Annotated in this window: 46 protein-coding genes and 1 tRNA gene (2 of these 47 cut by a window edge); 28 read left to right on the forward strand and 19 right to left on the reverse strand. The window is 32.9% G+C overall.

Features of this window, described 5'->3' with window-relative positions:
* From ACZ0AH_RS21170 to rpe, 8 genes are all read left to right on the forward strand, one after another.
* A protein-coding gene (locus ACZ0AH_RS21170) for a DUF4249 domain-containing protein (RefSeq protein WP_463477728.1) crosses the window boundary here: on the forward strand, positions 1 to 777 show its 3' portion. 414 nt of this gene lie to the left of the window's left edge; 777 of the gene's 1191 nt are visible here — the last part of the coding sequence; the start codon falls outside the window, past its left edge; the stop codon is at positions 775 to 777.
* 16 nt (positions 778 to 793) lie between these two features.
* Complete coding sequence (locus ACZ0AH_RS21175) at positions 794 to 2578, forward strand: hypothetical protein (protein WP_463477729.1); 1785 nt, start codon at positions 794 to 796, stop codon at positions 2576 to 2578.
* Positions 2579 to 2732: 154 nt separating this feature from the next.
* On the forward strand, positions 2733 to 3125 hold the full coding sequence (locus ACZ0AH_RS21180; RefSeq protein ID WP_463477730.1) for a hypothetical protein: 393 nt from the start codon (positions 2733 to 2735) through the stop codon (positions 3123 to 3125).
* Positions 3126 to 3173: 48 nt separating this feature from the next.
* Positions 3174 to 4910 (forward strand): tetratricopeptide repeat-containing sensor histidine kinase, encoded by a 1737-nt coding sequence (locus ACZ0AH_RS21185; protein ID WP_463477731.1) that lies wholly within the window; start codon positions 3174 to 3176, stop codon positions 4908 to 4910.
* A 237-nt stretch (positions 4911 to 5147) separates the two neighbouring features.
* A complete protein-coding gene (locus ACZ0AH_RS21190; protein ID WP_463477732.1) occupies positions 5148 to 5894 on the forward strand; it encodes a LytR/AlgR family response regulator transcription factor in 747 nt (248 codons plus the stop codon).
* 164 nt (positions 5895 to 6058) lie between these two features.
* Positions 6059 to 6310, forward strand: a complete 252-nt coding sequence (locus tag ACZ0AH_RS21195) for a hypothetical protein (protein ID WP_463477733.1) — start codon at positions 6059 to 6061, stop codon at positions 6308 to 6310.
* 155 nt (positions 6311 to 6465) lie between these two features.
* A complete protein-coding gene (locus ACZ0AH_RS21200) occupies positions 6466 to 7329 on the forward strand; it encodes a sigma-70 family RNA polymerase sigma factor (protein WP_007804760.1) in 864 nt (287 codons plus the stop codon).
* A 406-nt stretch (positions 7330 to 7735) separates the two neighbouring features.
* On the forward strand, positions 7736 to 8398 hold the full coding sequence (rpe, locus tag ACZ0AH_RS21205; protein WP_463477734.1) for a ribulose-phosphate 3-epimerase: 663 nt from the start codon (positions 7736 to 7738) through the stop codon (positions 8396 to 8398).
* Here rpe and ACZ0AH_RS21210 read toward each other — a convergent pair.
* Positions 8375 to 9154, reverse strand: a complete 780-nt coding sequence (locus tag ACZ0AH_RS21210; protein WP_463477735.1) for a DNA/RNA non-specific endonuclease — start codon at positions 9152 to 9154, stop codon at positions 8375 to 8377. The genes rpe and ACZ0AH_RS21210 overlap by 24 nt on opposite strands.
* 108 nt (positions 9155 to 9262) lie before the next feature.
* Positions 9263 to 11446, reverse strand: coding sequence for a carboxy terminal-processing peptidase (locus ACZ0AH_RS21215; RefSeq protein WP_463477736.1), 2184 nt, complete (start codon positions 11444 to 11446; stop codon positions 9263 to 9265).
* Between the two features lie 212 nt (positions 11447 to 11658).
* Between ACZ0AH_RS21215 and surE the strand changes: the two genes are divergently transcribed.
* From surE to ACZ0AH_RS21240, 5 genes are all read left to right on the forward strand, one after another.
* Positions 11659 to 12438, forward strand: coding sequence for a 5'/3'-nucleotidase SurE (gene surE, locus ACZ0AH_RS21220; protein WP_463477737.1), 780 nt, complete (start codon positions 11659 to 11661; stop codon positions 12436 to 12438).
* Positions 12431 to 12703 carry a hypothetical protein gene (locus tag ACZ0AH_RS21225; protein ID WP_463477738.1) on the forward strand — a complete coding sequence of 91 codons (273 nt, stop codon included), beginning with the start codon at positions 12431 to 12433 and terminating at the stop codon, positions 12701 to 12703. The genes surE and ACZ0AH_RS21225 overlap by 8 nt, the downstream gene beginning before the upstream one ends.
* Positions 12704 to 12771: 68 nt before the next feature.
* Entirely contained in the window at positions 12772 to 13890 is a 1119-nt protein-coding gene (gene lpxB, locus ACZ0AH_RS21230; RefSeq protein WP_463477739.1) for a lipid-A-disaccharide synthase, read from the forward strand.
* 11 nt (positions 13891 to 13901) lie between these two features.
* A complete protein-coding gene (locus ACZ0AH_RS21235) occupies positions 13902 to 14387 on the forward strand; it encodes a C40 family peptidase (RefSeq protein WP_463477740.1) in 486 nt (161 codons plus the stop codon).
* A 55-nt stretch (positions 14388 to 14442) separates the two neighbouring features.
* Complete coding sequence (locus ACZ0AH_RS21240) at positions 14443 to 16467, forward strand: ComEC/Rec2 family competence protein (protein ID WP_463477741.1); 2025 nt, start codon at positions 14443 to 14445, stop codon at positions 16465 to 16467.
* 20 nt (positions 16468 to 16487) lie between these two features.
* On the opposite strand, the gene ACZ0AH_RS21245 is transcribed toward ACZ0AH_RS21240, so the two are convergent.
* The 6 genes from ACZ0AH_RS21245 to ACZ0AH_RS21270 form a co-directional block, all read right to left on the reverse strand.
* Complete coding sequence (locus ACZ0AH_RS21245) at positions 16488 to 16934, reverse strand: thioredoxin family protein (protein ID WP_463477742.1); 447 nt, start codon at positions 16932 to 16934, stop codon at positions 16488 to 16490.
* A gap of 273 nt (positions 16935 to 17207) precedes the next feature.
* Positions 17208 to 17660, reverse strand: coding sequence for a thioredoxin family protein (locus ACZ0AH_RS21250; protein ID WP_463477743.1), 453 nt, complete (start codon positions 17658 to 17660; stop codon positions 17208 to 17210).
* A gap of 227 nt (positions 17661 to 17887) precedes the next feature.
* Positions 17888 to 18355: a thioredoxin family protein gene (locus ACZ0AH_RS21255; RefSeq protein ID WP_463477744.1), complete on the reverse strand. Its 468-nt coding sequence runs from the start codon at positions 18353 to 18355 to the stop codon at positions 17888 to 17890.
* Positions 18356 to 18408: 53 nt separating this feature from the next.
* A complete protein-coding gene (locus ACZ0AH_RS21260; RefSeq protein WP_463478125.1) occupies positions 18409 to 19893 on the reverse strand; it encodes a peptide MFS transporter in 1485 nt (494 codons plus the stop codon).
* 1 nt (position 19894) lies between these two features.
* A complete protein-coding gene (locus tag ACZ0AH_RS21265) occupies positions 19895 to 21571 on the reverse strand; it encodes a peptide MFS transporter (RefSeq protein ID WP_463477745.1) in 1677 nt (558 codons plus the stop codon).
* 36 nt (positions 21572 to 21607) lie between these two features.
* Positions 21608 to 23776 (reverse strand): S9 family peptidase, encoded by a 2169-nt coding sequence (locus ACZ0AH_RS21270; protein ID WP_463477746.1) that lies wholly within the window; start codon positions 23774 to 23776, stop codon positions 21608 to 21610.
* Positions 23777 to 23957: 181 nt separating this feature from the next.
* Between ACZ0AH_RS21270 and ACZ0AH_RS21275 the strand changes: the two genes are divergently transcribed.
* Together ACZ0AH_RS21275 and ACZ0AH_RS21280 are read left to right on the forward strand one after the other, a co-directional pair.
* Positions 23958 to 25271: a hydroxymethylglutaryl-CoA reductase, degradative gene (locus ACZ0AH_RS21275; protein WP_463477747.1), complete on the forward strand. Its 1314-nt coding sequence runs from the start codon at positions 23958 to 23960 to the stop codon at positions 25269 to 25271.
* Positions 25272 to 25380: 109 nt separating this feature from the next.
* Entirely contained in the window at positions 25381 to 26301 is a 921-nt protein-coding gene (locus ACZ0AH_RS21280) for a GYDIA family GHMP kinase (RefSeq protein WP_463477748.1), read from the forward strand.
* A gap of 39 nt (positions 26302 to 26340) precedes the next feature.
* On the opposite strand, the gene ACZ0AH_RS21285 is transcribed toward ACZ0AH_RS21280, so the two are convergent.
* The 7 genes from ACZ0AH_RS21285 to ACZ0AH_RS21315 form a co-directional block, all read right to left on the reverse strand.
* Entirely contained in the window at positions 26341 to 26763 is a 423-nt protein-coding gene (locus ACZ0AH_RS21285) for a hypothetical protein (protein WP_463477749.1), read from the reverse strand.
* 429 nt (positions 26764 to 27192) lie between these two features.
* Entirely contained in the window at positions 27193 to 29292 is a 2100-nt protein-coding gene (locus ACZ0AH_RS21290) for a peptidylprolyl isomerase (protein ID WP_463477750.1), read from the reverse strand.
* A gap of 109 nt (positions 29293 to 29401) precedes the next feature.
* Positions 29402 to 30664 carry a hemolysin family protein gene (locus ACZ0AH_RS21295; protein ID WP_463477751.1) on the reverse strand — a complete coding sequence of 421 codons (1263 nt, stop codon included), beginning with the start codon at positions 30662 to 30664 and terminating at the stop codon, positions 29402 to 29404.
* 3 nt (positions 30665 to 30667) lie between these two features.
* Positions 30668 to 30853 (reverse strand): hypothetical protein, encoded by a 186-nt coding sequence (locus ACZ0AH_RS21300; protein ID WP_463477752.1) that lies wholly within the window; start codon positions 30851 to 30853, stop codon positions 30668 to 30670.
* A 3-nt stretch (positions 30854 to 30856) separates the two neighbouring features.
* Entirely contained in the window at positions 30857 to 31414 is a 558-nt protein-coding gene (lptC, locus tag ACZ0AH_RS21305; protein ID WP_463477753.1) for an LPS export ABC transporter periplasmic protein LptC, read from the reverse strand.
* Positions 31415 to 31456: 42 nt separating this feature from the next.
* Positions 31457 to 32689 (reverse strand): hypothetical protein, encoded by a 1233-nt coding sequence (locus ACZ0AH_RS21310; protein WP_463477754.1) that lies wholly within the window; start codon positions 32687 to 32689, stop codon positions 31457 to 31459.
* Complete coding sequence (locus ACZ0AH_RS21315; protein ID WP_463477755.1) at positions 32682 to 33416, reverse strand: type III pantothenate kinase; 735 nt, start codon at positions 33414 to 33416, stop codon at positions 32682 to 32684. Before ACZ0AH_RS21315 ends, ACZ0AH_RS21310 begins: the two co-directional genes overlap by 8 nt.
* A gap of 104 nt (positions 33417 to 33520) precedes the next feature.
* Between ACZ0AH_RS21315 and ACZ0AH_RS21320 the strand changes: the two genes are divergently transcribed.
* From ACZ0AH_RS21320 to ACZ0AH_RS21345, 6 genes are all read left to right on the forward strand, one after another.
* Positions 33521 to 33593, forward strand: a tRNA-Phe gene (locus ACZ0AH_RS21320).
* Between the two features lie 51 nt (positions 33594 to 33644).
* Positions 33645 to 33932, forward strand: coding sequence for a GIY-YIG nuclease family protein (locus ACZ0AH_RS21325; RefSeq protein WP_463477756.1), 288 nt, complete (start codon positions 33645 to 33647; stop codon positions 33930 to 33932).
* Positions 33933 to 34023: 91 nt separating this feature from the next.
* Complete coding sequence (locus ACZ0AH_RS21330; protein WP_463477756.1) at positions 34024 to 34311, forward strand: GIY-YIG nuclease family protein; 288 nt, start codon at positions 34024 to 34026, stop codon at positions 34309 to 34311.
* Positions 34312 to 34402: 91 nt separating this feature from the next.
* Positions 34403 to 34690, forward strand: a complete 288-nt coding sequence (locus tag ACZ0AH_RS21335; RefSeq protein WP_463477756.1) for a GIY-YIG nuclease family protein — start codon at positions 34403 to 34405, stop codon at positions 34688 to 34690.
* A 371-nt stretch (positions 34691 to 35061) separates the two neighbouring features.
* On the forward strand, positions 35062 to 36558 hold the full coding sequence (locus ACZ0AH_RS21340; RefSeq protein WP_463477757.1) for an MFS transporter: 1497 nt from the start codon (positions 35062 to 35064) through the stop codon (positions 36556 to 36558).
* Between the two features lie 22 nt (positions 36559 to 36580).
* Positions 36581 to 36808 carry a DUF6814 family protein gene (locus tag ACZ0AH_RS21345; protein WP_463478126.1) on the forward strand — a complete coding sequence of 76 codons (228 nt, stop codon included), beginning with the start codon at positions 36581 to 36583 and terminating at the stop codon, positions 36806 to 36808.
* Between the two features lie 127 nt (positions 36809 to 36935).
* On the opposite strand, the gene ACZ0AH_RS21350 is transcribed toward ACZ0AH_RS21345, so the two are convergent.
* The 4 genes from ACZ0AH_RS21350 to ACZ0AH_RS21365 all read right to left on the reverse strand — a co-directional run bounded on the left by ACZ0AH_RS21350 (position 36936) and on the right by ACZ0AH_RS21365 (position 45333).
* Positions 36936 to 39812, reverse strand: a complete 2877-nt coding sequence (locus ACZ0AH_RS21350; RefSeq protein WP_463477758.1) for an alpha-amylase family glycosyl hydrolase — start codon at positions 39810 to 39812, stop codon at positions 36936 to 36938.
* Between the two features lie 61 nt (positions 39813 to 39873).
* Entirely contained in the window at positions 39874 to 40689 is an 816-nt protein-coding gene (locus ACZ0AH_RS21355; protein ID WP_463477759.1) for a SusE domain-containing protein, read from the reverse strand.
* A gap of 25 nt (positions 40690 to 40714) precedes the next feature.
* Positions 40715 to 42322, reverse strand: a complete 1608-nt coding sequence (locus ACZ0AH_RS21360; protein WP_463477760.1) for a RagB/SusD family nutrient uptake outer membrane protein — start codon at positions 42320 to 42322, stop codon at positions 40715 to 40717.
* 35 nt (positions 42323 to 42357) lie between these two features.
* Positions 42358 to 45333, reverse strand: a complete 2976-nt coding sequence (locus tag ACZ0AH_RS21365; protein ID WP_463477761.1) for a SusC/RagA family TonB-linked outer membrane protein — start codon at positions 45331 to 45333, stop codon at positions 42358 to 42360.
* A 236-nt stretch (positions 45334 to 45569) separates the two neighbouring features.
* Here ACZ0AH_RS21365 and ACZ0AH_RS21370 point away from each other — a divergent pair, with 236 nt between their 5' ends.
* From ACZ0AH_RS21370 to ACZ0AH_RS21400, 7 genes are all read left to right on the forward strand, one after another.
* Positions 45570 to 46601, forward strand: coding sequence for a LacI family DNA-binding transcriptional regulator (locus tag ACZ0AH_RS21370; RefSeq protein ID WP_463477762.1), 1032 nt, complete (start codon positions 45570 to 45572; stop codon positions 46599 to 46601).
* A 180-nt stretch (positions 46602 to 46781) separates the two neighbouring features.
* On the forward strand, positions 46782 to 48302 hold the full coding sequence (locus ACZ0AH_RS21375; protein ID WP_463477763.1) for an MFS transporter: 1521 nt from the start codon (positions 46782 to 46784) through the stop codon (positions 48300 to 48302).
* Entirely contained in the window at positions 48295 to 48951 is a 657-nt protein-coding gene (gene pgmB, locus ACZ0AH_RS21380) for a beta-phosphoglucomutase (RefSeq protein WP_463477764.1), read from the forward strand. Before ACZ0AH_RS21375 ends, pgmB begins: the two co-directional genes overlap by 8 nt.
* Before the next feature lie 240 nt (positions 48952 to 49191).
* A complete protein-coding gene (locus ACZ0AH_RS21385) occupies positions 49192 to 51495 on the forward strand; it encodes a glycoside hydrolase family 65 protein (RefSeq protein ID WP_463477765.1) in 2304 nt (767 codons plus the stop codon).
* 19 nt (positions 51496 to 51514) lie between these two features.
* Positions 51515 to 53629 carry a glycoside hydrolase family 97 protein gene (locus tag ACZ0AH_RS21390; RefSeq protein WP_463477766.1) on the forward strand — a complete coding sequence of 705 codons (2115 nt, stop codon included), beginning with the start codon at positions 51515 to 51517 and terminating at the stop codon, positions 53627 to 53629.
* 164 nt (positions 53630 to 53793) lie between these two features.
* On the forward strand, positions 53794 to 55656 hold the full coding sequence (locus ACZ0AH_RS21395; protein ID WP_463477767.1) for a glycoside hydrolase family 13 protein: 1863 nt from the start codon (positions 53794 to 53796) through the stop codon (positions 55654 to 55656).
* 755 nt (positions 55657 to 56411) lie between these two features.
* Positions 56412 to 57671, forward strand: the 5' portion of a protein-coding gene (locus tag ACZ0AH_RS21400; protein ID WP_463477768.1) for an alpha-amylase family glycosyl hydrolase. It continues 330 nt past the right edge of the window; the window shows 1260 of its 1590 coding nt (coding positions 1-1260); it begins with the start codon at positions 56412 to 56414; its stop codon lies off the right edge, out of view.

Genomic DNA, 57671 nt, shown 5'->3' on the forward strand with positions numbered 1-57671 from the left:
GAAAATGTTAACGGCCAAAGAGGTGTTCAAATAAATGTAAACAGCTACGACCCAACCAATACTTCAAAATATTACAGGTACGAATATGCTGAAACGTATAAAATTATAGCGCCAATGTGGGATTCCAGGGAAACTATCGTAATTAATGATCCTGATATTATAGTACGCCCAAGAACTATGGAAACCAAAACCTGTTATTCGACTAAAAATTCTGAAGATATTATACTCAACAGTACAAACAGCAATAGTGAAGACCGCGTTCACTTTCCGGTGCGTTTTATAAGTGACCAGAACTATATTATATCGCACCGTTATTCGATTTTCGTGAAACAATATGTTCAAAATTTGGCTGCCTATACGTATTATAAAACATTAAGGGATTTATCATCTACAGGAAGTGTTCTTTCGCCAAAACAACCGGGTTTTTTTTATGGAAATATAAAATCTGTTGAAAATCCTACCGAAAAAGTAATCGGTTTTTTTGAAGTTTCTGCCGCTTCTTCAGAAAGAATTTATTTTAATTATGCTGATTTATTTCCAAACGAACCGCTTCCGCCATATTATGAAAGCAACTGTTCTATTCAGGAATTTAAGAATTGCGACGATCCTGAAAATCCGGAATGTAAAGGAGCAATCCTGCGTTCGCGTATTCGCTCGTATACTTTAGTGCACTTTTCGTCAAGCTTCAGTTCAAATATTTATTATATGGTAAATTCTCCTTGCGGGGATTGCACCTCTTTTTCGTCTAATATCGTTCCTCCTTTTTGGGTAGATTAATTCTCTTTAAAAATTTATGATACAATCTTCAACATATAATCCGACCAGCATTTTAGACAGAATTAAGCAACTTCTGATTTTAACGCTTTTGTTGACAAATAGTTTATTTGTTTGTGCGCAGCAAAAAAATCAGAATTTAAACACATCAATACAGGAAACGATTTTTCTGCATTCAAATACAACCACTTTTTTAACTGGAGAAACATTATATTATAAATTGTATTGTTTAAACCCAATTAATAATACACCTAGTTTGATTAGCAAAATAGCGTATATCGAACTTGTTGACAATGAAAAAAACTCGCTTCAAAAAAACAAAATATATCTTGAAAAAGGAATTGGAGCCGGAGAATATTTTATACCAACTACCTTAAAAACGGGTAATTATAAAGTAATTGCTTATACAAAATGGATGCTGAATAATCCTAAATCACAAACCAGTGTAATTGATATTTTTATCATTAATCCGTTTCAGACTCAGGAACCAAACGAAAATGTAACATTCGATCTTACGGCAAAAAGCACCGCTTCGGCAGATCAAAATTTGGTGACTTCAAGTTCAGTTAATGAAAAAAGAGTGGATTTTGATTTTGATAAGGAAAGTTATTATACACGAGAAAAAGCAAATCTTAAGATAAAATCGCTTACAGGAACAATTCAAAAAGGGAATTATTCTGTTTCTATCAGAAAAACAGATCAAATTCCTGCTTTAAAACAAGTAACTCCAGAAGAATTTGCAAAAAAAACAGCCAATAATTATACGAATTACGAGCCAGCTTCTATTACATATATCCCTGAATTAAGATCAGAATTAATTACCGGCACAATTACATCTAAAAATAATCTTCCTGTGAATGATAAATCAATTTCACTTTCTTTACCGGGAAAAGAATTTGTATTAAAAATAGTTAAAACAAATGCCCAGGGAAAATTTGCCTTTTTAATGGATAAGTTTCCGAATTTTTCTAATGCTATTGTACAGGTTTTAGACGATAAAAGTTCTGATTATACGATTGTTTTCGATGCGTTTCCAAAATTTGATACTTCGGGATTACAATTTACATCCAAACTTAATTTAACGCCGGATCTTAAAAAGGATATCGAAGACCGTTCAACAGCAAGTCAGATTCAGAATGCTTATTATCAAATTAAAAAAGACAGTTTAGTAACAGAAGCTGTAATAAGCCCGTTTTTTAATACGATCGAAAAAACATATGTTCTTGATGATTATACACGTTTTCCAACCTTAAAAGAAAATATTGTAGAAGTTATAATTGAACTTTATTACCGTCGCGAAAATGGAAAATATAAACTACGTGTTCGAAACGATCACAAAGATTTAGAAATGTACGGACCGCCATTGGTTCTTGTTGACGGACTATTGATACAAGACCCAAGTGATCTTTTTGATTATAATATGGGCAATGTTGATAAAGTGAGCCTTATCAACGAACCTTATGTTTATGGTCCGAATTTATATGGCGGAATGATTAGTTTTGAAACTAAAAACAGTGATTTTGCCACTAATTATGCCAAAAAATATTTGAAAACAATGGAAATTCAAAGGCCAAATCCTGAGAAAATCTATAATAATCCTGATTATGCTGCCGGAAACAATTTGCAGAGAATTCCTGATTACAGATATCAATTGTTATGGAAACCAAATCTTAAATTAGACCAAAAAGAAGATACTATTTCTTTCTATACATCAGATATAAAAGGAAATTTTGAAGTTGTTCTGGAAGGCTTTACAGAAGAAGGAAAACCGGTTTATGTTACAAAAACTATCACTGTTAAGTAAAAAACATATTCTTCTAAGGGTTTAGAACTTGAGAATTTGGTATAATGATAATTAGAGTTAATAAGAAAAACTAAAGGTATTTTACACTTTATTGAAAGAAAAAAAATACCTTTAGCCTACCAAAAATAAAAATATTAACCCTAAAAACCCTATCATGGACTTTAACGTTATCCAAATTACAAAAATTAATACTGTAGATTTTGAGTTCACAGACAAAACTAATATTACTTTCCCGGTTCCTCCTTTAGGTTCAGCAAAATTCTTCGTAAATCATGGAGTACGTACATTAAAAATCTGTGCTACTTTGTACATTAATTCTAAAGATTCACAAAATCCGATAGTTGGAACATTAACAGAACACGGAGATCTTGCCGAAATTTATTTTGACTATAACTGGGATAATGACACTCCAGAATCTTATGATGTTTGGTATGTTGAAGCTGATTATGCTTCTGATACTGTTCAGGATGTTACTACTGTTATGTGCTATTTAAGAAATATTGATCCTGAGACATCTAGAGGGACTAAGCTAGATGTAACCCCATAAAAGTTTATTTTATTAAAACGACTAAACTATTTTTTTAAGTATACTTATATGATATCAAAACTTAGTCAATTATTCATTTTAGTTTTATTATTTGTTCCTTTTGTACTTTTTTCACAAATAAAATCAGAAAATGATTTATTAAAAAAAATACTTCAACAAAAGGCAATCCAATATAAATCTGAAGTGAATTTTAATAAAGCCCAATCTTTTTTTTTAAAGAAAGATTGGGATTCTACTTTAATATTCTCAATGAAGCAGTTGAGTTTAAATACAAATAAAGAGATAGCAGATTTTTGTCATTTTTTTAGAGGAACCAGCTTTTATAGCAAGAAACTACATAAAGAAGCAAAAAAGGAATTCCAACTTGTTTCTGATAAATTTATTTTTCTTGAGCTAAATAAAATATATCTGGCTGGGGTACATTTAGAATTAAGAGAATTCGAAGACGCCATTAAATATTATGAAAATGCAAAAAATTCTTCGCAAATTTCTAATCAAACCTATAGCTTATGCAAAATATATGAAGGTCTTGGAAGTACTTATATATTTTTAAAAAAATATGATCTTGCTGAAGAATATCTATTAAAAAATCTCAATATTAAGGAGAAAGAAAAAAACACAGTCGAACTATACAATGCCTACAATACTCTTGCTAATTTATATTACGAGCAGTATAAAGATTTAGAAGCCATTCTTTATTTTAATAAAGCTTTTAAAATATCAAAGCTTATAAATAATTACAAAATAAAAGCCATGGCGTCAGAAAACATGGCAGTTATTGAAGAAAATAAAGGCAATTACAAAAAAGCCATAGTCTATAGAAAAGAAACCGAACAGTGGAAAGATTCTCTCAACAACCAAAACAAAGTGTGGGCAGTTGCTGACTTTGAGAAAAAATTTGCTGTAGCTGAAAAACAAAAGGAAATCAAAGTACTACAAGTTGAAAATATACTTAAAAATACTCAACGTAATGGTTTCTTTTTTGCAGCAATTGTCTTATTATTACTCCTAACTGGGGGAGTTTACCTGTATGCTCAAAAAGTAAAAAATGGCAAAACCATTCTACTTCAAAAAAACAAACTCGATGAACTAAACGCTACTAAGGATCAATTATTCTCTATTGTAAGCCATGATTTGCGTTCATCTGTAAATGCACTAAAAACGAGTAATGCTAAATTATCTGCTACACTCGAAACCAAAAATTATGATGAGTTATATCAGCTTATCATTCAGAATAGCGGTATTGCAAACGGCGCTTATAGCTTATTAGACAATTTATTGCATTGGGCGATGCTGCAAACCAAACAATTGTATTTTCATAAAGAATCAGTTCATCTTTATTCTATTGTACAACAAATTGAATACAACTATAAACCCTTACTTCTAGACAAAGCGATTACTTTTGAAAATTCAGTTTCAAAAAATATTTTTATTTTCGTAGATCTTGATTCCTTAAAGATTGTGTTTCGAAATTTATTAGACAATGCTATTAAGTTCTCTAATCAAGACGGGAAAATAAGTTTTTATACAGAAGATACTAATCCTGATTTTTGTACACTTATTATTGAGGATTCAGGTATAGGAATGAAAGAAAGTACTATTAAAGAATTACTTTCAGACAGTGAATTATTAGCAAAAAAAGACAATTCTGAAATTATAGGAACCGGTTTAGGGATGCAATTGTGTAAACAAATGATCAAGAAAAATAGTGGGACGCTAGCTATAGAAAGCGAACTAAACAAGGGAACTAAAATGATTATAACCTTTCCAAAAACAATTGTTTAAAAAATATTCATGTGTTTTAATAAGGTGATCCACATTTTTATAACAATTTATCAGATAAATCAATATTCAAAATTATCTTACATTTTTTGATGCTCTTTCTATTTTTTTGTTTAATTTTATTTTCTATAATTCTTTTAAAAAATAATTTTTAAACAATTCTTTTCTCTATAATAATCCTTTACTTTACTCCATCAAAAGTATTGTAAAGATGCTTGCTTTTCCCAAAAACAAGAAACAATGGATAATATTAATGTTTTAATTATAGAAGATACTCCGGAACAAAGTGATGCGCTTTCTAATGTATTACTTCAAAACAATTATAATATTGTGGGAGTTGCGCGAAATTTTTCTGATGCATTAAAACTTTTTTACGAGTGCCCTATTGACATTATTATTATTGATGTTTTTCTTGATGGAAAACCAGACGGAATTACTTTTGCCGAATCGATAAATATTATCCCAAATGCTTCGAAACCATTTGTGTTTTTGACAAGTTCGCAAGATCGACAAATTTTTGAAAGGGCCAAACTCACAAAACCTTTCAGTTTTTTAATGAAGCCTTTTAATGAACTTGAAATTCTTTATGCGATAGAAATGGCTGTCGAAAAGTTTTATGCTCAGACAAATGTATTTATGAGCGAAGAACAAGATACTGTAATTAGCCATGATTACTTATTTATAAAGAAGAAAAATTCATTAAAAAAAGTCTCCATAAATGATATCCTTTTCATAGAAGTTGAAGAACGTTATTGCAACATTATTACCGAAAACGAGAAGTTTGTAATTCAAATTTCCCTGACCAAAATAAGCGATTTACTCGATAAAAATAAATTCATAAAAACGCATCGCAATACAATTGTAAATACAGACAAAATTGAAGAAATTATTTTGGCAGATAACCTTATTATATTAAAAGGAAATCATAAAATAAATTTGAGCGACACTTATAAAGATTTCATAAAAAGAATGAATATCTTATCTTAATAAAACGACATTCAACAATATCCAGAATCCTCTCATCAACGGAGGATTTTCTTTTTATATACATATAAATTTCATGGCACAAAAAATGGCTTTCGTGACATTTTTGGAGTATAAGACCTAAATCAAAATTATTTTTACGACCAGTAATAATCAAAAAAAATAAAATGAGAATTGTATTAATAAGCCAGCCAGACATGAAAATTTTATCAATTATAAAAAAAATAATAAATAATCCCTGGGTCGGAATTGTGTTTTCTCTTATATTAATTATTCCAGGTTTATATGAAATTCTGGATGATATTACCGTTTTACGAAAAGAATATATCATTTTAGCAATTGCTTTTCCTATATATATAAAATCACTAAAAAAAATATTTGACGAAATGCTTGACGTCAATGATGATTCATCAGATTAAAAAATTTGCCCCTGTTTTTTTATTTAAAACACTTCAATTTAACCTTTTAAGTTGAGGTGTTTTTATTTTAAAAAATAATTTGTTATTTTTTGTAACTTTTTTGTATCTCATTACGTATAACAATTTGTACACTTAAAAATTGAGGAGACAAAAACATGAGACAACTTAAAATCACCAAGCAGGTAACCAATCGTGAAACTGCATCGTTAGACAAATACCTACAAGAAATTGGAAAAGTTGACCTGATTACCGCTGATGAAGAGGTAGAATTGGCACAAAGAATTAAAGCCGGTGATCAAAGAGCATTAGAAAAATTAACAAAAGCCAACCTACGTTTCGTTGTATCGGTTGCTAAACAATATCAAAATCAAGGTTTAACTCTTCCTGACTTAATTAATGAAGGAAACTTAGGTTTAATTAAAGCGGCTCAACGTTTTGATGAAACTCGTGGTTTCAAATTCATTTCTTACGCTGTATGGTGGATTCGTCAATCGATCCTTCAGGCTTTGGCAGAACAATCCCGTATTGTTCGTTTACCATTAAATAAAATTGGTTCTATCAATAAAATCAACAAAATGTACGCTTTATTAGAGCAATCTAACGAGCGCCCGCCTTCTGCTGAAGAAATTGCAAAAGAACTGGACATGACTGTAAATGACGTAAAAGAGTCTATGAAAAACTCTGGTCGTCACTTATCTATGGATGCTCCACTTGTTGAAGGTGAAGATTCTAACCTTTACGACGTTTTACGTTCTGGTGAATCTCCAAATCCGGACAGAGAGTTAATTCACGAATCATTACGTACTGAAATCGAGCGTTCATTAGAAACATTAACTCCAAGAGAGGCAGATGTTGTTCGTTTGTATTTTGGTCTTGGCGATCAGCACCCAATGACTTTAGAAGAAATTGGAGAAACTTTCGACCTTACTCGTGAGCGTGTTCGTCAGATTAAAGAAAAAGCAATCCGTAGATTAAAACACACTTCCAGAAGTAAAATTCTTAAAACTTATTTAGGATAACATATATTTGTTTCAGGTTTAAAGTTTCAGGTTCCTCAAAGCAACTTGAAACGTTAAACTTGAAACAATTTTAACGCAAACAACAGTTTGATTGACTGTTCGTTTTTTGATTGATGATTGAAACTCCGGCTGATTACCGGAGTTTTTTATTTTATCTTGGAAAGTTTTTTTACCACAAAGTCCGCAAAGGCTTTTTTATTTATTGGGATGTTATAAAAACACAAAGTTCGCAAAGCTTTGCGAACGCTGCATTTTTTACAAAACTTATAAAATTCTTTGCGATCTTTGCGTAAATCTTTGCGAACTTTGCGGTAAAATATCTCACAAAAAGAACTTTACACAAATCCTTGCAAACTTTGCGTTTAAAAAAATTATCTTTGCAAAAAATAACACACAACTACACAAAATGAAGAATACACTTATTGCTCCTTCTGTTCTTGCAGCTGATTTTGCCAATTTACAACGTGATATCGAAATGATCAATAACAGTCAGGCTGATTGGTTTCATATTGATATTATGGATGGAGTTTTTGTTCCGAATATTTCTTTTGGAATGCCTGTTTTAGAAGCTATTTCAAGACATGCTAAAAAAACAATCGACGTACATTTGATGATTGTTGATCCGGATCGATATATTAAAACATTTGCTGACTTAGGTGCTAATATTTTAAGCGTACATTATGAAGCCTGCACGCACTTGCACAGAACATTACAAGCTATAAAAGCCGAAGGAATGAAAGCTGGTGTTGCCATTAATCCTCATACTAATATTGACCTGCTAGAAGACGTTATTAACGATATTGACTTAGTTTGTATTATGAGTGTGAATCCAGGTTTTGGCGGACAGTCATTTATCGAAAATACATATGCTAAAGTTGAAAAACTAAAAGCTTTGATTACACGCAAAAATGCTTCGACAATTATCGAAATTGATGGCGGTGTAACCAGCAAAAATGCAAAACAATTAGTAGAAGCCGGAGCTGATGTTTTAGTTGCTGGAAGCTTTGTTTTTAAAGCAGAAAACCCAACTCAGACTATTGCTGATTTAAAAGTCCTTACTGCTTTTTAAGTTTTTCAAATTAGGGAAGAAATCAATTCCAGTCATTTTTTCTAAAGTTTCAATAGGAACCATGAAATCATAAAGCGACTTATTGCTATCTTCATTCGGAACCAAAAAAGCAATTGCCTTATGTTCTTTACCTGATTTAGCTAAAATAATTTTATAAAAATATTTAGGAACAGATACTTTTTCTGTTCCTATTTTTTTATCGGAATCTTTCAGGACACCTCCAGTTACCACATAAACATCATTATACTTGCTTGCCCAATAACGCGTTTTTTGCTCTAATCTATTCCAGATTCCGCTATTAAAATCATGATCCTGAGGTGAAATATTGGAGGTATAAAAAGTATCATTATAAGCACTTTGATCAAACTCCATATCTCCGGCAGGACAAAGATGGCCTTTATCATATCCTGATTTTTTATAATTCCGCCAATCTGCAGAACCAGTTGTTACACTTGGATCTTCAATAAAGTAAGGACGTTTATAATTTCCATTCTTCAAATATTCTTTCTTTAATTCATAAGCAACCCATTCTGCCTGCTCAAACTTTTCATTATATGAAAGTGTATAATATTTATGCTTTACAATTTGGCTGGTTGTCGAAGTTGGTAAATAAGAAACCGAATATCCGGAATCTGTAGTATTCGAAACAAACGAAGATTCCTGATCCTGAACTAAATCTTCTTTTTTATCATTGCCTTCTTTTTTACAAGACAATAAAACAAACCCAATCAAACTTAAAACAATATAATTCTTCATGCTGTAAATATTTAATTCCTTCGGAGTATTATTAATAAACTTACAAAAAAACGCTCCAAAAATTAAACTTTTTGGAGCGTTCTAATAACAAATTAATTCTTTATCGAATTAAGATTTTACTAATTTATCCTTTTTCATTTTAGGAGAAACTGTATTTTTTACATAGCTTTTAGATTGTAAATCATCTAAAACATTTAATGCTTCTTCTACATAAACATCTTTAGATAACGCCTGATGCCAGGCATCTCTCTTTTCTTTTAATGTAGCGTCATTGTTCATTTCAAGCTCTTCGTATGGCAATGATTTAAAAACCAAATTGTTTTTGTAATCTGAAATTGGTTTGTATTTTTTACCTTCACTTTCAACTTGTTCCTGAGTAGCTTTAAAACTATTAATATTTAAGCTATAGGTATTTTCTTTGTTTTTAATATCAATCCATTTTGCATTGTCTTCAATCAACTTGAATTGAGAATTTTGAGCAATTCTGTTTTTACTGTTTAAAATCGCTTTAGCAAAATTTTCGTTTGAAGTCCAAGTGCTATAATCAGCCGGATCAATTTTATCCCAAGGCATTGCATTATCAATGTCACGTTCTCCCATTTTTAAATACGCATAACGATCTGGCATAACCACGTCACTATGAACACCTTCTAACTGAGTAGAACCTCCGTTGATTCTGTAAAATTTTTGTCCTGTAATTTTCAAAGCACCTAAATCGCCATAATTTGTATTACGTACAAATTGATTTAAATCCAGTACATTTTGAACAGTTCCTTTTCCGTAAGTTTGTTTACTACCAATGATAACGCCACGTTTGTAATCCTGAATTGCAGCAGCCAATATTTCTGAAGCCGAAGCAGAGAAACTATTAACCATAATTACTAAAGGTCCGTCCCACTCGATTTTTTTATCTTTATCATATAAAACTTCTTTCTTTTTTCCGGCAGATTTAACCTGAACAATTGGTCCTTCTTCAATAAATAAACCAGCAATATCAACTACTGTAGACAAAGATCCACCACCATCATCACGTACATCTAACACGATTCCGTTGATATCTTCTTTTTTCAATCTTTCAACTTCAAGAGCGATATCTTTTCCGGCATCACGACCGTCTTTATTTTCAAAATCAATATAAAATTTAGGTAAATAAATTACTCCGTATTTCAATCCGTTTCTTTCTACAATACTTGATTTAGCATACGTTTCTTCAATTTCAACTACATCTCTAATAATAGAAATAACTTTAATTGTTCCGTCTACTTTTTTAACGGTAAGTTTAACTTCAGTTCCTTTGTGACCTTTAATTTTTTTCACAACATCGTCTAAACGCATTCCTACTACATCAACAGGCTCTTCGTTTCCTTGTGCTACTTTCAAAATTAAATCTCCGGCTTCAAGTTGTTTTCCTTTCCACGCCGGACCACCAGAAATCAATTCATCAATTTGAGTAAAATCACTTTTCTTAGTTAATCTTGCACCAATTCCTTCTAATTTTCCACTGATATTTACATCAAAACGATCTTTTTCTTCTGGTGCAAAATAACTTGTATGCGGATCAAAACGAGCCATAATTGAGTTTACATAAACAGAAAACCAATCTTCTTTATTCAAATCTTTAATAAGACTAAAGTTATCGTCTAATGATTTTAACGAACTGTCACGAGTTTCTTTTTCTAAAGTTTCAAAAGATTTTTCTTTATAAGCAGGATCTTTTTTCTTTTTATCCTCTTCTAACTTTTGTTTCGTTACAAGCGATGAAAGAGTAGACAATTTGATTTGCTTTCTCCATCTTTCATTAATTTCCGTTAGGTTTTTTGCATATGGAATATGCTCATAATCGGCATTAAAAGTCTCATCAACATTATAGTTGAAAGGCTGTGCTAAAATAGTCTTATAGCGTTTTTTGCTTTCTTCCATACGTTTCATCAATCTTGTATAAGTAAGATTGAAAAACGTTAAGTCCTTATTCAGGAACTGATCGTCTAACTGCAGCTCGTATTGCTTAAACTCATCAATATCAGATTGAATGAAAAACCTTTTTGAAGGGTCTAACGCATCAATATAATCCTTGAAAATTCCTTTAGAGAACTCATCATTTATTTCTGCCGGACTGTAATGTCCTTTTTCAATAACAAATGCAAGCAATTCTAAAAGCGTTTTATCTCTGTTTGGGTCCGGATCAACCGACTTATCAGCATTTATCTTAAAAGCGAATAATGTCAATGACAAGCATAATACGGCTATAAGTATTTTATAATTTCTTTTCATAAATTTAATAATAGCATTCATCAATTTTTTAATCTAAGTTACGGTAAAAACTATGCCACTAAAGCTAAGTTCACTATAATTTTTTGTTAAAGATATAAAAATGTTTAATGCGCCAAAATCTTCTTTAATTAAGTTGACAAATTTTGTTTTATTTGTTACTATTCTACCAAAATCTGTCACTACATTTGCTTTTAAAATCCTACAACACCCAAAACAAAAACAAAAATCTTAGCATGAAAGATGAAAAACCACTCATATTAGTTACTAATGACGATGGTATTCTGGCTCCCGGAATTAGAGCTTTAATTAGTGTAATGGAAACAATTGGCGAAGTAATTGTCGTAGCTCCAGACAAACCTCAAAGTGCCATGGGACACGCCATTACAATAAATAATACTTTGTTTTTAGACAAAATTTCGAAAGACGATGATACTATAACCGAATATAGCTGCTCAGGAACGCCTGTTGATTGCGTAAAACTGGCTGTTAATGAAATTTTAAAAAGAAAGCCGGATTTATGCGTTTCAGGAATTAATCACGGTTCAAACTCTTCTATAAATGTCATTTATTCCGGAACAATGAGTGCCGCAGTCGAAGCCGGAATAGAAGGTATTCAGGCAATTGGCTTTTCATTACTTGATTTTGACTGGAATGCAGATTTTGAACAGGTAAAATCTTTTGTTAGAAAAATAACTTTAGAAACCCTTAAAAATAAATTACCGCCGGGTGTCGTTCTAAATGTTAATTTTCCGAAATTAAAAGAAAACGAAATCAAAGGAATAAAAATTTGTCGTCAGGCGAAAGCGTATTATGCTCAGAAATTTGACAAACGACAAACCCCTTTCGGGAAAGATTATTATTGGCTTACCGGAAAATTTACAAATGAAGATCAAGGTGAAGATACTGACGAATGGGCTCTGGAAAACGGATACATTTCAGTAGTTCCCGTGCAATTTGATTTAACCGCACATCACTCCATGCAACAACTTAATACCTGGAAATTAAATGAATAAGAAAGACATCGTTATTGGCTTTATAATCGGAATTTTTACTTCATTATTAGGAAGTTATTTATTCATCACTTTTTTTACAACTTTTGATATTTCGACAGGAATTCAAACCATAAGACAGCACGGATATTTAGGAAAAATTATCACTTTAGGAACGATTCTGGATTTGGCTGTTTTCTTAATTCTTCTAAAAAGAAACAAGGAACTTATGGCAAGAGGTGTAGTTTTGGCGGTGATTGTTCTGGCCATTTCTACCTTATTTATTTAAATCTTATCTTTGCATTGCAAAAAAAATGTTGTGTTTAAAAATTGAAACACACTTTTAAAAAAATAGATATGAAGTATTATATAATAGCCGGTGAAGCATCTGGTGATTTACACGGTTCAAATTTAATGAAGGAGATTTATAAAGAAGATCCTCAGGCCGAAATCAGATTCTGGGGCGGCGATTTGATGCAAAAAGCTGGCGGAACTTTAGTAAAACATTATCGCGAATTGGCTTTTATGGGTTTTGTCGAAGTTATTTTTAATCTGAAAACCATTTTAAGCAATATTACTTTTTGCAAAAAAGATATCTCTGAATTCAAACCTGATGTTTTAATTTTTATTGATTATCCTGGTTTTAATATGCGTATTGCAAAATGGGCCAAAGCTTTAAACTATAAAACGCATTATTATATTTCACCTCAAATTTGGGCCTGGAAAGAAAACAGGATTACTGCCATTAAACAAGATGTCGACAAGATGTTTGTGATTTTGCCTTTCGAAAAAAGCTTTTACGAAGACAAACATCATTTTCCGGTAGATTTTGTTGGCCATCCTTTAATTGATGCCATTCAGAACCAGCCTGCTTTTGATGAAGCTGTTTTTAGAAAAGAAAATCAATTGGGCGAAAAACCAATTATTGCTGTTTTACCGGGAAGCCGCAAGCAGGAAATTACCAAAATGCTGAGCGTTATGCTTAGTGTTGTTGATGATTTTCAGGATTATGAATTTGTAATTGCCGGCGCACCAAGTCAGGATTATGAGTTTTATCAGCAATTTATAAAAAATAAAAATATCGCATTTGTCTCCAATAAAACCTATGATTTACTTCGCTCTTCAACAGCAGCATTAGTAACTTCAGGAACAGCAACTTTGGAAACGGCACTTTTTAAAGTTCCCGAAGTCGTTTGTTATAAAGGAAGTTCGATTTCATACCAAATTGCAAAACGTATTATTACACTTAAATATATTTCGCTTGTTAATTTAATTATGGATCAGGAAGTTGTAACCGAATTGATTCAGAGCGAATGTAATACGAAACGAATTAAAGAAGAATTACAAAAATTACTTGAACCTGAATATCGCGAAAAGCTTTTGAAAAATTACGACATTTTAGAGCAGAAACTTGGCGGAGTTGGCGCAAGTAAAAAAACTGCAAAACTTATTGTTGCCGATTTAAAACAAGCTTAAAGATTTTTGTTTTGAAAAAAATATACCTTTTACTGCTTTTATCAATCCTTTTTGCTTCTTGTAAATCAACTTCGACAGCAATAAGCAAAAAGGATTCGAAACGAGAAAACAGAACTGCTGTTAATCATTTAATTGAAAATGCAACTGATAATATTGGCGTGCGATACAAAGCCGGCGGTACAACAAAAAACGGTTATGATTGTTCGGGATTAGTATTTACTACTTTTCAATCAGAAAATATCCCATTACCAAGAAGTTCTTACGAACAATCAAAAGTGGGGAAAGTAATTCAGTTTAATGATGCTCAAAAAGGTGATTTAATCTTTTTTAAAACCAACAAAAGCAAACAAATCAACCATGTTGGATTAATTACAGAAGTCAATTCAAACGAAATAAAATTTGTTCATTCTTCAACATCCAAAGGCGTTATTATTTCTTCTACCAAAGAAACGTATTACGGAAATTCGTTTGCTCAGATAAACAGAGTTATCGAATAAATTGAATTAAATAAAATATATTCTTTTTCTTACAAATTTTTAATACTTTTAGACCATGAAAGTATTAGATTTTCCTTTGGTTAAAATAACAATTAGTTTTCTTCTTGGTATTTTAATATCTTATTATTGGAAACCCACAATTTTTACCGTTTGCCTTTCACTTATAATAAGTGTTTTAATCTTTTGTGGTTTATATTTTCTAACTAAAAAAAATAAAACCTTAAATACTTTCTTCGGATTAAGTACTTATCTCATTTCATTTTTCATCGGCATAACAACCTTAGTATTTCATACCGATACTTTCGAAAAATCAAATTATACGCATTTTGAAAAAGCTTTTGAAGAATCTCATTTCCTGACTTTTACTTTACGCGAAAAACTCAAAAGCAATAGTTATAATGATCGCTATATTGTCATTATAAATCATATTGACAACAAAACTTATTCGGGAAGAATTATTGTAAACGTTCAAAAGGACAGTTTGAAAAATCCTTTGATGATTGGCAATGTAATTCGAGTAAAAACAAGCTTACAACATAACAGTCCGAGTAAAAATCCCAATCAATTTGATTTTAGTAAATATCTGGCCAACAAACAGATTTATGCGCAGGTTTATTGCAGAAAATCAGAAATTACAATTAATAAAAACATCACAAAAGACATTTGGTATTATTCCGGCCGTTTGCATTCGCGAATAATACGCAATCTCGAAAAAGCCCATTTCAACAAAGCCGAAATGAATGTTTCGCTTGCACTTATTTTAGGTCAGCAGCAAGAAATTTCATCAGATATTATTCAGGATTATCAATATTCCGGTGCTACACATATATTATCTGTTTCAGGATTACATGTCGGGTTTATAATGCTGTTTATCGCTTTTATATTAAAGCCAATTCCAAACACGCGAAAAGGCTCTGCAATTAAGTTATTTTCGATTTTGATGGCTCTGGCAGGTTTCGCGGTAATCTCCGGCCTGTCGCCTCCCGTTTTGCGTTCTGTGGTTATGTTTTCGTTTCTTGCAATTGGAAATCATTTGCGTCGAAGCGGAAATATTTATCATACTTTATTGGTTTCCATTTTATTGATACTCCTTTTCGAACCTTACTTTTTATTTGATGTTGGTTTTCAACTGAGTTATTTGGCTTTGTTTTTTATTCTTTGGCTACAGCCTTTATTAAAAGATATCTGGACACCAAAAAACAAAATACTAATTTACATCTGGAATGCACTTAGCGTTTCATTTGCAGCTCAAATTGGTACTTTGCCATTGTGTTTGTATTATTTTCATCAATTTCCGGGATTATTTTTTGTAACTAATATTATCATTCTTCCGCTATTATCCTTTATTATGATTGCCGGAATTATAGTAATGCTTTTTGCCATATTTTATAATCCGCCGTTAATTCTAGTTCAAGTTTTTGAAAAGAGTATTTATATTTTAAACCAGATGATTCATTATGTTGCAACGTTTGAATCGTTTGTAATTCGGAATATTAGTTTTAATTATTATTATTTAATCACTTTTTATCTGTTTATAATAGCAAGCATTATTTGGTTTAAAAAACCGAGTTATAATAAATTGGTAATTCTTTTTGTGACAATTATAGTATTACAAATTTCTTTTATTGCGACCAAAAAGGAAATTGAAACACAACAGGAACTTATTGTTTATAATATCAGAAAAAATACAGTCATATCTGAACGAACAGGAAGAAATGTCAAACTCTTTACAGCTGATACAGTTTCACAAAACACTATTTTCAATTCCTATTTAGTTGGAAATTTCAGCACTTTAAAATCTACTGCTAAAATTAAGAATACCTTATTTTTCAACGGGAAGAAAATCTCCATAATAGACAGTTCTGGAGTTTATCAAAGCAAAATGCAACCTGATATTCTGTTATTGACTCAGTCGCCAAAAATAAATTTAGACAGGATTTTAGAAAACTTACATCCGGGAATTGTAATTGCAGATGCTTCGAATTCTTATGCTATTCAAAAAATATGGAAAGAAACTTGTCTCAAAAAAAACATCCCTTTTCATGCAACTGCCGAAAAGGGATTCTATACATTAAACTAAGAGAATTTAATTCTTGTTGGTTATGGATTTAATATATAATCAGATTCTGAGATCCATTTTCTTGCACCACCTGAAGTATAATGGACTTTTCCCAATGAATCAAAAAAAGTTTTTCCTTTTTTAATTGAAGCATTTGCAAAACAGACTTCAGGCAAATTTTCAACTCCAAAAGCGTCTTTTAATAGTGCATTTTGTTCTCTTGCCTCTGCAGAAATTGATGGATCGGATAAATCAATTTTAACTAAAATAACATTTTTATCAGACCATTTTAAAAAATCCGGAGTTGCAAATACTTCATTTTGCAAATCATTTGAAGCATAATTGATCGTAAATAAAATTAGCATTGGTTTTCTTTTTTCATTACTTAATGTAACCGCATCAATCATATTGGTTTTCCAGACTAAATTTTGCGACCTCATTAAAAATGGACTTAAAAAAAACAGTAGAATAAGTAGTTTTTGAGTCATAAATTATAGGTTTTTAGTTGTGTTAATAAAACTAAAGTAACACAAAACCAACACTCAACAAACCATTGCAAAACAAATAGTTATACAAAATTGAATTAAAATGAATTTTATTATTTAAGCCTCAAATTTTAAATAAAATGAAAATTTCAGCCCTTAAAAATATCAAAGCCATTGACAGTGATTTCAATTTATTTCAAAAAAATATCCCTTTTCACGCAAATGCTGAAAAGGGATTCTACAAGTCAAGCTAAGAAAACTTAATTTAACTTTAAATTATTCACTTGGATGCAAGATCGAATTTGATTCGGCAATCCATGCTTTTGCGCCGCCTGGTTTATAAGCCAGTTTTCCCAGAGCGCTAAATGTTGTTTTGTTTTTTCGGATAGAAGCACTCGCAAAACATACTTGCGGTAAATCATCCACACCAAACGCATTTTTAAGCTTTACATTTTGTTCTTTATCACCATCAGATGCATTTATGTCGGAAAGATCCAACTTTACAAGAATGACATTGTCACGTGACCAAACAGCAAAATCTGGCGTTTTGAATACTTCATTTTGAAGATTTTCCGGTACACCTGAGGCAGTGAATAAAATTAACATTGGTTTTCTTTCTTCATTACTAATTGCAATGGCATCGGTCATGTTTGTTCTCCAAACTAAATTTTGCGCATGCATAAAAAATGAACCTAAAAAAAACAGTAGGATAAGTAGTTTTTTAGTCATATTATAATTGGGTTTTTGGTTAGATTAGCATGACGAAATTAACATAATATTTTAATTTTCCAAGTTTTATTAGCACAAAAAATACATTATGTGTTTTTTTGTTTACAATAAAATATTAAAACAATAATTTACCCCAAAATAAGTGATTACATTTTCTTACTAAACAAAAAAAATCCTCACGTTATGTGAGGATTTTTAAGATTATTTAATATTAGAAATATTTTTATTTAAGATTTTCCAGGATGAACAATTCCTTCAGCAACTGTTAACCAGGCAGATGGACCGCCGGCAACATAACCGGTTCTTCCAAGACCTTTAAAATTTATTTTCCCGTCTTTAGTTTCTGCACTTGTAAAAAATACTGTCGGAAATCCCTGAATTCCAAAAGCTTGCTGTAACTCATTATTCTGATTTTTAAGCTCAGGTGTCTGAGGCACACTTCTTGGATAATCCAATTCGACTAAAACAACATTATCAGCAGCCCATTTTTTAAACTCTGCCGTTTTCAAGACTTCATTTTGTAAACGAATGCACCATCCGCACCAATCGCTTCCCGTAAAAAACAGCAGCATTGGTTTCTGTTCTTTATTACTTACTGAAATCGCTTCTTTAACGTCAGTATACCATTTTAGTTCCTGCGCCTGAGTTGCAAATGCTCCAACTAAAAACAATGTTACAAGTAGTATTTTTTTCATGGTCCTTTTAATTTTTTACAAATTTAAACAAAAAAAGAATCGGTAAATGTCGTCTATTTTACTTCTTGCATTAATTTTCTAATAATTGGCGAAATTGCAATTAAAATAACTCCTGCAACAATCGAATAAACAGCCAATTGATAATATCCTTCTGTATAAGATTGTAATTTAGAGAGTAACGTATCTCCTGTATTTGATCTCGATATTTCTGCACCTAACTTTCCAGCAAATAATTGCCCGAATGCACTTGCCAGAAACCATAATCCCATCATCATACCAAATAATCTTTTTGGAGACAATTTAGTAATGATTGACATTCCGATTGGCCCTAAACATAGTTCTCCTATTGTAGTTACTAAATAGGCAAAAGTAAACACGTTTAAAGAAGCAATTCCTTTTGAATTTGCAAAGAATTTCGTTAGATAGAAAATATAGAATGAAGCTCCTAAGAACAAAAATCCAATTCCGAATTTGATTAAAGTATTTGGCTCAATTTTTCTTTTTCCCAACCAAATCCATAGCAAACCAATTAGCGGACTTAAAGCCACTACAAAAAAGGTATTCGAACTATTGTTTACTACATTGGGATCAATCGTGAAAAACAACAATTTATCACTTAAGTTATCTTTTGCGAAAAGCGATAATGAACCACCACTTTGCTCATAAATTGCATTAAATAACAAATAAAAGAAGACAAACAAAAAGGCTGCAAATAGTTTTTTCTGCAATTTTACATCTCCAAGTTTTATCAATTCATAAGTAAAATACAGAACGGCAACTATCCCAATAGTGTACATGAAATAATCCGTGTAATCAGTATTTTTTACCATTATAAAAATAAATGGCAAACTTAAAATTGACAACGCATAAACTGCGATTTCCCGAATTCTTCTTTTACTATTATCTAAATGCAATAATGGAGAATCTCCTATTGGACCTAAATACTTTTTAGTAAACAAAAACGTAACTAAACCTAAAAACATTACTATAGCGGCAGACAAAAAGCATAATTGCCATGAATAGTATTTCCCTAAATAAATACATAAAGCGCCTCCAAGAAGACCTCCTACATTTATCCCGGCATAAAACATTCCGTAACCGGCATCTCTTCTTCCGTCTTCTTCGTGGTATAATTCTCCAACCATTGAGGAAACATTTGGCTTAAAAAAACCGGTTCCAATAATAGAGAAAGCAATTCCGTAGTAAAACAATGTCTGTGGAGAAAAAGCAATCAAAAGATTGCCAAGAATCATCACGATTCCACCAAAAAACAATGACTTTTTAAATCCTAAAACTTTATCGGCAAAAATACCGCCAATAAAAGTAAAGGCGTAAACAAAGGCCTGAATTGCCCCGTATTGTAAATTAGCATGTTCATCTTTTAATAAAAGCTGATCTACCATAAAAAACGTAAGTACGCCACGCATTCCGTAAAAGCAAAACCGTTCCCACATTTCAACAAAAAACAAATACCACAATTGTTTTGGATAAGTGCCTTTAAAATTTTGAATTTCTTCTAATGTAATTTTGTGTTCCATATTATCTAACGCCATGCATCATTTTTTTCAAGAATGGAGTCAAAGCAAATAATATAATTGCTGCAATACCTGTTAGAACAACAAACACCATAAAGAACTCATATAAGTTATGGATTTCGAATCCGGCAAAAAAGTGGTTATGAGCACTAATTTGATGTTGGTCTAATAAAGCCAATTGCTCAGTAGTTGGCACGACTTTATTATCTAAAACAGCCTGAAGATCGATTCCTAATTCTTTTGCTTTTGCAAATTTATCTCCTGTTGCAGGCAAGATAGAACCTAAAGTTCCTCCTAAAGCATATCCGGAAGCATTAGACAAGAAGAATACTCCGTATAATAATGAAGCAAAACGTTTTGGAGATAATTTACCTACTAATGACAAACCAATTGGAGACAAACATAATTCAGCACATGTATTTAAGAAATACAATAAAATCAGCCATTTTACCAATAACAATCCTGAAGTCCCAATGTATGAAACCTGAGTTGCAATCATAAAGAAACTGATAGAAATTACCACTAAACCAACAGCTAATTTTACTGGTGAGATTGGTTCTTTTCCTTTAGCTCTTAAAGTATCCCATAAAATACTAAATGGAACTGCTAAAAACACAACGAATAATCCGTTAAAAATCTGAACCATTGACGGAGGCATTAGAAAACCAAAGAAGTTTCTATCCGTTTGATTATCGGCAATAAAAGTTAATGATGAACCAGCTTGTTCAAAAGCAGCCCAGAAGAAAATAATAAAGAACGAAACGATATAAATTACAATAATTCTGTCTCTTTCAATTTTAGTCAAAGAAGTATCCGAAATGATTAATCCCGCTAAAGAAATTCCACTAGAATAAATCAAGGTATAAATCAAATTCTGACCTACAACATAGTGAAAAAAGAACCCTAAAGCAACAAATGCAATTCCTGCTATTGCCAAAGCTTTACCAGAAAAATTAGCTTTTTGAGCCTCTCCTTCTTCAAAATCAGAAGCTTCATTTTTAGAAGGCAAACCTCCTAATGGTCTTCCTTCCGGAGAAACTACATATTTGTTTTTCAAGAAGTAAAAAAGGATTGTTCCTAACAACATCGCAACAGAAGCTGCCATGAATCCCCATCTAAAAGCGTGAATATCTCTAATTCCGCCTGAATCTTTTACATCTCCTAATAAAGGACAAATAGATTGTCCTAAGAATGCCCCAATATTGATTCCCATATAGAAAATCGTAAAAGCAGTATCTAATTTTGTTTTTTCCTGTTTTGGGTACAAACTTCCCACCATACTAGAAATGTTTGGTTTGAAGAATCCGTTACCAAAAACAATAACTCCCAATGCAGAATACATGATAATTTTTGCTAAAGGCAAATTTGCCTCAAAAACACTTCCGCTGGTAAACAATAGCATTTGTCCAATTGCCATTAATAATCCACCTAATAAAATACAGTTTCTGTTACCAAGAAAACGATCGGCAACGAAACCTCCCAACATTGGTGTCAAGTAACAAAGTCCAAGGAAACCTCCATAAATAAGAGACGCTTCTTCTTCCTTCATCAATAATGAGTTTACAAGAAATAAAGTTAATAAAGCTCGCATTCCATAAAAATTGAATCGCTCCCACATCTCCGTTCCAAACAATACCCAAAGTCCTTTTGGATGCGCAGTTTTTACTTGAGTTTCTCCCATATTATTCATTATTATTTAAGGTTAATATTTTAAAAATTATAGATTTTCTTTGATAAAGTTAGTCATTTTATTATAAAGCTGAATTCTCGTTTTACCACCAAAAATACCGTGGTTTTTATCTGGATATATCTGAGAATCAAATTGTTTATTTGCCTGAATCAAAGCTTCCATCATTTGCATAGAGTTTTGCACATGAACGTTGTCATCACCAGAACCGTGAATCAATAAAAATTTACCTTTTAATTTATCAACGTGATTTATTGGGGAATTTTGGTCATATCCGCTCGCATTTTCCTGTGGAGTCTGCATGTATCTTTCTGTGTAAACGCTGTCATAAAATCTCCAGTTTGTAACCGGCGCAACAGCAATTGCCATTTTGAAAACATCGTTCCCCTGAAAAATACAGTTCGAAGCCATAAATCCACCATAACTCCATCCGAAGATTCCAATTCTTGACGCATCAACATAAGGATAAGACCCAATAACTTTTGCAGCATCAATCTGATCTTCTACTTCGTATTTTCCTAATTCTTTTTGCGTTACTTTTTTAAAATCAGCACCTTTAAAACCAGTTCCTCTACCATCTACACAAGCTACAATATAACCTTGTTGTGTAAGCGATAAAAACCAGTAATCATCGCTGTTATTCCAATCGTTGTTTACTTGCTGAGATCCCGGACCAGAATATTGGTACATGAAAACAGGATATTTTTTTGATGGATCAAAATCTTTCGGTTTCAAAATCCACGCGTTAAGTTCGTTTCCTTTAGCTGTTTTTAAAACAAAAAATTCTTTAGCTGGCAAGTTATATGCTTTCAATTTATCAGCAAGAGCCTGATTGTTTTCGATGACCTGAATTTCTTTTCCGGTTTTAGCCTCGTTTAAAGTATAGGTTGTTGGCACTAAATTGCTAGAGAAAGTTGTGATAAAGTATTGGAAATTCGGACTAAAAGTCGCCGCACTTGTTCCAACTTTTGAAGTTAAACGTACTTTGTTTTTTCCGTCTAAACCAATTCTGTAGATATCTCTGTTGATAGAACCATTTTCTGTAGATTGGTAGAAAATAGTTTTGTTTTTTTCGTCGAAACCGTAGTACGATACTACTTCCCAGTTTCCTTTTGTAACCTGATTTTTAAGTTTTCCAGTTTTATCATATACATAAATATGATTAAAACCGTCTTTTTCGCTTGTCCAGATAAAGCTGTTATCTTTTAAGAACGTTAAATTATCCGTCACATCAACATATGCTTTGTCTTTTTCGTTCAAAACCACTTTTGCTACGGCAGTTGTTCCGTCAACAAATAATAAATCAAGGTTGTCCTGATGGCGGTTTAAAACCTGAGCCGATAATATATTGTTATCATTTGTCCATTGTAATCTTGCGATATAAAAGTCATTATAATTTCCTAAATCAACTTTTTTAGTGCTATTTCCGGCCGGATCATATATATGTAATGAAACTATTGAGTTTTTTTCTCCTGCTTTAGGATATTTAAACGTTTCAATTGTTGGATATAAATCCTTGTGAAACATCGACATTGAAAATTCAGGAACTGCACTTTCGTCAAAACGAATGTAAGCTAATTTTTTACTGTCTTTACTCCAGTCAAAAGCCCGGACAAAAGCAAATTCTTCTTCATAAACCCAATCCGTAATACCGTTAATAATCGAATTTTTCTTTCCGTCAGTTGTAACAGCAGTCGATTTTTTCGAAGCTACGTCATATACATACAGGTTATTTTCTTTAGCATAAGCGATTTTAGTTCCGTCAGGGGAAAAAGTTGGTTCCTGTACCTGATCAAAAAGCTTTGTTAATGATTTTGAAGCTATATCATATAAGTAGAAATCAGCTGTAAAGGAGTGGCGAAAGATCTGATTGGTATTCGATGCAATTAAAATCTTTTTTTCTGAAGCATCAAAAGTATAACTATCAATTCCGTTAGCAAGTTCCTTATGATTTTTAGTATCGATTAAATTTGATACTTTTTTTAAAGTTCCAAAATCGTACAAACCAATCTGCATACTTCTGCTGGCCTGATCAACATCCAGAACAGTATATTGATCTGTGTTTTTCAAGGATTGCAATTCTGCCATTCCTTTTGCCCTGAAAGTTCCACCATAAATATTTTCAACCGTAATTTTTTGTTGGCCAAAAACAGCAGCAACTAAAAATAAAAATATAACAGTAATTTTACCTGTATTCATTAGATTTAATTTAAATATAAAAAAGAGCCCAATTTTAGTAAAAAAAATAAACATAATACACATTTTAAGTGTTAAATGTTAAAAAAAATAACGATTGCGCTTTTTCAAATTCTAAATACATTGCAAAGAAAACCCTTAAAATGGTATCTTTGCTATAACATTATTATTTAATATACTGAGAATGAACAACGCTGTTGCCGGATTTTCTAAATTATCCAAAAAAGAAAAAATAAACTGGATTGCTTCTACCTATTTTTCAAACCCTGAAGAAGCGCTAACTATTATAAGAAATTACTGGAATTCAGACGAAAAGCTTCAGCAACTGCATGATGAATTCATAGAAAACACGATTACCAATTTATATATTCCACTTGGAGTTGCACCTAATTTCCTAATAAACGGAAAATACAAAACTATTCCGATGGCAATTGAAGAAAGTTCTGTTGTTGCAGCAGCTTCAAAAGCAGCAAAATACTGGTCAACTCGCGGAGGTTTTAAAGCAACAGTAATTGATACCGAAAAAATTGGCCAGGTTCATTTTACTTTCAATGGAAATGCTGAAAAACTAAAGTCATTCTTCGATCAGATAAAACCAAAATTCTTCTCTGACACACAAAGCATTACTAAAAATATGCAACAACGCGGAGGCGGAATTTTAGATATAAAACTAAAAGATAAAAGAAGTTTACTCGAAAACTATTTTCAGCTTCATGCTACTTTTGAAACTAAAGATAGTATGGGTGCTAATTTCATTAACTCTTGTCTCGAGCAATTTGCAACGACTTTAAAAGAGGAGTTTAAAAATTCTGATTTATTTTCAGAAGATGAAACTCTGAAAGTAGTAATGAGTATTTTATCTAATTATGTTCCGAATTGCATTGTAAGAGCCGAAGTTTCCTGTCCAATTGAAGATTTAACAGAGAAACATATTCCGAATCCGCAAGAATTTGCCGAGCGTTTTCTACAAGCCGTTCAAATTGCCGAAGTTGAACCTTTTAGGGCTGTCACACACAATAAAGGAATCATGAATGGTGTTGACGCCGTGATTTTGGCAACCGGAAATGACTTTAGGGCTGTTGAAGCCGGAGTTCATGCTTATGCTTCAAAAAATGGGCAATATGCAAGTTTATCTCATGCCAAAATAGAAAACGGAACATTCACTTTTTGGCTCGAAATTCCTTTAGCTTTAGGAACTGTGGGCGGATTAACATCTTTGCATCCATTGGTAAAATTATGTTTTGAGATTCTTGAAAAACCTTCAGCAAAAGAATTAATGGAAATTGTTGCCGTTGCAGGTTTAGCACAAAACTTTGCCGCTTTACGTTCTTTAACTACAACCGGAATTCAGGAAGGTCACATGAAAATGCACTTAAACAATATCATCAACCAATTTGAGGCCAACGAAGAGGAACGTCATTTAATTAAAAGTCATTTTAAGAAAAATGCCGTTTCACACGCTGCTGTAGTTGAATTTATCGAAAATCTAAGAAAATAATCTGATCCTAAATTCCAAAAATTATAGTTCCGAATAAAATTCCAAATCCCAATACGAATTGGAATTTGGAATTTAAAATGTTTGGGATTTATTTGAAATATAATACAGAATGAAAACAACCTTTTACAGTAACGGAAAACTTTTAATTACAGGCGAATATTTAGTTCTTGATGGTGCCAGGGCTTTTGCATTACCAACCAAATTTGGGCAAAATTTAATTGTAGAAACAGGTTCAAACCAGGAAATTCAATGGACGAGCTATAATTTTGACGAATATCTTTGGTATGAAGACATTATTTCTTTTTCTGAAATCATTAATAATATTGATTCTAAAATTGAAACTGTAAAATCGACTTTAATTAATATTCTGCATGAAGCTTATCTTTTAAATCCTGATTTTATAGATAACGCCAAAGGATATAAAATCAATACACAGCTTACTTTTCCGAAAAACTGGGGCTTAGGCACTTCATCTACATTATTAAATAATATTGCCCAATGGACTAAAATTGATGCTTTTAAGCTACTTAAAAACAGTTTTGGAGGCAGCGGCTATGATATTGCCTGCGCGCAAAACAATACCCCAATTATATATCGATTAGAGCAAGGTTTACCTATAATAGAAACAATCGAGTTTCATCCGGATTTTACAAAAAATATTTACTTTGTTTATCTCAATAAAAAACAAAATAGTAAGACTGCAATAAATGCTTATTACAACAATAAAAATGAAGATTTAGAACAAAACATACTGGATAATAACAAAATTACAAATGCCATTTTAAATGCTAAAACAGTAAAGGAATTTGCCTTTGCCATTGAAAGGCATGAAATTCATTTGAGCAATATTCTGGAAATACAAACTATAAAAGAAATTGCTTTTCCTGATTTTAACGGAGCTGTAAAAAGTCTTGGTGCGTGGGGCGGTGATTTTGTAATGGCCGTTTCAAAAGAAAATCCAACAGCATATTTTGTTTCTAAAGGATATGAAACTATACTATCTTATGATGAAATGATTTTACAGGGATAAATATCCTTTCTAAAATCTGCTTTAAACAAAAAAGTGAACTTAATAGTTCACTTTTTTGTTTTTAATATGTTTGGTCTCAAGTCGGCGAACCTTTTGAGTTTCCTGCTCATTTGTTTCGATCAATGTATTATGCAAACGTTCTGCCATTTTTTCTATACTGTTTGTTATAGAATCATACACGACTTCCATTCTGCGATGTTTTTCTTCCTTTATTGCTTTTAAAACATCCTCCACAAAATTTTTCTCATATTTCTCCGCTACAGAATCACAAGTATTCGTTAGTCTGATAACATAATCATTACTTAATACTGTAACCTTAAAGTGCTGTTCTTCGTTACTTAAATAATACTTCCCTCCCAATTCATCAACATTGATGTCAGTTGCGGCAAGTTTTAAAAGTTCCGTAATGATTCCATATATATGGTTTTCAATTTTGGAATATACTCTAGGTTTTCTTTTCAAGAAATTAAACATATAAATATTAAATGTTTGATTATTAAGGTTTTTGGTTACATATTGTTTTTAGATTTTTATTCTAACATTTTCCAAATCAAACATTTTGTTAAAATAAAATCCGAACAAATTAACTGTAATATTTTGAATTTCCCAAATTTTTCAGATTATATTTCGATTATTCCTATAGAACTATCCAGAATATGTAGGTAATTATTACAAAAAATATTTCAAATCTGTTTAAAAAACCAAAAAAAAGAAAAAAATCAATTCCTATTTTAAAATAATTGCTAATAATTCTTGTTCACAGTGATATACGTGTAATGACTGATTACAGTTTTACTTTGACAAAGAATTTCTTAAAACTTAAACGCATAAAAAACCCGAAACATTCAAATGAACATTTCGGGTTTTATATTTTTATTTATTTACTTAATATTAGTAATTAAATTGTAATCTGTTATCTTCAATTTTAGCATTGTTTTTCAACGCTGGTAAAATTCTGCTTGCATCAGATGCGCTTTGAGCTTTTACTTTTGCAACATATTCTGCGTGATTAGCAATTGCAGGCGCTTTTACAGTGCTAATATTTTTAACAACATAAACTCCTGTATTTCCTTCAATTGGAGCAGAAATTTTATTTGCAGCTAAAGCAAATGCATTTCCAACAACTTTAGGCTCTTGTCCAACTCCACCAGGTAAAACCGGATTATCAAGCGTAACATTAGCAGCTTGCTGAACAGCTACACCAGCACTTTTAGCAATAGCTTCAAGGCTTGAACCTGTCATTTTGGCTTTTAGCATTTCAGCTTTTTTCTTGTTTTTCAATATTGGCTCAACATAAGGTCTTGCCAAAGTAACTGATACTAAACCTGATTTGTTTTCGCTTTTGTATTGTGCAATTACGTGACCAATATTAGCAATTTCAAAACGTTTTACATCACCTTTACTTGTTTCTTTATCGTATGCCCATCTAATGATGTTACGTTGGTTTCCTAATGGTCCAAACGCTTCATCCATAGCTTTTGCAGTTACCGGAGGAGCAACTTTTAAACCTAATTCTTTTGCTGTAGCATTAAAATCTTTATTAGCAGCGTCCATTTCAAACTTAGTTGCCAATGTAAATACTTTATCAGAAGTAGCTTCAGAAGGCTCAATTTTTTGAGCAATTGTAGCTAAACGAATTCCGTCTTGTTTATCTGTAATTTTGATAATGTGAAATCCAAAAGGAGTTTCAACCAAACCAATTTTTCCAATTCCATTACTGAATACAAAATCATTGAATGGTTTTACCATTTGGTTTGGACCAAAATATCCTAAATCACCACCTTGTTGTGCAGATGAATCATCAGAATTTGTAAAAGCCAGCATCATGAAACTGTCCGGATTAGCCTGAACCTGAGCTAAAATTTCTTCAGCTTTAGCTTTTGCTTCTTCTTTAGTTCTTTTTTCTTTTGCATTTGGAGTTTGAGATCCTTCGTAAGCAATTAAAATATGACTTGCTTTTGCGTTAACACCAGCTTTAAACCCTAAAGATTTAGAAATAGCATAGTATCTTCCAAAAACATATGGTCCGTAGATTGAACCTGCAGGCAAACTGAATAATTTATCAGCATCAACTGCCGGTAAAGAATTTTTAGCTACATAAGTAGAATCGTAAGGAACATCAGAATTTGAGTTTACAAATTCAGCAATGTTAGTTGCGTTTCTAAAACCTGCTAAAGTATCGTTTCTTCCTGTTTTTGCATTATACTCTACTCTACCGTTTAATAAAGCAGTGATTTTAGCTTTAATTTCAGCCTCATCTTCTTTAGAAGCTTTGTCTTCAACTAAAACGTATTGAATTTCACGAGTTTCATCCGCTTTGAATTTTTTCTCGTTTTTCTTCATATAAGCAACAATATCATCATCTGAAATTTTTACATCGCTATCTTTAATAGAAGAATATAATGCAGCAGCATAAGCAAAGTTTACTTTGTTAGCTTCCATTTCATATTTCAACTTTCCTTCACTAGCAGTAGTGTAAAGTCCAGATTTTACTAATGTATTGTAAATTTGATATTTTGCGTTTAATTCAGCATCTTTTTCTTTTTCAGAAATATATTGCGCCGCTTCAGGATTGGTTTTAAAGTATTCCTTGAATTTTACTACATCAAAAGCACCAGCTGCATTTAAAAACATTGGGTTTTTACCAATATTCGGATCTGATTTTAAAACTTCAAGCAGGTGTTTTTCACCAACTCTTAATCCTAATTTATCAAACTGAGCTGATAATAATGCGATTGAAACCTCTTGATCCCAAACTCTGTTTGCAGCTTCAGTGGAAGTAATTCCTTGACCACTTTTTTCAACATTACTAACTTTAACTCTAAAGTCTTCAAATGAAATATCTTTTCCGTCGATGCTTCCTACATCTTTTGAACTTTGACCAAAACTTCCCTTAGTAAATAGATCTTGTATTATAAATGCAAATAATGCAAGTGCAATAACTCCTATCAATAAAGCGGAACGCTGTCTAATTTTTGCTAAAACTGCCATTTCTTATTATCGTTAATTTTATATTCAGTTTGCGAAAATACAATTATCTAGTTAATAACAATACAACTAGCCTTTTATTTTACACAATTTTTTTTAATTAATAAAAAAACTACTCTTTTATTGTCATTTTTACCAATTCTATTTTCTTGTTTGTCGCCTCTTCGATCACGAAATAATAGCTGTCAATCACGATTTCATCGCCCTTTTGAGGGATTTCCTTGGTATAATTAACAATAAAACCACCTAAAGTTCCGTAAGAATCTTCTTCCGGGATCGTTAACTTATAAGTTTCATTTAAATACTCAACATCTAAACGAGTCGAAAACAAATACTTACCTTCTCCCAACTCTTTTTCGATCAGTTCTTCTTCTTCGGAATCATGTTCGTCTTCAATTTCTCCAAAAAGCTCTTCTACGATATCTTCGATGGTTATAATACCCGCAGTTCCGCCATATTCGTCTAAAACAACAGCAACATTCTTTCGCTTTTTGATTAGTAAATTCAAAGCATCTTTTATCAAAATGGTTTCAGGAACAAATTCTACAGTCATTAAAACCGATTTTATTGTTGCAGGCTTTTTAAACAAATCAAATGAATGCACATAACCTACAATATCATCGAGTGAATTTTGACTCACTACGATTTTAGAATAACCTGTTTCGATAAATAATTCCTTAAGGTCTGAAATACTGTCAAATAAATCAATGTCGACTATTTCGGTACGTGGCGTCATAATATCACGCGCTTTTACGCCTGAAAATCCTAATGCATTTTGAAAAATCTGAATTTCTGAATCTACCTCTTCATCGTCTTCAACAGAATTCATTTGTTCTGTAATGTAGTTTCCGAGTTCTATTTTACTAAAATACAATTGTACCTGATCTCCTTCTGTCTTGAAAAATTTTTTCAAAACAAAATCCGAAATCCAAATGAAAAAAGTGGAGATATAATAAAAGAATCGATAGAATAAATAAGCCGGAATTGCAAAAAACTTAATTAATGAATTGGCATAAATCTGAAAAAAGACTTTGGGGAAAAACTCCGCAGTAATCAACACTATAAAAGTCGAAATTACAGTTTGAACAAGCAAACTTGTCAAATCAGAAAAATGAAATCCTAAATTGGTAATACCATTTAGAATTAAATCTCCCATGAAAAATCCATAAACAACTAATGCCACATTGTTACCAATAAGCATTGCCGCTATAAATTTTGACGGATTCTCTGTAAGTTTCGTTAGAACTTGTGATAGAAAGTTATCTTGCTTTTTTTCAATTTCAAGATAAATTTTATTCGAGGAAATAAAAGCTATTTCCATTCCTGAAAAAAAGGCTGATAGTATTAAACATAGTATTATAATACTAATCTCCATTTTTTATTGGTTTTTATAATGATCATCAAATTTCTTCGAGAATTTTCTCCTGAAGAAAAACATAAAAACACTTACTCCTGCAATTATAAAACTCAACCATGGACCACTGTCTAGTTTTGTAAAGCCGTCATAAATAAAAGCAGCTGCGATTAATAAGTAAACGTATTGTGTATATTTCAAATAATTCATAATCTATATTTTTTCGTCTGATTCAATTTCACCGCTTATTCGCTGCGAGTTAATCACTTTAAAGTCTTTACTAAAATCTATCCCCTGTCCGTTTGAAATTCCTTTTGCATCAGTAAGCTTAAATTTTCTTTCGGTGTAAAACCATTCATTTTTTTGATCAAAATACAGTTGTTCTGTTTCTAACATCTGTCCTGCTTCTGATGTAATTTTTACTTTTCCCTGCAAATCTATTATTCCGGTATTTTTATACGAAACAGCATAATTTGCTTTTATAAAAGTACGCTTTTGTTTTTTATCGTATAAAGTAACGTCAATTCCTTTGGGAAATTCTGTAAAAGGAAAATCAAGATTTGAATAATCCAGCATTTTCCGGCTTTTTAAAACCCCTGTTATGCGTCCGGAATCAGTATATTTAATATTTACGGTATCGGCATCACTTCCCGGAACAAATTCTGAAAAGTTGATTTTCTGAACTTCTTTAAAATTACTTTCGCATCCAAAAAACAGCGTCACAGCGAGAACTGTGACAACGTTTATAATATATGTCTTTGGTAAATTCATTTGCCAAATGTAGTAAATTGTAATGAGAGCTTAAACTAATGTTTAATTGAATTTACTCTTAATAAACCATTTGTCGTTAAGAGAAAAACCTACGCTAAAATTTAAATAGTTCTCCTGAACAAGGTTTGAAGACGTAGTTCCTCTTTTTCCAAATTCAATTCCAAGATTTATATTAGAGAAAGAACCTCCGCCAATTGGAATTCCGGCCCCTAAAGTCATTCCAACATCATTGATTGATTCGTTATTGATCACCAATCCAATTTTTTCATATTTTAAACCTGCTCTATAAGTAATACGGCTCATATAGCTTGAAAACGAGGTATAATTTGGGATATAATATCCTCCTAAAGCATATTTTTGATATTTTTCGTAATGTACATTTTGAGCTGAATTATAGTAATTCGCAAATTCTCCATTACCCTGAAAAGACATTGTTGTACCTATTAACCATTTTCTTGCTTCACCAATACCAACTCCAAACGTTAGTTTGTTTGGCAATTTCAGGTTACTTTCATTCGGATCAAATGTTATAGGATCCGGATCACCATCAACTGCAATAGTTCTTGTACTATTAGAATTTAATGTACTTGCAAAACTGTAGCTTAAACTTGTAAATAAAGATACTTTTTTATAAATCTTTCTTTGATACATTGTACCAATACTCAAACTTACACCAGATAATTCAGAAGCATTAGTTTCCTGAGTTGCATTTTGTACACCACTTACAAGCTCAACACTTTTTGTTGTTATTTTCCCGAAGTTATATTGCGCATCTGCACCGATAGTCCAATGTGGTTTGATTTTATATCCTAAACCAAAATATACTTTATTTACCCCGCCTGTTCCGGTAAGCTGAGAACTTGTCCCGTCCGGAATAGCAGTTTGATCGTTTCTAATTTGATATCCAACAGAAGTAACCGGAATCAAACCAAATGCAGCTCCAAATTTACCCATTGGAATTCCTACTGCTAAATAATCGAAAGTAGATCGTTGTGCTTTTGCAGATTCAGCATCTGTTTTTAATGTAGAAGTTCCAAAAGTACCACCTACTGTAAAAGTTGTTTGTCCCAAACCAGCATAACTTGCCGGATTTTCAATATTCATGTGAATACTATCCTGCTCTACCGCAACTCCTGCCATAGATCTAAATTCAAGAGTTCCTTTAAATCTTACGTCACCAATTCCGTAAAAAGAATAAGGTGAAGCAGTACCTTGTTGAGCGAATGAAACGAACGAGATAAGCAAACAAGCGCTTACTATAATTTTTTTAATCATTGTCGATTTTATATTGAAATGTTTGGTTCAAACTTTCTAAAAGGAAATTTGAATTGGCAAATATGGTATTTTTTAATCGTTTAGCCAAAAATTCTGCATCTCCTCCCGTTAAAATTATTATAAAATTTGAAAAATTTGCCTGATATTCATCGATAAAACCGTCAATCTCATAGACGAACCCATTTACAACTCCGGAATGAATCGCTTGTTGAGTCGAGTTTCCTATATATTGTTTCGGCAATTCAAAAGTCAGTAAAGGCAGTTTGGCCGTGTAATTATGCAAAGCTTCGTATCGCAAACGCAAGCCCGGAGAAATTGCTCCGCCCAGATAATTGTCATTTTCGTCGATAAAATCGTAGGTAATGCAAGTTCCGGCATCAATTACTAATCTGTTTTGTTTAGGAAACTGTAAAGTTGCTCCTGCAGCCAAAACCATCCTGTCGATTCCGAGAGTTTTTGGCGTGGCATATTTATTTGTAAAGGGAAAAATATCCTCATGTGTTAAAAAATGAATTTTTAACTGCTTTTCGAAAGTCAAAAAAGATTGTTTTTCGATATTTCCCACCGAAGCAACAACCAAATCGGAGCAATTTTGAAATTTTTCTAAAATTTTTCGAATTTTTTTTTCAAGTTCATTTTTCTCAAAAACAAAATTCTCAAGAAGATTACTCTCCTCAAAGACAGCAGCTTTAATTCGAGTATTACCAACATCAACAGTTAAAATCATATTTATTTTTTTACCACTGCGAAGATACGAATTGATTTTTTTAAAAAAATGTTTTGGATAAACGGAAAATGATTCTATCTTTGCACCCGCAATAAGCCCACAAAGGTACCTTAGCTCAGATGGTAGAGCAATGGACTGAAAATCCATGTGTCCCTGGTTCGATCCCTGGAGGTACCACAAAACCCGAATAGAAATATTCGGGTTTTTTGTTTTTTATACTTTTTACAAATGCACTACTTATATATTCTTTACTCAGACTCATCTCAAAAATTTTATATCGGCGAAACCAACGATTTAGAAAGCAGAATTGAAAAACATCAAAATCATTTTTATTCAAACTCATTTACAAAAATAGCTAAAGATTGGAAAATTGTTTTAACCGTAGATTGTATTGACAGAGAAGAAGCTATTTATTTAGAAAAATTTATTAAAAGAATGAAAAGTAAAACTTTTAATAACAAAATAATTGCAGATCCTTCTATTTTAAAAGATATCTTGTCTAAAAGAAAATCATAATATCCCTGGTTCTCCCGAAGCCTCGGGACTGGAGGTACCACAAAACCCGAATAGAAATATTCGGGTTTTTTGTTTTTTATACTTTTTACAAATGCACTACTTATATATTCTTTACTCAGACTCATCTCAAAAATTTTATATCGGCGAAACCAACGATTTAGAAAGCAGAATTGAAAAACATCAAAATCATTTTTATTCAAACTCATTTACAAAAATAGCTAAAGATTGGAAAATTGTTTTAACCGTAGATTGTATTGACAGAGAAGAAGCTATTTATTTAGAAAAATTTATTAAAAGAATGAAAAGTAAAACTTTTAATAACAAAATAATTGCAGATCCTTCTATTTTAAAAGATATCTTGTCTAAAAGAAAATCATAATATCCCTGGTTCTCCCGAAGCCTCGGGACTGGAGGTACCACAAAACCCGAATAGAAATATTCGGGTTTTTTGTTTTTTATACTTTTTACAAATGCACTACTTATATATTCTTTACTCAGACTCATCTCAAAAATTTTATATCGGCGAAACCAACGATTTAGAAAGCAGAATTGAAAAACATCAAAATCATTTTTATTCAAACTCATTTACAAAAATAGCTAAAGATTGGAAAATTGTTTTAACCGTAGATTGTATTGACAGAGAAGAAGCTATTTATTTAGAAAAATTTATTAAAAGAATGAAAAGCAAAACTTTTAATAACAAAATAATTGCAGATCCTTCTATTTTAAAAGATATCTTGTCTAAAAGAAAATCATAATATCCCTGGTTCTCCCGAAGCCTCGGGACTGGAGGTACCACAAAACCCGAATAGAAATATTCGGGTTTTTTGTTTTTTATACTTCTGGAAAATTCCAATTTTTTTTAAATTCCAAATTCCAATAAAATTTTACCGCAAAGAAACGCAAGATTTACGCAAAGGTTCGCAAAGTTAATTATCAAAAGTTTGCGAACCTTTTCGCCTTTGCGTAAAAAAACAGTCTCATTTGTAAACTTTTAATTACCAAAAAGTGTAAATTCAACAATTATATCATTTTGTTAAAAAAGTATCAATTAAATAAAGAAATATCTTTTATATTCGTAAAATAATACTTTATACTTTTATTTAGTAACAAGAACACAAACTATTTTATGAGTAAAACTTCTACAAAAGGCATTTGGAAAGTGATTTCAGCTTCCTCAATGGGAACTATGATTGAATGGTATGATTTCTATATTTTTGGAAGTTTAGCCGTTGTTATTTCCACAAAATTCTTTCCGAGTGATAATCCTACCGCAGCATTTTTATCTACTTTGGCAACTTTTGCGGCCGGATTTGTCGTTCGCCCTTTTGGAGCTTTATTTTTTGGAAGACTTGGTGATATCATTGGCCGTAAATATACTTTTATGGCTACCTTATTATTAATGGGAGGTTCTACTTTTTTAATAGGCTGTATTCCTAGTTACGAAACAATTGGATTTTTAGCACCTTTATTAGTTTTAATTCTTCGTTTATTGCAAGGATTAGCACTTGGAGGAGAATATGGCGGCGCGGCGACGTATGTTGCTGAACATGCTCCTGTGGGACAAAAAGGATATTGGACTTCCTGGATTCAAACCACGGCAACTGTTGGTCTGTTTATTTCTTTAATGGTAATATTGGCTACTAAAAATGTACTTTCTGCTGCAGATTTTGATTCCTGGGGATGGCGTGTTCCGTTTTGGGTTTCTATTGTAATGGTTGGCGTTTCGTATTTAATCCGAAAAAACATGGATGAATCTCCGGTCTTCGCAAAAGCAAAAAAAGAAGGTACAACGAGCAAAAACCCATTAAAAGAAAGCTTCGGAAACCGATATAATTTAAAATTTGTTTTACTGGCATTATTTGGAGCCACAATGGGACAAGGCGTTGTTTGGTATACCGGACAATTTTATGCCATGAGTTTCATGAAAACGGTAATGAATATAGATTCGTCGCAAGTAGATGGATTATTGGGAATTTCTTTATTATTGGGAACTCCGTTTTTTATTGTTTTTGGATGGCTGAGCGATAAAGTGGGCAGAAAATATATTATGATGCTTGGCATGTTGCTGGCAATCTTATTCTACAGGCCTATCTATAAAATGATGTACAACACGACGGATGTAAATTATAAAACTGAAATCGTAGAAAAAACCACACAAAATGTCGAAAAAACCGCAAATAACGACATAATTACCTCAATTTCAAAAACTTATACTGACGGAACTACGTACATTGAAAAGAAGACAGATTTTAGTACTAAAAAAGAATCTCAAAGCAGTATTTCAATTGGTATAAATTCAGGCGATGAATGGACATTAATTTTTTTGGTTTTCATTCAGGTTATATTTGTTACAATGGTTTACGGTCCTATCGCAGCATTTTTAGTCGAAATGTTTCCAACTAAAATCAGATATACTTCAATGTCTCTTCCTTATCATGTAGGAAATGGAATTTTTGGAGGTCTGCTGCCCGCGATTTCGACTTATTTTGTAACTCATGCAAAAGCGAACGGAAAACCTGAATTTTACCTTGAAGGACTTTGGTATCCAATTATTATTGCTTCGGTCTGCTTTGTAATTGGGATGATTTATATCGATAATAAAAACAAAACGAATCACCTTTAATATCTAATATCTATAGACTATGATGAATGCAATTAAACAAATTTTAGGTGTTTTATGGGGCATATTAGCACTTGCCGCTGCGTATTTTTGTGTGTTTGAATTTGGGCTGCCTAAATTACTCTCAGACAAACAAGATGATTTGGTATTTGGAATCATCATTCTTTTTATCCTGACTCCGCTAATTGTTTTAGGATTGGGTACTTTTGGTTATTTTGCTGTAATTGGAGAATACAATCACAAAAAGAAATAACTAATATTCAAAAAACATTCATTAAAAAAAAACAAAAGGGCTGTCTAAATTTCCAGACAACCCTTTTTGCATTACTAAATAAAACCAAATTTTCAAATCTTTTTGAATATCAAATGATGCTCAAAATTTATTTTTTGATAAACTTCATTACCTGAACTTTGTCATTTTCATCAAAAGCTTTTACGATATATAATCCCGTTTTTAAATCGCTTACAACAAACTGAAAATCTGCATTTCCGTTTGTATTGAAGCTTTTTACTAATTGTCCTGTCATTGCATAAACCTGAACTTTGGTTGTTGCAGCATTCAATGTAAAATAGTTTGAAACCGGATTTGGATATAAGGTAACCGTGTTTCCTTTTTCAAAATCGGCTATAGCCAAATTTGCTTGTTTGTTACCATAAATTCTATATTCTCCAGCCGGTAAATTTATAGCGGCATTTACATCTGTAACCTCAATAGTTGTATTATCCATTAAATTATACCAGGTTCCGGTATATTTAAATCCTGTAGCAACATTTTTGGCAGTAACATCAAAATTAGCGATAATCAAAACGTCTTTTAATTGTGCAGCTGTCAGGTTATCATTGGTGATTTTTATATTTACAGATAATGAATTACCAGCTGTAATTGCAGGCGTTCCTAAAAACACAGGTTCAGTCGTTTTTAGGGTAATCATTTTTGCCCAATCGTAATAAATTTTGTTTCGGTTTGAATTTCCTATCCAGTTATTTACCCATTGAGGCTGCGGTTTTGTATCTAATTTACAATTTCCGGAAGCAGCATCTTCATCTGTATTTACAGCATTATTGTTACATGTAAAAATAGAACTATCCCAACCTAATTCTCCAAAATGCCAAATCATTTTTGGACCAGGAATTAATAATGAAACTGCTCCAATTGCAGACATTCTTGATAATGCAGTATTTAATGTTTTTACATTATAAGTTCCACTTGAAGCTCCATATTGTACATTTTTATACATTAAACGTTCTTCGTCATGACTTTCGGCATAACCCATTAATCGGTTTGCTGTAAAACCGCGGCTGGCACTTGTCATTTTAGAAATATCGCTTTCAGTTGCATATCCCATTGACAATTGATTGTATGGTTTTGTCATTTTTCCCCACATCATAACGCCTTTACTTGGCGTTTCAGTAACTCTGTAATTTGCCCATTGCTGTTCTTCGGCATCAGTTCCTAAATGCTCAAAAATAGTATAATGTGTAGGATCAAGACCCCATGAATAATCAGCATATTTCTTTAAAACATCAACTCTGTCTTGTTGATATGCGTTTGTACACGCTTCATCTGATGCTGTACAAAGCTGTGTAAATCCCTTTGTTAAATCCCAACGGAAACCATCAATTTTGTATTCTTCAATCCATTGTTTGATGACGCGATCAACATAATATTGCGTTTTTAATGACTGATGATTAAAATCTTCTCCAACACTATAACTGTGTTTTGCAACGGTATTAAAATATGGGTTTTCAGTTGTTGGTGAACCAAAGCCATCTCCATCAGGATCATTCATCCACATACGAACCATTGGATTACGTCCGAAAGCGTGATTTAAAGCTACATCCAGAATAACTGCAATTCCGTTTTGATGACATAAATCAATAAATTCTTTTAACTTATCAGATGTACCGTAAAATTTATCCAAAGCCATATGAAACGAAGTATTATAACCCCAACTTTCATTGCCTTCAAACTCCATTACAGGCATTAATTCGATAGCATTTATTTTTAGATTTTTAAAATAATCTATTCTGTCAATTAAGCTTTGATAACTTCTGGCTGCATCAAAATCGCGAACCAAAACTTCATAAACTACTAATTTATCTTTTTCTGGTTTTGTAAAATTGGTTACTTGCCAGTTGTATGGAGTTTGCCCCGTTTTAAGAACCGTTACTTCAAAGTTTTGTCCTGCAGGATAAACCGGCATATTTGGATATGAAGCAGCAGGAATTCCAGCATCATCATAAGGCGACAATACTAAAGTTGAATAAGGATCAGCCGTTTTTACCAATGAAGGTGAATTTGCAATTGGAGCTGTTTCGACCACCCAATATTGATACGTATTATTTACACCCGAAACCAATCCCGTCAATTCTAACCAGAATTTATCCGAAGCAGGATCTTTTTTCATGGCATACGCCGATGAAGGCTGCCAGTTATTGAAACTTCCTGCAACGTAAACAAAATCTTTTAAAGGTGCATCCAGAACCAAAGTTGCTTTTGTAGCATCTGCAGTATTATAATTTATTCCGTCAACCAAACCTGAAGGCATTGCTTCTGAAACTGTAATTGGATTTACAACAACCGAAAACTTTTTAGAAATAGTTGTCGCACCCTGAGTTACTGCTAATTCATATGTTTGATTCGTTGTAATATTTGTTTGAGAATACGAGTAATTTGCCGTACTGGTATTTGTATTGATTACTGTTCCGTTTGCTTTTAAGGAATAACTTGCCGCTCCATTTGTATTTGTTGCTGCAATATTAAAACTTGATCCCGAAGCTACAATTGTAGTACTGTTTTCAGCCGGTGCAGTTAATGTTACCTGAAAAGATCCCACTTCTATAAGAATATCTTGTGATTGTTTTGATCCGGTTCCGTCTTTCGCTTTAACCAGAAAACCTATTTTACCAATTCCATTTCTATTGAAATAGACAGATGGCGTAAATGTTTTCGTATACGTATCTGTTCCGGCATTGTAAGTAAACTTACTGGCTTCTGCAGAAACTGTCCAACCTCCATTAGATGGAGAATCCATTTGATTTGCATCGCTTATATCATAAGACCACGACCAAAGATATAATTCATGAGTTGTGTTTATGCCCCATGTCGTTTCATTAATACTGCTTCCGTTAATTGTAATCGTAATAGGGGTTGTATCTTCAAAAGGGGACGGACTCACAGCATAAGTTACCGTTTGCTGTTGAGCAAATGTAATTGCTGACAACAAAAGGAAAAATAATAGTAAAGTTTTTTTCATAATTGTATAGTTTATAAAAAAGGCTATCCGTAGATAGCCTTTAAATTATTTACACTAAAAATTAATCTAATGTTATAGTTTTTGCAACGTTGTCAATTTTTAAAACTCTAGATCCTGTTGGCCCAGTATATTTAAAATTGTTATCACCGTCACCAGCGTTTACTAATTCTGAATCGATAGTATAACCTGCACCTGAATAGTAAGTATAATTATGACTTGCATCCCAGTTACCATCACTTGTAAAGTTGTTTCCTAAAAATTCTCTAAATGCTTCTCCGCTTATAAGAACAACAGTTACCTGGTAAACATCTGTTTTACCTACAACTAATGGGAATTCTGTTTCAGCATCTCCTGCCCATGTCCATCCGCCTGGAGTTGCAGCTCCTACTAACCAGTGTGAACTTGCTAATGGCACGTGATAAGGTGTAGCTGTAATTGTGTAAACATTAGAATATTGAGGAAGTCCTGAAGCACCAACAACTGATTTGATACGGATATCAACTTTATTCTCTTGTCTTTCAACAAAACCACCATTAACTAATGCTGAATTTAATTCCGCAACCGTTAAGCTTTTAAATCTCTCAGTAGTATTTGCAACAACAACCGGAGCTGCAAAACTAGTTCCTGCTTTTGCTACTTCAATAGTATAGTTTACTACTGTTTGTGTACCGCTATATTGTGCATCATTCCAAATTACAGTTGTAGCCACATCATTCTCTGTATCTTTAGAAAGTACAATACTAAAGTCTGATTTTGGAGTTAATAATACCGGAGCTGTAGCCGCTTCAATAACTGGTCTGTTTTCTACATCATCTGCATTACACGATACTGCTAATACACCAACGAATGCGATTAAAATTTTATATATATTTTTCATTTTTATTTCTAGTTTATACGGTTAATTAATATCCTGGATTTTGTTTTAAAGTTGGATTGGCCTGAATGTTTCTTGCAGGAATTGGCATTAAATCTCTAAATGATTCAGTTGAAGTACCATTTACAGAACCGCCTTTCCATTGCCAGATTTTACTTCCTCCTGTAAATTTTCCAAAACGAATTAAATCTGTTCTTCTGTGGCATTCCCAAAATAATTCTCTTCCTCTTTCATCTAAAATAAAGTCAAGGGTTAAATCTGCAGTAGTAATTGGCTGTGCATTTGCTCTTGCTCTAATTTGGTTAATATAACCTAAAGCTGTACCAATGTTTCCGCTTGAAGCGCCTCTAAGAGTTGCTTCTGCATACATTAAATACACATCCGTTAATCTAAACATAGGAAAATCAATATCCGGGATATCATTTCTTTGAGCTGCAGAACCATCCGCTTTTTTGTTGATGTATTTCGTTACAGCATAACCATCTGTGAAAGTTCCAACATTTTTAATATCTTTTGATTGTCCGTCTGTGTAGAATGTTCCTCTCTTATCTGCAGTTGCAGTTTCGTCAGGAAAAAGATTTACAAACTCTCTACGAGTTCTGATTCCCTGCCATCCACCATCCATTCCTCTCGTCGCATAATCCATGCTTCCTCCAATAGAAGCGTGCATAATAAAACTCATTCCTCCACCTGTTGCTCTAATTGCATTACCATCGCCAACAATTGGGAATATAACTTCACTCTGAGCACCATTTGTATTATTGTCTGCAGAGAATAAATAACGGTAAGGAACATTTGCAAAAGTATATCCTGAACCACTAATTATTTCACTACATACTGTAGCTGCGTCATTACTTCTGTCTACTCCTGTATATACTTTAGCATTTAAATAAATTTGTGCCAATAAAAATTTAGCTGCCGTTTTATCTACTCTACCATATTCATTTTGTTTTGAAGCTACTAAACTATTGTCTAAGTCTTTTAATTCAGCTTCAACAAAAGCAAAAACTTCAGCTCTTGATTTTTGTACCGGATAAAAGAATCCAACAGGATCAGCCTCAGTAGTAATTGGCACATTACCGAACAAATCCATCAAATTGTAATAAGAGAAAGCTCTCAGGAAACGAGCTTCAGCTCTAAATTTAGCGATATCAGCTTTTAAGTTTGCATCAACACCTCTTGCATTAAGCTTTTCATCTGTAGTTTGCCTCAGGAATTCATTAGCAACACTAATGTGATAAAATGCTCTTGAGAATGTTCCTTCTAAAAATTCGTTTGCCGGAGACCAGGTCTGAGAATTTAATGTTGGTAAAGTACCATCTGCCCAGGCAATAATTGCTTCGTCGGTTGTAAACTCTTGTGTTACAAAAAGTAAACGTAAGTAACTGCTAAAGTCACCTCCAAGTCCTGCAATATCAGCAGTACCATCACCATCATTACCTCCTACATATAAACCAGCATATAATTTTGCTAATACTTCTTTATATGAAGCCGGATCTTGAAAAAAGGTTTCTGACAAGAATTCATCATCATCCTTTGGAGTCACGTTTAAATCGTCCGTACACGAAGTAAGCGTCATACTTATTCCTAAAATGAATAGGAAAAAATAAGATATATATTTAAATGATATTTTCATTTTGTTTGTTTTTAAATTTTGATTTCAGTTTACTATTAGAAATTAGCATTCACTCCAAATAAGAAAGTTCTAGCTCTTGGGTAAACATTATTATCAATTCCGTTGAATTTTTCCGGATCTAAACCACCATATTTAGTAAGTACAAATACATTTTGAACTCCTGCTGTAAATCTCAAAGACGCCGCTTTTAATATTGTTTTATCAAAAGTGTAACCAAGCGTAACGTTATCTAACTTGATAAAAGAAGCATCTTTTATAAAATAATCAGACAAATAACGTTGTGTACCATTATCTTCATATGTAAAACCAGTATTATAATAATCTGAACTTACGTTAGATAAATCCGTTTGTCTTCTTAAACCTGCATCCGAATATCCTAAGTTAGAACTTACGTTATCAAAAATATAGTTTCCTAAACTTGCTCTCCAGTTCATTGTAAAATCAAACTTTTTGTAGTTCAAAGTCGAGAACAAACCAAAAGTGTAATCTGGTGCTGGTTTATGGTATCTGTAACGATCTCCTGCATCAATTTTTCCATCTCCGTTTCTATCCGCATATGCTCCGGCAATTGGTCTTTTGTTTGCATCATACAATTGTTCGTATACAAAGAATGAATTTGGTGTATATCCTACTGAGTTTATCTCAATTTTATTTCCATTTCCTCCAGCAATATTATCTCCTGATAAATACCCTTGGAAACCAGGAACCGTAATTCCTAATTCGTTAATTTTCTGATCGATGTAAGTCGCATTAAAAGCTACATTCCATGTTAAGTTATTATTTTTAACAATATCAGAAGCAATACTAAACTCAACCCCTCTTGTATTTACACTACCAATATTAAAGAAACCTTGATTTCTTAAATTTGCACCATCAGGAACAGCAATATCTGCTAATAAATCAGTTGATTTTTTATCAAAATAGTTAATCGTTCCTGTAATTCTGTTGTTGAAAAATCCGTAGTCAATACCTACGTTAGTTTCAGCTAATTCTTCCCATTTGATATTTTCGTTGTAACCTTCTGGTCTTGCAGTTGAATAAACCGTATTACCAAAAATATACTGAGAATTGATAGTTCCTAAAGTTACTCTACGTAAATAATCGTATTGAGAAGTGATATCCTGTTGCCCGGTTGTACCGTAACCTACTCTTAATTTTAAAGTTGAGATTGTACGGTTATCTTTCAAGAATGCTTCTTCAGATAAGTTCCATGCAAAAGCAGCACCTCCAAAATTACCCCATCTGTTATCTTCAGAGAAACGAGAAGTACCGTCTCTTCTGTAGTTTAAAGTCAATAAATATCTACTGTCAAATCCTAAATTCAAACGTCCGAAGAACGATTGTAAGTTAACGTCCGGATCTGTAGCAACATCTTCATTAGGATTTGGTTGTCTAAGCTCACCAGAAGAATATTTTTCTTTTTGAAACAATTGATAGTTATAACCAGCTGTTGCATCAATTTTAAGTTTTCCTAAATCTTTAGTATAGTTAAAATAAGCATTTAAGTTTTTATTTTGAAGCGCATCAGTATAATTATTGTAGTTACCTAAGTTTACATAACCCGGATCAGTAAATGGTTTTGGCTGATATCCTAAAGCACTTTGCGTACTAACCTCTGTATATCCGCTACTGTCAAATCTGTCAATACCAGCTTCTACAACTGCTCTTAAATCTTCAAAGAAGTGAAGTTTATAATCTAATCTCACATTTCCCCATTTTCTGGTAGATGTAGCTCTTCTTTCATCCTGGTTCAATCTTGCTACAGGATTTCTTGCCGGTAATAATGGTAAATTTCCTGTAGGCTCTAACCATTCGTAGTAACCTCCGTAACGAGAACCTGCCTGATAAACCGGTTGCGTTGGATCAAATCCAATTGCACTTCCGATAACAGCACCTTCGTCCTGAAATTGATTTTTACCAAAAGATAAATTTCCGCTAATGTCAATTTTCAAGTGATTATCGAACAATACAGGATTTAACGATAACGATGTCGTAGTTCTTTCAAAAGAAGTGTTTCTTAGGATCCCAGGATTATCAACATTTCCAACAGATAAACGCACTGGTAATTTATCAAATAAAGCACCACTTACAGAAATATTGTTGTTTGTTGTTAACGCTGTATGAAAAATTTCATCCTGCCAGTTTGTATTCGCAGTTCCCAATAAAGCTTGTTGAGCAGGAGTACCTTTCGTGTTTACTAACTCACGAAATTGGTCTGCACTCATTACATCTACAGTATTTGCAACCGTATTGATACCAACCTGAGAACTGAAATTTACTTTCAAAGCTCCTTTTGCTCCTTTTTTAGTCGTAATAACAATTACACCATTTGCAGCACGTGAACCATAAATTGCAGCTGCAGATGCATCTTTTAAAACTGTAAAAGATTCAATATCATTAGGGTCAATAGTAGATAAAATACTTGTTGCACCACTTGGAACCGCATTACTTAACGGAAGTCCGTCTAATACAATTAAAGGCTCATTAGAAGCATTTAAAGAAGATCCTCCACGAATTCTAATATCGGCTTTTGCTCCCGGTGCTCCACCTCCAGTAACGTTTACACCAGAGATACGTCCGCTGATTAAACTTTCAGGAGTTACGTTAATACCTTTATTAAATTCTTTAGCAGAAATTTGTGATACAGATCCAGTTGCGTCTTTTTTCTTAACAGTACCATAACCTACCTGAACCACAACTTCTTTAAGTTGATTGTTATCTTCCTCTAAAGAAACGTTGAGTGTTTTTTGTCCGCTGTAATCAATAGTTTCTGTTTTGTATCCAATAAAAGATACAACAATTTTGTTACCATTTTTAACATTCGATAGTTGGTAATTACCATCAAATCCGGTTGATGTTCCGTTTGGAGCACCCTGTACATTTACGTTTACTCCCGGTATTGGCTGACCTGTTGTTTTATCGACAACAGTCCCACTTAATGTGTTTTGAGCTAACACAGTAAATGGCAACAATAGGAATAAAAATAACAACTTTTTGTAAATTGTTTTCATACTTTTTGTTTAAATTAGTTTGAGTTTTTGATTGTTAGTTAAGTTTTTAATTTTACTTCGAATTTCAAAATTAGGAATTTATTAACACGACCAACCAGCTACAATTTTTATTGAGTTACGAAAACGTGGTAGTGTTGAAAACTTTCTATATTTTGTAATCTTTTAAGTCAAAAATTGTCAATTCTAAAAATATAAGATACCTTTATTAACAATTAGATTTTTTTCAAATAATCATTATGAAACGCAAAATAACTTTAAAACAGATTGCAAAGGAACTTGACGTGTCTATTTCAACTGTCTCAAAATCACTCAGAAACAGCTTAGAAATAGGGGAAGAAACACGTTTAAAAGTGCAGGCTTTTGCAAAGTTTTACAACTATAAACCCAACAATATTGCCCTTAGTCTAAAAAATCGAAAAACCAAAAGTATTGGTATTATTATTCCGGAAATTGTACATTATTTTTTCTCTACTGTAATTAACGGAATCGAACAAGTCGCCAATGAAAATGGATATAGCGTTGTTATTTGTTTATCTGATGATTCTTTTGATAAAGAAGTCCTAAATATGGAAATGCTAGCCAACGGAAGTATCGATGGTTTTATCATGTCTCTTTCTAAAGAAACCCAATATAAAGGTGATTTTCACCATATTACAGAAGTTATCAATCAGGGAATGCCCGTTGTAATGTTCGATCGGGTAACCAATGATATTTTATGCGATAAAGTAATTATTGATGATAAAGCAGCCGCTTATGAAGCCGTTCAGAGTTTGATTGATAATGGCCGAAAAAAGATCGCTCTGGTAACAACTGTTGATTATGTAAGCGTTGGAAAACTAAGAACTGACGGTTACGAAAAAGCACTTTTAGACAACGGATTACCTTTTAACGAAGATTTGATTATAAAAATTGAAGATGTAGAGACCTGCGAAATCACGATTAGTCAACTTTTACACGACAGGGCTTTTGATGCTGTTTTTGCTGTAAATGAGCTTTTTGCCGTAACAATTATCAAAACTGCCAACAAAATGGGACTTAAAGTTCCTGAGGATCTTGCTGTAATTGCGTTTACTGATGGAATTATCTCGAAATACTCAACACCAAGCATTACAACCGTAAGCCAAAGTGGTGAAAAAATGGGAAATAAAGCCGCTAAAATGTTGATAGAAAGACTCGAAGCCGGACACGAAGATGATGATGAAGAAAATGAAAATTATACCACCGAAGTTATCGAAACTCATTTAATACAACGAGAATCTACTGACTAAAATTCTTAAAATCAACATATTCTAAAGTCATAAATGTTATTTATGGCTTTTTTATGATTTGAATTAAAAAAATAATTAATACTTTTACGCCCACTCAAAGCTTTTACTTTTACTTCGAAACAATAAGTAAGTTTTGATAAGCAAAGCGCTTATCGTCTAATTAATTTTTTAATTACGATAATGGAAAAGCGTAAATTAAGTTTCTGGGAAATTTGGAACATGAGTTTCGGTTTCTTGGGAATACAGTTTGGTTTTGCACTGCAAAACGCAAATACTTCAAGAATTTTTGAAACCCTCGGTGCTAAAATTGACGAAATTCCGATTTTATGGATTGCTGCTCCCGTTTCAGGATTAATTATTCAGCCCGTAATTGGTTATTTTAGTGATAGAACCTGGACTTGTTTAGGCAGACGTCGCCCCTATTTTTTAATTGGAGCCGTTTTATCTTCAATCGCATTATTCATCATGCCCAACTCTCCTACTTTATGGATAGCCGCAGGAACTTTATGGATTATGGATGCTTCGATAAATGTTTCTATGGAACCTTTTCGTGCTTTTGTTGGTGATAATTTACCCGAAAAACAACGCACTTTAGGTTTTGCCATGCAAAGTTTTTTCATCGGAACCGGAGCTGTTGTTGGTTCGGTTTTACCTTATCTTTTTACAAATGTATTTGGCGTAAGCAATACCGCGCCCGAAGGAATTATTCCAGATTCAGTAAAATGGTCGTTTTATATTGGCGGAATCGTTTTTCTGCTTTCTGTACTGTGGACCGTTTTTAAAACAACAGAATATACTCCGGAAGAATTGCACGCTTTTGAAGCCCAAAGCAAAAAAGACAAAGAAAATCAGATCATAAATCCCGAAACAGAATCAAAAAGCAATATCAAAAGACAATTGTCTATAGGATTATTATTAACCATCGTTGGTGCATTAGTTTCCTTTTTGATTTTCGAAAATAATCTGGCAAAAGAATTATATATCCTATTTGTTGGTTTGATTTTCATGGGCGTTTTGTTCATCATTGCATCACAATTACGAAATTCTAAAGTTCACAACGGTTTCACCATAATCATGACCGATTTATTGAATATGCCAACTACAATGAAAAAATTGGCTTGGGTTCAGTTTTTCTCCTGGTTTGCGCTTTTCTCTATGTGGATTTATACGACGCAAGCCGTTACACAACATATTTTTGGTACAACAGATACAACTTCTAAAGTCTATAATGACGCTGCCGACTGGGTTTCTGTTTTATTCACCGTTTATAACGGAATCGCTGCTGCAGTTGCCTTTTTGTTACCCATTATTGCAAAAAAAGTAGGCGTTAGAGCAACACATTTATTAGCATTATGCGCTGGAGGTGTTGGTTTAATTTCGATTTATTTTATTGGTGATAAACAAATGCTAATTCTGCCAATGTTGGGAATTGGTATAGCGTGGGCAAGTATTTTATCTATGCCTTATGCCATGTTATCTGGCGCTTTACCAGCAGCAAAAATGGGATATTATATGGGAGTTTTCAACTTTTTTGTCGTAATACCACAAATTGTAGCCGCAACAATATTAGGATTTGTAATCAAACAATTCTTTCACAACGAACCTATTTACGCTTTAATTATTGGAGGTGTATCCATGATATTTGCCGGATTATTAACACTTAGAGTAAATAGCAGAACTAAAATTGAAATTCATGAATAATAAAAAAGCATTCATCTTCGATCTTGATGGAGTGATCGTTGATACCGCTAAATACCACTTTTTAGCCTGGCAGAAAATCGCTCAGGCATTAAACATAAATTTTACACACGAAAACAACGAATTACTTAAAGGAGTAAGCCGCGTGCGCTCGTTAGATATAATTCTTGAATTAGGGAATGTTCAGGCTTCGCAGGAAGACAAAGACAAATGGTTAATTCAAAAAAATGAAGATTACTTATCTTATTTAGTTGACATGGACGAAAGCGAGATTCTTCCGGGAGTTTTTAAAACTCTACAGCTATTAAAAGAAAAAAACCAAGGAATTGCGTTGGGTTCTGCGAGTAAAAATGCCCGACCAATCCTTGAAAAAACAGGAATCCTTTCGTATTTCGATGTTATTGTTGACGGAAATGACGTTACCAATGCAAAACCGGATCCTGAAGTTTTTTTAAAAGCGGCTCAATTACTAAAAATTGACCCAAAAGATTCAATTGTATTCGAAGATTCAGTTGCCGGAATCCAAGCGGCAAACATAGGAGAAATGGTAAGTGTAGGAATTGGTGAGGAAACAATTTTACATGAAGCTGATTATATTTTTAAAGATTTCACAGAAATAGACACCGCGTTTATTGAGAAACTTATCAATTAGAGAATGTGCCAATTATATAATTAGATAATTTTCCAAACGTGAATTTTCTAATTATATAATTGACTCTTATCTAAATTGGTTTGAAAATATAAATCAACTAATTAAAAAAGTAAAATAGTACAAACAAGCAATTAAAGAAAAAATCAAAATTAGAATCGTCAACAACAAGTAATTATCTAATTATCTAATTGACACATTTTCTAATTAATCTAATTGCCCAATTATCTAATTAAAAGAAAAATGAATCAAGATTATATAAAACCAGACAATTTGTCTATCATAGAAGAAGGATTTGATGTAGAAAGAGTAAAATCGTCTGAAAGTCTTTTTAGTATCGGGAACGGTGCGATGGGACAACGTGCCAATTTTGAAGAAACTTATTCTGGGGAAACTTTTCAGGGAAGTTATATTGCCGGAATTTATTATCCCGATAAAACTAAAGTAGGCTGGTGGAAAAACGGTTATCCAAAATATTTTGCCAAAGTTTTAAACGCTCCAAACTGGATTGGAATTGACGTAGAAATCAACGAAGAAAATCTAGATTTAAACACTTGTACAGAGGTTAGAAATTTCCGCAGAGAATTGAATATGAAAGAAGGATGGTACAATCGTTCTTTTGAAGCAACGTTAAAAAACGGAACCGAAATTGCCGTAAACATTCGTCGTTTTCTTTCTTTAGATTTGGATGAAGCCGGAATCATCAAATACGAAATTACCCCTTTAAACAAAGATGCTAAAATTGTTTATAAACCTTACGTTGACGCCGGAGTTACGAATGAAGATGCTAACTGGGAAGAAAAATTCTGGGAACCTCTTGAAGTAAAAAAAGGAACAAACGAAGCTTTTGTAACGGCGCAGACATTTAAAACGCATTTTAAAGTGACGACTTTTATGCACAATACGATTTTGGCAAACGATGAAGACATTCATATTTCTGCTTCAACAATCGATTCAACAACAGATAAAGTTCAGTACACTTACGGGACTATTATTGCAAAAGGACAAACCTCAGCCATCCAGAAAATTGGAGGATATACCGTTTCTTTAAACCACGATAATACTTTGGCTGCAGCCGAAAAAACAATAAAAGCTGCCGTTAATTTAGGATATGATGCTTTACTTCAAAATCAAATTGATGCCTGGGCAAAAATCTGGGAAATGTCAGATATTACAATTGATGGCGACGTAAAAGCACAACAAGGAATTCGTTTCAATATCTTTCAGTTAAACCAAACTTATTTAGGAAAAGATTCTCGTTTGAATATTGGTCCAAAAGGTTTCACCGGAGAAAAATACGGCGGATCTACGTATTGGGATACTGAGGCATATTGTATTCCGTTTTACATGGCAACAAAAGATCAGCAAGTGGCAAGAAACTTATTGACGTACCGTTTCAATCAATTAGATAAAGCTATTGAAAATGCCAAAGACAATTTAGGTTTCAAAAATGGTGCAGCTTTGTATCCAATGGTTACCATGAATGGAGAAGAATGCCACAACGAATGGGAAATCACACACGAAGAAATTCACAGAAACGGTGCGATTGCTTTTGCGATTTATAACTATTACCGTTTCACCGGAGATTACTCTTATATTCCTGAAAAAGGTCTGGAAGTTTTAATCGGGATTGCGCGTTTTTGGCACCAAAGAGCTTCTTTTTCTAAAGAAAAAAATCAATATGTAATTCTTGGCGTTACAGGTCCAAATGAATACGAAAACAATATCAATAATAATTTTTATACCAATTATATTGCAAAATGGTGTATTGATTATGCTTCGGAACAAATTAAAAAAGTCGCTCTGGAATATCCTGCAGACCACAAACGCATCTTAGAAAAAGTAAGCCTTTCGGCGAATGAAATTCAGGAATGGAAAAAAGTAGCCGATGATATGTATTTCCCAACTTCAAAAGAGTTAGGGATTTATTTGCAGCAAGACGGTTTCTTAGACAAAGATTTAGTTCCGGTAAAAGATTTAGATAAAGCACAAAGACCAATCAACCAGAAATGGTCTTGGGATCGTGTTTTACGTTCACCTTACATCAAACAAGCCGACGTTTTACAATGTTTCTACTTCTTCGAAGATCATTTTTCTAAAGAAGAATTAAAACGAAATTTCGAGTTTTACGAATCATTTACCGTTCATGAAAGTTCGCTTTCGCCTTGCGTACATTCAATTCAGGCTGCACATTTAGATAAAATGGATATGGCGTATACCTTCTATTTAAGAACTTCTCGTCTTGATCTTGATGATTATAACAAAGAGGTTGAAGAAGGCTGTCACATCACGTCAATGGCCGGAACATGGATGAGTATTGTAGAAGGTTTTGGCGGAATGAGAGTTAAAAATGACCAATTACATTTCTCTCCAAAAATCCCGAAAGAATGGAAAGGCTATTCTTTTAAAATTAATTTCAGAAATCAAATTTTGAAAGTAGCTGTAAATCACGACGAAACAACTTTTACAGTTGATGGCGATCAAGATTTAACAATTATGGTAAACGGAAATCCTGTAATTGCAAGTAAATTTGTACAAATTGATTAATATCTTAAAAATAAAAAACATGAAAAACTTATTTTTCGCAAGTTTAATCTTGTTTGCATTTAGCTCGATTGCAAATGCACAGCAATTAAAATCACCCGAAGGAAAGTTCGTAATGGAATTTTCGCTGCAAAACGACGGAACTCCAACTTACAATTTAAAATATAAAAACAAAGAGGTTGTAAAAACCAGTAAATTAGGTCTTGAACTTAAAGATGACAAGAAATCTTTATTGAACGATTTTACGGTTGTTGATACAAAAACTTCCACTTTTGATGAGACTTGGAAACCAGTTTGGGGAGAAGTAGATCAAATTAGAAATCATTATAATGAACTGGCTGTTACCTTAAATCAAAAAGGAACAGACAGGCAAATTATAATCCGTTTCCGTTTATTTGATGATGGACTTGGATTTAGATATGAGTTTCCAGCTCAAAAGAATCTTACTTATTTTGTAATTAAAGAAGAAAGATCTCAATTTGCCATGACTGGAGATCACACCGCTTTCTGGATTCCAGGCGATTATGACACTCAGGAATACGATTATACAAAATCTAAATTGTCTGAAATTAGAGGTTTATCTCAAAAAGCATATACGGCAAACGTTTCGCAAAAAAACTTTTCTCCAACAGGAGTTCAGACTTCTTTAATGTTGAAAACGAATGACGGAATCTACATCAACCTTCACGAAGCTGCTTTGATCAATTATTCTTGTATGCACTTAAATCTTGATGATAAAAACATGATTTTCGAATCTTGGTTAACACCAGATGCAAAAGGAGATAAAGGATATATGCAGGCACCAAGTCACTCGCCTTGGAGAACGATTATGGTAAGCGACGACGCGAGAGAAATCCTGGCTTCAAAAATGACGTATAACTTAAACGATCCGTCAAAAATTGAAAATACTTCGTGGATTAAACCGGTAAAATATATTGGTGTTTGGTGGGAAATGATTACAGGAAAAAGTTCTTGGTCATACACAAACGATTTTCCAACAGTACAATTGGGAGTTTCTGATTTCTCTAAAGCAAAACCAAGCGGAACACACGGAGCAAATAATACTAACGTAAAAAAATACATTGATTTTGCTGCTGCAAATGGTTTCGACGCCGTTTTAGTTGAAGGCTGGAACGAAGGCTGGGAAGACTGGTTTGGACATTCAAAAGATTATGTTTTTGATTTCGTAACGCCTTACCCGGATTTTGATGTAAAAGGTTTGCACGAATACGCAAAATCTAAAGGAATCAAAATAATCATGCACCATGAAACTTCAGGTTCAGTTCGTAACTACGAGCGCCATATGGACAAAGCATACCAATTCATGAAAGACAACGGATACGATGCTGTAAAAAGCGGTTATGTTGGAGATATTTTGCCTCGCGGTGAAAATCATTACGATCAATGGATTGTAAACCATTATCAATATGCAATTGAAAAAGCAGCCGATTATAAAATTATGGTGAACGCTCACGAAGCGGTTCGCCCAACGGGAATTGCGAGAACGTATCCAAACTTAATTGGAAACGAAGCAGCAAGAGGTACAGAATATCAAGCTTTTGGAGGTTCTAAACCAAATCACGTTACGGTTTTGCCATTTACACGTTTAATTGGCGGACCAATGGATTACACTCCGGGAATTTTCGAAATGGATATCAGCAAAATGAATCCTGAAAATACTTCACATGTAAACAGTACAATCTGTAATCAATTGGCATTATACGTTACGATGTACAGTCCATTGCAAATGGCAGCTGATACTCCGGAGAATTACAACCGTTTTCCGGATGCATTTCAATTCATTAAAGATGTGGCTGTAGACTGGTCAGAAAGTAAATATATCGAGGCAGAGCCAGGTGATTTTATCACGGTTGCCCGTAAAGCAAAAGGAACAAACAACTGGTTCGTAGGAAACGTAAACGGAGAAACTCCACGTACCTCAAACATCGATTTCAGTTTCCTTGAAAGCGGCAAAAAATATACCGCTACCATTTATGCTGATGCAAAAGATGCGCATTACAAAACAAACCCGCAAGCTTATACCATCAAGAAAATTGCTGTAACAAACAAATCAAAATTATCGCAGTTATCTGCTCCGGGCGGAGGTTATGCAATAAGCATAATCGAAACTAAATAATTTCTAAAAAGACAGGCAATTTTCCCCGAGATTGCTTGTCTTTTTTTTATCTGATATATTTTTATGGTCTTCCTGCAAGGTTTTCAAAACCTTGTAGGTATTCTAAATCACTACATTATACCTACAAGGTTTTGAAAACCTTGCAGGAAATTAAAACTATAAATATGAAAATTCAAACCAACCATATTATTTATAAAATACTTCTATTTGTTCTTGTTTTTTCCGCTTCCGCGAAAGCGCAAATCCAAAAAGTAGAACCACCGTTTTGGTATGCCGGAATGAAAAATCCTGAAGTTCAGATTATGTTTTACGGAAAAAATATCGCACAATATGAAGCTTCAGTTTCAAACAATGTTACAATCAAAAACGTAGAGAAAACAGAAAATCCAAACTATCTTTTTGTAACCATTGATACGCAAAATTTAAAAGCTTCTGAATTGGTTTTTTCTTTCAAAACCAAAAATAAAGTCGCTTTTACGCAGAAATATTCACTCAAAGAAAGAAGAGCAAATTCTGCAGACAGAAAAAGTTACGATGCATCGGATATGATTTACTTAATCATGCCGGATCGGTTTGCTAACGGAAATCCGAAGAATGACAGCGATGCCGTTTTAACCGAAAAAACAAATCGCCAGGAACCAGGCGGACGTCATGGCGGCGATATTGAAGGAATTATTAAAAATCTGGATTATATTTCGTCTTTAGGTGCAACAACGGTTTGGAGTACGCCTTTATGCCAAGACAATGACGCAAAACATTCGTATCATGGTTACGGACAATCTGATGTTTATAAAATAGATTCTCGTTACGGAACGAATGAAGACTACGTTCGTTTATCTGCAGAAATGCACAAAAAGAACATGAAACTGGTGATGGATTATGTTACCAATCACTGGGGAATTACGCATTGGATGATTAAAGATTTGCCAACAAAATCGTGGATCAATCAATTCGAAAATTACACACAAACACATCACAGACGCGAAGTTATTACAGATATTCACGCATCAAAAACAGATCAGGAAGTTTGTGTTGATGGCTGGTTTGTACCTTCAATGCCAGATTTGAATTTGAGAAATCCATTAGTTTCAAAATACTTGACTCAAAATGCCATTTGGTGGATCGAATTTGCCAATCTTGACGGATTTAGAGTAGACACTTACAATTATTCTGATGCTACGGCAATGTCAAATTGGGCAAAAGCAATTACAACTGAATACCCTAATTTTAATATTGTGGGAGAAATCTGGATGCACAATCAGGCGAATTTAGCCTATTGGCAAAAAGACAGTAAAATTGGCGCAATCGAAAATTACAATTCGAATTTGCCAAGTGTAATGGATTTTACTTTGCAAGATCAAATTGGTTCAGCTTTTAATGACGATAATGCAAGTTGGGATAACGGAATGATAAAATTTTACAACAATTTTGCATTGGATTATTTATATCCAAATACAAACAGCATTTTAGTTTTTGCCGAAAATCATGATACCGATCGCATCAATCATACTTATAAATACGATTTTACGAAATATAAAATGGTCATGACTTTATTGGCAACCGTTCGTGGAATTCCGCAATTGTATTATGGTTCAGAAATTGGAATGGGCGGCGACAAAGGCAAAGGTGGCGACGCTGATATTCGTCAGGATTTCCCGGGCGGATGGAATGGCGATAAAAACAACGCTTTCACCGCAGCAGGAAGAACGGCTGAACAAGCAAAATTTTTCGATTTTACTTCTAAATTATTCACTTGGAGAAAATCGAACGAAGCCGTTCATTTTGGAAAAATGACACATTATATTCCGGAAAACAACATTTATGTTTATTTCAGATATACTGATGCTAAAACCGTAATGGTCGTTTTTAATAACAATGCAACAGCGCAAACCGTTAAAACAAATCGTTTTAAGGAAAACACCAAAAATTTTAAATCGGGAAAAGATATTTTGACCGGAAAGTCATTCGATTTAGCTTCTGAAATTACTTTAGAGCCAAAATCAGCGATTATTTTAGAATTGGAATAATACATCAAAGATTTTAACACAACGCATATCGCAGAGGTGCACAGCAGTGCGTCTCCCGCAAAGTATTTCCGCCACGAATTCACGAATTTTATAAACCAACAATTCGTGAATTCGTGGCGGTTTTTTCTATTTAAAACTGTGTAGTCCCTACAGGACAATTATATGACATACACTAATATTTCTACCAACATTTAACTCCTAAAGGAGTATATCTCGTAGAGATTATATATTTGGTAAAAAAACAAACTATACCGCCTACATTTAAGCCCTAACGAAGTATATTTCGTAGAGATTATATATTGGTAAAGGTAGTTTTAGAATTGGAATATACACAAAGATTTTAACACAACGCATATCGTAGAGGCGCACAGCAGTGCGTCTCCCGCAAAGTATTTCCGCCACGAATTCACGAATTTTATAAACCAACAATTCGTGAATTCGTGGCGGTTTTTTTAATTTAAAACTGTGTAGTTTCTACACGACAATTATACGACATACACAATATTTCTACCAACATTTAACTACTAACGGAGTATTTATTTTAGATTCTAAAGCCATAAAATGATATCTCGTAGAGATTATATATTGGTAAAAAAACAAAAATAACATGTAGAAAATGTCCCGTAGGGACTACACCGATTAGAACATATTCATTATGTTATATCTGATAAATAATTCGTGAATTCGTGGCGGATTTTTTCATTTATATGCATTCCTTTCTTTATCTTTAATATTCTGGCTTAAAATCAGTTTTAATGAATAAAGACAATACTTCAAAAATACCTTTCATTTGGGAAGGAGCAAACATATATTTTTTACTTACCGATCGTTTTTACAACGGAAATCCTTCAAACGATTTAAACTTTAACCGAACCAAAACTCCGGGAAAACTGCGTGGTTTTGAAGGTGGCGATATCATCGGAATTATAAAAAAAATCGACGAAGGTTATTTTGATGAATTGGGAATAAATGCTATTTGGCTTACGCCGATTGTAGAACAAATTCACGACGGAGTTGACGAAGGAACCGGACTTAGTTATGGTTTTCACGGATATTGGGCGAGAGACTGGACAGCTTTAGATCCTAACTTCGGAACCAAAGAAGATCTCGCTAATCTGGTAAAAAAAGCACACGAAAAAGGCATCAGAATCTTACTTGACGGCGTTATAAACCATACCGGACCAGTAACAGAGGAAGATCCGATGTGGCCGGAAGACTGGGTTAGAACCGGAATTGTATGTGATTATAAATCGTTTGAAAACACCACGATGTGTACTTTGGTCGATAATCTTCCGGATGTGAGAACCGAAAGCGATCAGGAAGTTGAATTGCCTTCTTTTTTAATCGAAAAATGGAAAAATGAAAGTCGTTATGAAAAAGAAATTACCTCATTAAATGAATTTTTCAAAAGAACAAGTTACCCTAGAACACCAAAATATTACATCATAAAATGGTTAACCGATTATATTCTGGAATTCGGAATTGACGGTTACCGAGCCGATACTGTAAAACATACCGATGAAGATGTTTGGGTCGACTTTAGAAACGAATGCGATTATGCTTTTGAAACCTGGAAAAAACACCATCCGCTTGAAGTTTTAGATCAAAATCCGTTTTATACGATTGCCGAAGTTTACGGTTATGAAATTAGCGGCGGACTGGATTATGATTTTGGAGATCGAAAAGTAAATTATTTCGATAATGGGTTTAACAGTATGATCAATTTTGAGTTTAAACTAGACGCTCAAAATGATTATGAAGTTATATTTTCGAAATATTCTGCGAAACTTCAAAATGAATTAAAGGGTTTTAGCGTTCTAAATTATGTGTCGTCGCACGATGATCCTACTCCATTTGATGGAAATCGAAACCGAACTTTTGAAGCAGGAACCAAATTATTGCTTTCTCCAGGAATTTCTCAGGTTTATTATGGCGATGAAACAGGTCGCTCTCTAGAAATTGAAGGCACGGAAGGCGATGCCACTTTACGGTCTTTCATGAATTGGGAAGATGTT

The organism is Flavobacterium sp. AC105 (assembly GCF_979258495.1).

Excerpts from the sequence above, each read along its gene's own strand:
- ACZ0AH_RS21325 (WP_463477756.1), top strand. The coding sequence starts at position 33,645 with ATGCACTACTTATATATTCTTTACTCAGACTCATCTCAAAAATTTTAT.
- ACZ0AH_RS21360 (WP_463477760.1), bottom strand. The coding sequence starts at position 42,322 with ATGAAAATATCATTTAAATATATATCTTATTTTTTCCTATTCATTTTA.
- ACZ0AH_RS21335 (WP_463477756.1), top strand. The coding sequence starts at position 34,403 with ATGCACTACTTATATATTCTTTACTCAGACTCATCTCAAAAATTTTAT.
- ACZ0AH_RS21290 (WP_463477750.1), bottom strand. The coding sequence starts at position 29,292 with ATGGCAGTTTTAGCAAAAATTAGACAGCGTTCCGCTTTATTGATAGGA.
- ACZ0AH_RS21365 (WP_463477761.1), bottom strand. The coding sequence starts at position 45,333 with ATGAAAACAATTTACAAAAAGTTGTTATTTTTATTCCTATTGTTGCCA.
- ACZ0AH_RS21185 (WP_463477731.1), top strand. The coding sequence starts at position 3,174 with ATGATATCAAAACTTAGTCAATTATTCATTTTAGTTTTATTATTTGTT.
- lptC (WP_463477753.1), bottom strand. The coding sequence starts at position 31,414 with ATGAATTTACCAAAGACATATATTATAAACGTTGTCACAGTTCTCGCT.
- ACZ0AH_RS21310 (WP_463477754.1), bottom strand. The coding sequence starts at position 32,689 with ATGATTAAAAAAATTATAGTAAGCGCTTGTTTGCTTATCTCGTTCGTT.
- ACZ0AH_RS21345 (WP_463478126.1), top strand. The coding sequence starts at position 36,581 with ATGAATGCAATTAAACAAATTTTAGGTGTTTTATGGGGCATATTAGCA.
- ACZ0AH_RS21315 (WP_463477755.1), bottom strand. The coding sequence starts at position 33,416 with ATGATTTTAACTGTTGATGTTGGTAATACTCGAATTAAAGCTGCTGTC.
- ACZ0AH_RS21250 (WP_463477743.1), bottom strand. The coding sequence starts at position 17,660 with ATGACTAAAAAACTACTTATCCTACTGTTTTTTTTAGGTTCATTTTTT.
- ACZ0AH_RS21175 (WP_463477729.1), top strand. The coding sequence starts at position 794 with ATGATACAATCTTCAACATATAATCCGACCAGCATTTTAGACAGAATT.
- ACZ0AH_RS21330 (WP_463477756.1), top strand. The coding sequence starts at position 34,024 with ATGCACTACTTATATATTCTTTACTCAGACTCATCTCAAAAATTTTAT.
- ACZ0AH_RS21395 (WP_463477767.1), top strand. The coding sequence starts at position 53,794 with ATGAAAATTCAAACCAACCATATTATTTATAAAATACTTCTATTTGTT.
- ACZ0AH_RS21265 (WP_463477745.1), bottom strand. The coding sequence starts at position 21,571 with ATGGGAGAAACTCAAGTAAAAACTGCGCATCCAAAAGGACTTTGGGTA.
- ACZ0AH_RS21295 (WP_463477751.1), bottom strand. The coding sequence starts at position 30,664 with ATGGAGATTAGTATTATAATACTATGTTTAATACTATCAGCCTTTTTT.
- ACZ0AH_RS21210 (WP_463477735.1), bottom strand. The coding sequence starts at position 9,154 with ATGAAGAATTATATTGTTTTAAGTTTGATTGGGTTTGTTTTATTGTCT.
- ACZ0AH_RS21390 (WP_463477766.1), top strand. The coding sequence starts at position 51,515 with ATGAAAAACTTATTTTTCGCAAGTTTAATCTTGTTTGCATTTAGCTCG.
- rpe (WP_463477734.1), top strand. The coding sequence starts at position 7,736 with ATGAAGAATACACTTATTGCTCCTTCTGTTCTTGCAGCTGATTTTGCC.
- ACZ0AH_RS21350 (WP_463477758.1), bottom strand. The coding sequence starts at position 39,812 with ATGAAAAAAACTTTACTATTATTTTTCCTTTTGTTGTCAGCAATTACA.
- ACZ0AH_RS21245 (WP_463477742.1), bottom strand. The coding sequence starts at position 16,934 with ATGACTCAAAAACTACTTATTCTACTGTTTTTTTTAAGTCCATTTTTA.
- ACZ0AH_RS21200 (WP_007804760.1), top strand. The coding sequence starts at position 6,466 with ATGAGACAACTTAAAATCACCAAGCAGGTAACCAATCGTGAAACTGCA.
- ACZ0AH_RS21340 (WP_463477757.1), top strand. The coding sequence starts at position 35,062 with ATGAGTAAAACTTCTACAAAAGGCATTTGGAAAGTGATTTCAGCTTCC.
- ACZ0AH_RS21275 (WP_463477747.1), top strand. The coding sequence starts at position 23,958 with ATGAACAACGCTGTTGCCGGATTTTCTAAATTATCCAAAAAAGAAAAA.
- ACZ0AH_RS21375 (WP_463477763.1), top strand. The coding sequence starts at position 46,782 with ATGGAAAAGCGTAAATTAAGTTTCTGGGAAATTTGGAACATGAGTTTC.
- ACZ0AH_RS21195 (WP_463477733.1), top strand. The coding sequence starts at position 6,059 with ATGAGAATTGTATTAATAAGCCAGCCAGACATGAAAATTTTATCAATT.
- pgmB (WP_463477764.1), top strand. The coding sequence starts at position 48,295 with ATGAATAATAAAAAAGCATTCATCTTCGATCTTGATGGAGTGATCGTT.
- ACZ0AH_RS21180 (WP_463477730.1), top strand. The coding sequence starts at position 2,733 with ATGGACTTTAACGTTATCCAAATTACAAAAATTAATACTGTAGATTTT.
- surE (WP_463477737.1), top strand. The coding sequence starts at position 11,659 with ATGAAAGATGAAAAACCACTCATATTAGTTACTAATGACGATGGTATT.
- ACZ0AH_RS21270 (WP_463477746.1), bottom strand. The coding sequence starts at position 23,776 with ATGAATACAGGTAAAATTACTGTTATATTTTTATTTTTAGTTGCTGCT.
- ACZ0AH_RS21355 (WP_463477759.1), bottom strand. The coding sequence starts at position 40,689 with ATGAAAAATATATATAAAATTTTAATCGCATTCGTTGGTGTATTAGCA.
- ACZ0AH_RS21190 (WP_463477732.1), top strand. The coding sequence starts at position 5,148 with ATGGATAATATTAATGTTTTAATTATAGAAGATACTCCGGAACAAAGT.
- ACZ0AH_RS21385 (WP_463477765.1), top strand. The coding sequence starts at position 49,192 with ATGAATCAAGATTATATAAAACCAGACAATTTGTCTATCATAGAAGAA.
- lpxB (WP_463477739.1), top strand. The coding sequence starts at position 12,772 with ATGAAGTATTATATAATAGCCGGTGAAGCATCTGGTGATTTACACGGT.
- ACZ0AH_RS21260 (WP_463478125.1), bottom strand. The coding sequence starts at position 19,893 with ATGGAACACAAAATTACATTAGAAGAAATTCAAAATTTTAAAGGCACT.
- ACZ0AH_RS21255 (WP_463477744.1), bottom strand. The coding sequence starts at position 18,355 with ATGAAAAAAATACTACTTGTAACATTGTTTTTAGTTGGAGCATTTGCA.
- ACZ0AH_RS21300 (WP_463477752.1), bottom strand. The coding sequence starts at position 30,853 with ATGAATTATTTGAAATATACACAATACGTTTACTTATTAATCGCAGCT.
- ACZ0AH_RS21280 (WP_463477748.1), top strand. The coding sequence starts at position 25,381 with ATGAAAACAACCTTTTACAGTAACGGAAAACTTTTAATTACAGGCGAA.
- ACZ0AH_RS21370 (WP_463477762.1), top strand. The coding sequence starts at position 45,570 with ATGAAACGCAAAATAACTTTAAAACAGATTGCAAAGGAACTTGACGTG.
- ACZ0AH_RS21215 (WP_463477736.1), bottom strand. The coding sequence starts at position 11,446 with ATGAATGCTATTATTAAATTTATGAAAAGAAATTATAAAATACTTATA.
- ACZ0AH_RS21225 (WP_463477738.1), top strand. The coding sequence starts at position 12,431 with ATGAATAAGAAAGACATCGTTATTGGCTTTATAATCGGAATTTTTACT.
- ACZ0AH_RS21240 (WP_463477741.1), top strand. The coding sequence starts at position 14,443 with ATGAAAGTATTAGATTTTCCTTTGGTTAAAATAACAATTAGTTTTCTT.